This is a genomic window from Pseudomonas sp. RIT-PI-S, assembly GCF_025642975.1.
In the GTDB taxonomy this organism is placed as follows: Bacteria; Pseudomonadota; Gammaproteobacteria; order Pseudomonadales; family Pseudomonadaceae; genus Aquipseudomonas.
This window is the reverse complement of record NZ_JANZKJ010000004.1, coordinates 110,242-165,212: the sequence shown is the minus strand read 5'-3', so window position 1 is coordinate 165,212 and position 54,971 is coordinate 110,242. Positions and strand designations below refer to the sequence as shown.

Annotated in this window: 58 protein-coding genes and 2 pseudogenes (2 of these 60 only partly in view); 32 read left to right on the top strand and 28 right to left on the bottom strand. The window is 65.0% G+C overall.

What is annotated here, in order from left to right; translation table 11 throughout:
* Positions 1–133: the 3' end of a glucose 1-dehydrogenase gene (locus OGL93_RS08620; protein WP_263262175.1), read on the top strand. Its footprint begins 614 nt before the window's first position; the window shows 133 of its 747 coding nt (coding positions 615–747); the start codon falls outside the window, past its left edge; the stop codon is at positions 131–133.
* Positions 134–217: 84 nt separating this feature from the next.
* Here OGL93_RS08620 and OGL93_RS08615 read toward each other — a convergent pair whose 3' ends face one another.
* A complete protein-coding gene (locus OGL93_RS08615) occupies positions 218–2,761 on the bottom strand; it encodes a M10 family metallopeptidase C-terminal domain-containing protein (RefSeq protein WP_263262174.1) in 2,544 nt (847 codons plus the stop codon).
* A gap of 275 nt (positions 2,762–3,036) precedes the next feature.
* Here OGL93_RS08615 and OGL93_RS08610 point away from each other — a divergent pair.
* Positions 3,037–3,402: pseudogene (locus OGL93_RS08610) on the top strand (glyoxalase superfamily protein); the annotation flags it as partial.
* A gap of 160 nt (positions 3,403–3,562) precedes the next feature.
* On the opposite strand, the gene OGL93_RS08605 reads toward OGL93_RS08610, so the two are convergent.
* The 4 genes from OGL93_RS08605 to OGL93_RS08590 all read right to left on the bottom strand — a co-directional run bounded on the left by OGL93_RS08605 (position 3,563) and on the right by OGL93_RS08590 (position 8,738).
* Positions 3,563–4,384 carry an isocitrate lyase/phosphoenolpyruvate mutase family protein gene (locus OGL93_RS08605; RefSeq protein ID WP_263262172.1) on the bottom strand — a complete coding sequence of 274 codons (822 nt, stop codon included), beginning with the start codon at positions 4,382–4,384 and terminating at the stop codon, positions 3,563–3,565.
* Positions 4,385–4,428: 44 nt separating this feature from the next.
* Positions 4,429–4,962, bottom strand: a complete 534-nt coding sequence (locus OGL93_RS08600) for a hypothetical protein (RefSeq protein WP_263262170.1) — start codon at positions 4,960–4,962, stop codon at positions 4,429–4,431.
* 439 nt (positions 4,963–5,401) lie between these two features.
* On the bottom strand, positions 5,402–6,649 hold the full coding sequence (locus tag OGL93_RS08595) for a 2-oxo acid dehydrogenase subunit E2 (protein WP_263262167.1): 1,248 nt from the start codon (positions 6,647–6,649) through the stop codon (positions 5,402–5,404).
* Between the two features lies 1 nt (position 6,650).
* Positions 6,651–8,738: a transketolase C-terminal domain-containing protein gene (locus OGL93_RS08590; protein WP_263262166.1), complete on the bottom strand. Its 2,088-nt coding sequence runs from the start codon at positions 8,736–8,738 to the stop codon at positions 6,651–6,653.
* Between the two features lie 148 nt (positions 8,739–8,886).
* Here OGL93_RS08590 and OGL93_RS08585 point away from each other — a divergent pair, with 148 nt between their 5' ends.
* On the top strand, positions 8,887–9,369 hold the full coding sequence (locus tag OGL93_RS08585; protein ID WP_263262165.1) for an Lrp/AsnC family transcriptional regulator: 483 nt from the start codon (positions 8,887–8,889) through the stop codon (positions 9,367–9,369).
* A 376-nt stretch (positions 9,370–9,745) separates the two neighbouring features.
* Here the strand turns inward: OGL93_RS08585 and paaZ are convergent, their stop codons facing one another.
* The 12 genes from paaZ to paaF all read right to left on the bottom strand — a co-directional run bounded on the left by paaZ (position 9,746) and on the right by paaF (position 21,909).
* On the bottom strand, positions 9,746–11,797 hold the full coding sequence (gene paaZ, locus OGL93_RS08580) for a phenylacetic acid degradation bifunctional protein PaaZ (protein ID WP_263262164.1): 2,052 nt from the start codon (positions 11,795–11,797) through the stop codon (positions 9,746–9,748).
* A gap of 156 nt (positions 11,798–11,953) precedes the next feature.
* Entirely contained in the window at positions 11,954–13,030 is a 1,077-nt protein-coding gene (paaE, locus tag OGL93_RS08575; RefSeq protein WP_263262163.1) for a 1,2-phenylacetyl-CoA epoxidase subunit PaaE, read from the bottom strand.
* A 29-nt stretch (positions 13,031–13,059) separates the two neighbouring features.
* Positions 13,060–13,596 (bottom strand): 1,2-phenylacetyl-CoA epoxidase subunit PaaD, encoded by a 537-nt coding sequence (gene paaD, locus OGL93_RS08570; RefSeq protein WP_263262162.1) that lies wholly within the window; start codon positions 13,594–13,596, stop codon positions 13,060–13,062.
* Positions 13,583–14,344 (bottom strand): 1,2-phenylacetyl-CoA epoxidase subunit PaaC, encoded by a 762-nt coding sequence (paaC, locus tag OGL93_RS08565; RefSeq protein WP_263262161.1) that lies wholly within the window; start codon positions 14,342–14,344, stop codon positions 13,583–13,585. The genes paaD and paaC overlap by 14 nt, the downstream gene beginning before the upstream one ends.
* Positions 14,345–14,352: 8 nt before the next feature.
* Complete coding sequence (gene paaB / locus OGL93_RS08560) at positions 14,353–14,634, bottom strand: 1,2-phenylacetyl-CoA epoxidase subunit PaaB (RefSeq protein ID WP_263262160.1); 282 nt, start codon at positions 14,632–14,634, stop codon at positions 14,353–14,355.
* A 15-nt stretch (positions 14,635–14,649) separates the two neighbouring features.
* A complete protein-coding gene (gene paaA, locus OGL93_RS08555; protein WP_263262158.1) occupies positions 14,650–15,639 on the bottom strand; it encodes a 1,2-phenylacetyl-CoA epoxidase subunit PaaA in 990 nt (329 codons plus the stop codon).
* Between the two features lie 122 nt (positions 15,640–15,761).
* Positions 15,762–17,078: a phenylacetate--CoA ligase PaaK gene (paaK, locus tag OGL93_RS08550; RefSeq protein ID WP_263262157.1), complete on the bottom strand. Its 1,317-nt coding sequence runs from the start codon at positions 17,076–17,078 to the stop codon at positions 15,762–15,764.
* 60 nt (positions 17,079–17,138) lie between these two features.
* Positions 17,139–18,344, bottom strand: coding sequence for a 3-oxoadipyl-CoA thiolase (gene pcaF / locus OGL93_RS08545; RefSeq protein ID WP_263262155.1), 1,206 nt, complete (start codon positions 18,342–18,344; stop codon positions 17,139–17,141).
* Positions 18,337–18,786 carry a hydroxyphenylacetyl-CoA thioesterase PaaI gene (gene paaI, locus OGL93_RS08540; RefSeq protein ID WP_263262154.1) on the bottom strand — a complete coding sequence of 150 codons (450 nt, stop codon included), beginning with the start codon at positions 18,784–18,786 and terminating at the stop codon, positions 18,337–18,339. Before paaI ends, pcaF begins: the two co-directional genes overlap by 8 nt.
* On the bottom strand, positions 18,779–20,296 hold the full coding sequence (paaH, locus tag OGL93_RS08535) for a 3-hydroxyacyl-CoA dehydrogenase PaaH (RefSeq protein ID WP_263262153.1): 1,518 nt from the start codon (positions 20,294–20,296) through the stop codon (positions 18,779–18,781). The genes paaI and paaH overlap by 8 nt, the downstream gene beginning before the upstream one ends.
* Before the next feature lie 2 nt (positions 20,297–20,298).
* Positions 20,299–21,090 (bottom strand): 2-(1,2-epoxy-1,2-dihydrophenyl)acetyl-CoA isomerase PaaG, encoded by a 792-nt coding sequence (gene paaG, locus OGL93_RS08530; RefSeq protein WP_263262151.1) that lies wholly within the window; start codon positions 21,088–21,090, stop codon positions 20,299–20,301.
* Between the two features lie 45 nt (positions 21,091–21,135).
* Positions 21,136–21,909 carry a 2,3-dehydroadipyl-CoA hydratase PaaF gene (gene paaF / locus OGL93_RS08525; protein ID WP_263262150.1) on the bottom strand — a complete coding sequence of 258 codons (774 nt, stop codon included), beginning with the start codon at positions 21,907–21,909 and terminating at the stop codon, positions 21,136–21,138.
* A 322-nt stretch (positions 21,910–22,231) separates the two neighbouring features.
* Between paaF and paaX the strand changes: the two genes are divergently transcribed.
* From paaX to OGL93_RS08415, 22 genes are all read left to right on the top strand, one after another.
* Complete coding sequence (paaX, locus tag OGL93_RS08520; RefSeq protein ID WP_263262149.1) at positions 22,232–23,155, top strand: phenylacetic acid degradation operon negative regulatory protein PaaX; 924 nt, start codon at positions 22,232–22,234, stop codon at positions 23,153–23,155.
* Positions 23,156–23,310: 155 nt separating this feature from the next.
* Positions 23,311–24,039 carry a beta-ketoacyl synthase chain length factor gene (locus tag OGL93_RS08515; protein WP_263262147.1) on the top strand — a complete coding sequence of 243 codons (729 nt, stop codon included), beginning with the start codon at positions 23,311–23,313 and terminating at the stop codon, positions 24,037–24,039.
* Complete coding sequence (locus OGL93_RS08510) at positions 24,015–24,809, top strand: 1-acyl-sn-glycerol-3-phosphate acyltransferase (protein ID WP_263262145.1); 795 nt, start codon at positions 24,015–24,017, stop codon at positions 24,807–24,809. Before OGL93_RS08515 ends, OGL93_RS08510 begins: the two co-directional genes overlap by 25 nt.
* Positions 24,806–25,078, top strand: a complete 273-nt coding sequence (locus OGL93_RS08505) for a phosphopantetheine-binding protein (RefSeq protein WP_263262144.1) — start codon at positions 24,806–24,808, stop codon at positions 25,076–25,078. Before OGL93_RS08510 ends, OGL93_RS08505 begins: the two co-directional genes overlap by 4 nt.
* Before the next feature lie 10 nt (positions 25,079–25,088).
* On the top strand, positions 25,089–25,343 hold the full coding sequence (locus OGL93_RS08500; protein ID WP_263262142.1) for an acyl carrier protein: 255 nt from the start codon (positions 25,089–25,091) through the stop codon (positions 25,341–25,343).
* On the top strand, positions 25,340–25,876 hold the full coding sequence (locus tag OGL93_RS08495; protein WP_263262141.1) for a hypothetical protein: 537 nt from the start codon (positions 25,340–25,342) through the stop codon (positions 25,874–25,876). The genes OGL93_RS08500 and OGL93_RS08495 overlap by 4 nt, the downstream gene beginning before the upstream one ends.
* Positions 25,873–27,540, top strand: a complete 1,668-nt coding sequence (locus tag OGL93_RS08490; protein ID WP_263262139.1) for an AMP-binding protein — start codon at positions 25,873–25,875, stop codon at positions 27,538–27,540. Before OGL93_RS08495 ends, OGL93_RS08490 begins: the two co-directional genes overlap by 4 nt.
* Entirely contained in the window at positions 27,533–28,267 is a 735-nt protein-coding gene (locus OGL93_RS08485) for a glycosyltransferase family 2 protein (protein ID WP_263262137.1), read from the top strand. The genes OGL93_RS08490 and OGL93_RS08485 overlap by 8 nt, the downstream gene beginning before the upstream one ends.
* Positions 28,264–29,193 (top strand): glycosyl transferase, encoded by a 930-nt coding sequence (locus tag OGL93_RS08480; protein ID WP_263262135.1) that lies wholly within the window; start codon positions 28,264–28,266, stop codon positions 29,191–29,193. Before OGL93_RS08485 ends, OGL93_RS08480 begins: the two co-directional genes overlap by 4 nt.
* The gene (locus tag OGL93_RS08475) at positions 29,186–30,721 is read left to right on the top strand and encodes an aromatic amino acid ammonia-lyase (protein WP_263262133.1); all 1,536 of its coding nucleotides are present in this window, start codon (positions 29,186–29,188) and stop codon (positions 30,719–30,721) included. The genes OGL93_RS08480 and OGL93_RS08475 overlap by 8 nt, the downstream gene beginning before the upstream one ends.
* Complete coding sequence (locus tag OGL93_RS08470) at positions 30,714–31,139, top strand: acyl-CoA thioesterase (RefSeq protein WP_263262131.1); 426 nt, start codon at positions 30,714–30,716, stop codon at positions 31,137–31,139. The genes OGL93_RS08475 and OGL93_RS08470 overlap by 8 nt, the downstream gene beginning before the upstream one ends.
* Positions 31,139–31,735 (top strand): outer membrane lipoprotein carrier protein LolA, encoded by a 597-nt coding sequence (locus tag OGL93_RS08465; RefSeq protein ID WP_263262336.1) that lies wholly within the window; start codon positions 31,139–31,141, stop codon positions 31,733–31,735. The genes OGL93_RS08470 and OGL93_RS08465 overlap by 1 nt, the downstream gene beginning before the upstream one ends.
* Entirely contained in the window at positions 31,725–34,055 is a 2,331-nt protein-coding gene (locus OGL93_RS08460; RefSeq protein WP_263262129.1) for a hypothetical protein, read from the top strand. Before OGL93_RS08465 ends, OGL93_RS08460 begins: the two co-directional genes overlap by 11 nt.
* Positions 34,052–35,227 carry a sodium:proton antiporter gene (locus tag OGL93_RS08455; protein ID WP_263262127.1) on the top strand — a complete coding sequence of 392 codons (1,176 nt, stop codon included), beginning with the start codon at positions 34,052–34,054 and terminating at the stop codon, positions 35,225–35,227. The genes OGL93_RS08460 and OGL93_RS08455 overlap by 4 nt, the downstream gene beginning before the upstream one ends.
* Position 35,228: 1 nt before the next feature.
* Positions 35,229–36,491 (top strand): tryptophan 7-halogenase, encoded by a 1,263-nt coding sequence (locus OGL93_RS08450; protein ID WP_263262335.1) that lies wholly within the window; start codon positions 35,229–35,231, stop codon positions 36,489–36,491.
* Positions 36,488–37,213, top strand: a complete 726-nt coding sequence (locus OGL93_RS08445) for a class I SAM-dependent methyltransferase (protein ID WP_263262126.1) — start codon at positions 36,488–36,490, stop codon at positions 37,211–37,213. The genes OGL93_RS08450 and OGL93_RS08445 overlap by 4 nt, the downstream gene beginning before the upstream one ends.
* Complete coding sequence (locus tag OGL93_RS08440) at positions 37,214–37,705, top strand: hypothetical protein (protein ID WP_263262124.1); 492 nt, start codon at positions 37,214–37,216, stop codon at positions 37,703–37,705.
* Complete coding sequence (locus tag OGL93_RS08435; RefSeq protein WP_263262123.1) at positions 37,702–38,886, top strand: beta-ketoacyl-[acyl-carrier-protein] synthase family protein; 1,185 nt, start codon at positions 37,702–37,704, stop codon at positions 38,884–38,886. The genes OGL93_RS08440 and OGL93_RS08435 overlap by 4 nt, the downstream gene beginning before the upstream one ends.
* Positions 38,879–39,343 (top strand): hotdog family protein, encoded by a 465-nt coding sequence (locus tag OGL93_RS08430; protein ID WP_263262122.1) that lies wholly within the window; start codon positions 38,879–38,881, stop codon positions 39,341–39,343. The genes OGL93_RS08435 and OGL93_RS08430 overlap by 8 nt, the downstream gene beginning before the upstream one ends.
* Positions 39,336–40,064 (top strand): 3-oxoacyl-ACP reductase FabG, encoded by a 729-nt coding sequence (fabG, locus tag OGL93_RS08425; protein WP_263262120.1) that lies wholly within the window; start codon positions 39,336–39,338, stop codon positions 40,062–40,064. The genes OGL93_RS08430 and fabG overlap by 8 nt, the downstream gene beginning before the upstream one ends.
* On the top strand, positions 40,064–41,290 hold the full coding sequence (locus OGL93_RS08420; protein WP_263262118.1) for a beta-ketoacyl-ACP synthase: 1,227 nt from the start codon (positions 40,064–40,066) through the stop codon (positions 41,288–41,290). The genes fabG and OGL93_RS08420 overlap by 1 nt, the downstream gene beginning before the upstream one ends.
* A gap of 21 nt (positions 41,291–41,311) precedes the next feature.
* Positions 41,312–41,758 carry an excinuclease gene (locus tag OGL93_RS08415; protein ID WP_263262116.1) on the top strand — a complete coding sequence of 149 codons (447 nt, stop codon included), beginning with the start codon at positions 41,312–41,314 and terminating at the stop codon, positions 41,756–41,758.
* A gap of 63 nt (positions 41,759–41,821) precedes the next feature.
* Here the strand turns inward: OGL93_RS08415 and OGL93_RS08410 are convergent, their stop codons facing one another.
* From OGL93_RS08410 to OGL93_RS08380, 8 genes are all read right to left on the bottom strand, one after another.
* A complete protein-coding gene (locus OGL93_RS08410) occupies positions 41,822–42,553 on the bottom strand; it encodes a GntR family transcriptional regulator (RefSeq protein ID WP_263262114.1) in 732 nt (243 codons plus the stop codon).
* A gap of 84 nt (positions 42,554–42,637) precedes the next feature.
* Positions 42,638–43,426, bottom strand: coding sequence for a fructoselysine 6-kinase (gene frlD, locus OGL93_RS08405; protein WP_263262113.1), 789 nt, complete (start codon positions 43,424–43,426; stop codon positions 42,638–42,640).
* Positions 43,427–43,483: 57 nt separating this feature from the next.
* Positions 43,484–44,512, bottom strand: coding sequence for a fructoselysine 6-phosphate deglycase (frlB, locus tag OGL93_RS08400; protein WP_263262112.1), 1,029 nt, complete (start codon positions 44,510–44,512; stop codon positions 43,484–43,486).
* A gap of 17 nt (positions 44,513–44,529) precedes the next feature.
* The gene (locus tag OGL93_RS08395) at positions 44,530–45,471 is read right to left on the bottom strand and encodes an amino acid permease (protein WP_276583463.1); all 942 of its coding nucleotides are present in this window, start codon (positions 45,469–45,471) and stop codon (positions 44,530–44,532) included.
* Between the two features lie 26 nt (positions 45,472–45,497).
* The gene (locus OGL93_RS22205) at positions 45,498–45,899 is read right to left on the bottom strand and encodes an amino acid permease (RefSeq protein WP_276583462.1); all 402 of its coding nucleotides are present in this window, start codon (positions 45,897–45,899) and stop codon (positions 45,498–45,500) included.
* Between the two features lie 226 nt (positions 45,900–46,125).
* Entirely contained in the window at positions 46,126–46,692 is a 567-nt protein-coding gene (gene mntP / locus OGL93_RS08390) for a manganese efflux pump MntP (RefSeq protein WP_263262110.1), read from the bottom strand.
* A 279-nt stretch (positions 46,693–46,971) separates the two neighbouring features.
* Entirely contained in the window at positions 46,972–47,484 is a 513-nt protein-coding gene (locus OGL93_RS08385) for a hypothetical protein (protein WP_263262109.1), read from the bottom strand.
* A gap of 114 nt (positions 47,485–47,598) precedes the next feature.
* The gene (locus OGL93_RS08380; RefSeq protein WP_263262108.1) at positions 47,599–48,186 is read right to left on the bottom strand and encodes an ABATE domain-containing protein; all 588 of its coding nucleotides are present in this window, start codon (positions 48,184–48,186) and stop codon (positions 47,599–47,601) included.
* 219 nt (positions 48,187–48,405) lie between these two features.
* Here OGL93_RS08380 and OGL93_RS08375 point away from each other — a divergent pair, with 219 nt between their 5' ends.
* Positions 48,406–49,284 carry an alpha/beta hydrolase gene (locus tag OGL93_RS08375; protein WP_263262106.1) on the top strand — a complete coding sequence of 293 codons (879 nt, stop codon included), beginning with the start codon at positions 48,406–48,408 and terminating at the stop codon, positions 49,282–49,284.
* A gap of 68 nt (positions 49,285–49,352) precedes the next feature.
* On the opposite strand, the gene OGL93_RS08370 is transcribed toward OGL93_RS08375, so the two are convergent.
* Positions 49,353–49,652 (bottom strand): helix-turn-helix domain-containing protein, encoded by a 300-nt coding sequence (locus tag OGL93_RS08370; RefSeq protein ID WP_263262105.1) that lies wholly within the window; start codon positions 49,650–49,652, stop codon positions 49,353–49,355.
* An 82-nt stretch (positions 49,653–49,734) separates the two neighbouring features.
* Between OGL93_RS08370 and OGL93_RS08365 the strand changes: the two genes are divergently transcribed.
* From OGL93_RS08365 to OGL93_RS08355, 3 genes are all read left to right on the top strand, one after another.
* Positions 49,735–50,826, top strand: coding sequence for an NADH:flavin oxidoreductase/NADH oxidase (locus tag OGL93_RS08365; RefSeq protein ID WP_263262104.1), 1,092 nt, complete (start codon positions 49,735–49,737; stop codon positions 50,824–50,826).
* Between the two features lie 123 nt (positions 50,827–50,949).
* The gene (locus OGL93_RS08360) at positions 50,950–51,633 is read left to right on the top strand and encodes a GNAT family N-acetyltransferase (RefSeq protein ID WP_263262103.1); all 684 of its coding nucleotides are present in this window, start codon (positions 50,950–50,952) and stop codon (positions 51,631–51,633) included.
* A gap of 297 nt (positions 51,634–51,930) precedes the next feature.
* On the top strand, positions 51,931–52,239 hold the full coding sequence (locus OGL93_RS08355) for a hypothetical protein (RefSeq protein ID WP_263262102.1): 309 nt from the start codon (positions 51,931–51,933) through the stop codon (positions 52,237–52,239).
* Here OGL93_RS08355 and OGL93_RS08350 read toward each other — a convergent pair.
* Positions 52,188–52,412 carry a DUF1983 domain-containing protein gene (locus OGL93_RS08350; RefSeq protein ID WP_263262101.1) on the bottom strand — a complete coding sequence of 75 codons (225 nt, stop codon included), beginning with the start codon at positions 52,410–52,412 and terminating at the stop codon, positions 52,188–52,190. The genes OGL93_RS08355 and OGL93_RS08350 overlap by 52 nt on opposite strands.
* Before the next feature lie 97 nt (positions 52,413–52,509).
* On the opposite strand from OGL93_RS08350, the gene OGL93_RS08345 reads away from it, so the two are divergent.
* Complete coding sequence (locus OGL93_RS08345) at positions 52,510–52,737, top strand: hypothetical protein (RefSeq protein ID WP_263262100.1); 228 nt, start codon at positions 52,510–52,512, stop codon at positions 52,735–52,737.
* Between the two features lie 26 nt (positions 52,738–52,763).
* Here OGL93_RS08345 and OGL93_RS08340 read toward each other — a convergent pair.
* Positions 52,764–52,978, bottom strand: a pseudogene (locus OGL93_RS08340) (hypothetical protein); the annotation flags it as partial.
* A 195-nt stretch (positions 52,979–53,173) separates the two neighbouring features.
* On the opposite strand from OGL93_RS08340, the gene OGL93_RS08335 reads away from it, so the two are divergent.
* Both OGL93_RS08335 and nagA read left to right on the top strand, forming a co-directional pair.
* The gene (locus OGL93_RS08335) at positions 53,174–53,905 is read left to right on the top strand and encodes a GntR family transcriptional regulator (RefSeq protein WP_263262099.1); all 732 of its coding nucleotides are present in this window, start codon (positions 53,174–53,176) and stop codon (positions 53,903–53,905) included.
* A gap of 64 nt (positions 53,906–53,969) precedes the next feature.
* Positions 53,970–54,971 carry the 5' portion of an N-acetylglucosamine-6-phosphate deacetylase gene (gene nagA, locus OGL93_RS08330; protein ID WP_263262097.1) on the top strand. 105 nt of this gene lie beyond the right edge of the window, so 1,002 of the gene's 1,107 nt are visible here — the first part of the coding sequence; its start codon is at positions 53,970–53,972; the stop codon falls past the right edge of the window.

Sequence of the window (54,971 nt, the reverse complement as noted above, 5' to 3'; positions counted from 1 at the left end):
CTTCGTCGCCATGACGCCCCTGGGCAGGGCCGGGTACCCCGACGATATCGCCGACATCGCCGCCTTCCTCGCCTCGGACGCCGCACGCTGGGTCACGGGTGAGCACCTGTTGGCGGCGGGCGGCCTTCACTAAGGCCGGGCCGTTGCCAAGCGCGGCAAGCGCTCACTGCGGTGTGCGCTTGCCCCTCTCGCAGGTACCCCTCACTGCCCTCGGCGCCTAGGTTGCCGCCGCTGGGGTCGATACGGTGTCGGCGTGCTCAGCGCTTTGCCCCAGCAGGGTCAACGCCGTGTCATGGCTGTTCGCCCAGTTGAAGTGGTTGTAGGTCAGGTAATAGGTCTGGTCCCCGGCGAAGGTGACTTGGAACGAGCGCCCTTGAGCATCCACGGTGAGGTCCCGCAAGTAGGTGCGGTCGGAGGCCGCGTTGTAGCTCACTTTCAAGGTGCCGTGAGTGCCGTCCCCCAGGTTGGTATAGCCTAGTGCGGCTACGTCGACCCAGTCCCGGCCATGGCCAAAGTCGGTGATCAGGTCGCTCTGGTTACTGGTCGCCGTGCGGTAGCTGTCGGTGATGGCCGTGAAGATGAAACCGTCATAACCGCTGCCGCCCGTGAGGCGGTCCGCCCCCGCTCCTCCAGTGAGGCGGTCCGAGCTGGCGCCACCGTCGAGCCGGTCATTGCCGGCGCCGCCGCTGATGGTGTCCTCGCCGTTGCCGCCGTGAAGGTTATCGGCGCCGCTGGTGCCGGTCTGGTACAAGCGCTGCACGGGAGAGCTGTCCACCACCCGGCCCTGGTCGGCCCAAGCGAAATCAATACCGCCCAAGCGCAGGGCCGCCACCTGGTTACCGCTGAGCGCCACTTCGAAATGCGCGCCACTGGCGTCGGTTTGTGTGGAATACAGCCGCGTGAGGTTGGCCTCGCTGTAATAGCTCAGCGCCAGGGTGGTGCCGGTGCCGTCGCCCAAGGCGGTGAAGCCGAGCTTGGACACATCCAGGCGGTCACCCTCATTGCTGTTGAAATCGACGACCAGGTCGCGCCCGAGCGTGCTGCCCGTGGCGCCGATCTGGCTGTCGGAAAGGTGGCTGAACACGAAGGTGTCCGCCCCCGCGTCGCCATTCAGCCGGTCGCCATATGTCCCGCCGTCGAGGCGATCATTGCCGTCGCCGGCGTGCAGTTTGTCTCGCCCCGCTTCGCCGAGCAGGGTGTCTTCGCCCGTGGTGCCATAGAGAGTATCGGCGTAGCGGGTACCATCGACCCACGTCTGGAAGTTGGCCTCGGTCAACTGCCCGCGGTAATCCCCCAGCAAGCCAAGCTCGAAGCGGTGCCCGGCGGCGTCGGCGTCATAGTTCTTCAGGTAGGTCACGCCTTTGCCTTCGTTGTAAACCAACGCCAGGGTGCCATGGTGGCCATCGCCCAGGCCGGTGAAGCCCAGGCTTACCAGGTCGAGCTTGTCGGTTTGGGCATTGAAGAAGCGGATCTGGTCGGCCTGGCTGGTGGTCGCGGTGCGGTAGCTGTCGTCCAGGCTGTCGTAGCGGAAGGTGACGCTGCCTTGGTCGGCCCGGGTGCCCCAGAACACATCCCGGCCCGCGCCCCCGATCAGCGTGTGGTCACCCACCCCGGCGATGATCTCGTCGTTACCGGCGCCGCCATAGATGACCCGGTCCACCGGCAGTATCGAGGTGTAGTAGAAGATTTTGTCGTTCTGCGCCGTGCCGTGGCTGATCAGGGCGGTGGCATTGGTGAGCTGGACACTGGCGGCGCCAGAGAGCGCCGGGGCGTCTATGCCGTGTTCGATGTAATTGCCCTCCACACGGGTGCTATCGCTCTGGCCGGCCTCGACTACGCTCACCAAGGTTTGTGGGCCGCCGTCCGACAGCCAATTGTTGAAGGTGTTGCCGCGTACCTCGGTGCCGGTGCTGTCGTTGAGCACCAAGGCGGTGGAGCTGTTGCCCAGCAAGAACTGGTTATGCTCAAGCAACGTGCCCTTGGCGCCATCGGCTTGCACCTGCACCTGCCCGGCTTGCCAATTGGTGAAGCTGACGTACTCCAGCTGCGCGCCCTGGGTGCCGCTCAGTTGAACGCCGCCCAGCCCGGTGGCGCTGATGCTCCCGCCGATCAGGCTGGCGCCTTCCCCCTGCAGCAATACCCCATGGCCGGTGTTCTCATCGCTGGTGAGGTCGAGCACTTGCAGCGGTCCGGTCACGGTAAGGCCATTTCCGGCGTTGTGGTGCACGGTGGTGTCGCTCAGTTCGCTATTCACCAGGCCGGAAGCGATGATTCCATCGATGCCGCAGTTCTCCACATAGGCGCGGCTAACGCTCACCTGGCCGCCTTCGCCTCGCAGGTCCAACCCGTAGCCGGACATCTGATCCACTATCACCCGGTCCAGCACCACGCCACTGCTGGCCCCATTCACCCACCCGCTCACCTGGCCGGTGGTGTGGGCGCTATTGCCGTCGAGCGTGAGGAATCGCGCGCCGGTATGGTCGCCGGTGCTGCTGAGCATGGCGCTGGTATCGTCCGCGCCGTCCGCCAGCTTGAGGATCGCATCGCCGCCAAAGCCAGCGGGGCCTTCGAGGGTGACGTTCGCGGGCAGTGTGAGCGCGGCGCCGCCGTTCTCCCCGCTGATGATAAAAGTGCCGGCCGCCAGCTTGACCGTCCCGCCGCCGGCCGCCGAGGCCGCATCGATGGCAGCCTGAATGGCCTGGGTGTCGTTGCTGTGCCCGTCACCGAGCGCGCCATAGTCGCTTGCCTGGAAAGTTGTCATTGTTGTGCTCCTGTGCAGTGTTCAGGAGCAGCAAGTGTAGCTACGGCCTATTGCAACGTTGCGCGAGCTCGGTGCTGGCCCAAGTTCCAACGACGGGGGAGCAGTTCATGTACCCTGTGCCCGATCACCTCACACCCACCTCAGGCGAGGCGGTGAGGCGTGGACCATGGTCCACACTGCTACCGCTCACCGCCCGCCTGGGCGAATGAGTGCCCCTATACCGCCATGCAAAAGGAACGAGCATGACCTCGCTTGACCCCGTCACGGAAAGCCCTCAGCCGGCCATTACCTTCGAGAAGGCCATTCCCATATTGCGAATGTTCGACGAGGCCAAGGCGCGGGAATTTTATCTAGGCTTTCTCGGGTTCAGCGTAGAGTTCGAGCACCGCTTCGAAGCCGACTTACCGCTGTACCTGGGCATCAGCCGAAATGGCCTGCAGCTGCACCTTTCCGAGCACCACGGCGATGCTTGCCCAGGCTCGACGATATTCATCCCGATGCGGAATATCGAGCCCCTGCATGATGAGCTACTCGCCAAGCGCTACGGATATGGCCGCCCGGATATCGTTCAGCAGGGGTGGGGCAAAGTGCTGGAGGTTCATGATCCCTTCGGCAATCGGCTTCGTTTCTGCCAGGGTTAAGGGGCCGTCAACGTTCTCTTACTCGCGACCCTCTAGTAGGGGGCCAGCACTCCATCCTCGTAGGCGCAACGCTCTGCCTGCGCTTGGGGCCGCTGGGCGCATGCGGAGGATCGCGCCTATATCGAAGCCCACGCCGGGCTATCCGATTCGCCTGGCGGTTTTATTCCATGAACGAATTGGCCTTCTGGAAGCTGACGGCATCTGCCGCGTAGTTGAATGTACCGGTTACCTGTACTTCCCGCGCCGCACGGATAAACGCGCCCAATGCAGCTCTCGCAAAAGAACTGCCTACGCTAACCCTTCGAACCCCGGCTGCTGCAAGCTCGTCGAGGGTGAAAGCGCAGCCGGAAAGGCCCATCACCACATTGACCGGTTTATGCACTGAAGCGCATACCAAACGGATGGCCTCGAGGCTGGGCAACCCCGGCGCAAACAGCACGTCGGCGCCAGCGTTCTCGAAAGCCATAAGCCTATGGAGGGTGTCGTCCACATCCTGGACCCCACAACCGAAGTTCTCCGCCCGCGCCACGAAGGTGAAGGGGAACGCCAGGCTACGAGCCGCTTCAACGCCGGCAATAACTCGCTCCAGCGCATGGTTGAACTCATAGATCGGCGAAGCCGGGTTACCGGTGGCATCTTCGATCGACCCACCGACCAACCCGGTTTCGGCCGCCATCCTGATGGTCTTGGCCACGTCCTCCGGAGCATCGCCAAAGCCGTTTTCCAGATCAGCGCTCACGGGCAATTGCGTCGCTTCAACGATACTTCGGGCGTTCGTCAGCACCTCGTTACGCGACAGCGCCCCCTCCGCATCCCGGCGGCCCAGGCTGAACGCCAAGCCCGCGCTGGTGGTGGCCAGCGCCTCGAAGCCCATGGCAGCCAATATTTTCGCCGTGCCGGCATCCCACGGGTTGGGCAGGATGAACGGATGCGGGCGGGCGTGCAGGGCTTGAAACAACAGCGCTTTTTCCAGGGTATGCATGGGGGCCTGCTTCGAGGGTTGGGCGGGGCAGCGGGAAGCGTAGATCATCGTGAGGGTTTTCGATCCGTACAGGCGCTCACCAAACGATGCTCGAAGGCATGGGCATCGATGGTGGAAAACGCCTTGTCGTGCCGCACGTTGCCAAAGCGGTCAATGAAATAAACCTGCCCCTTGTATTCGACCAGCGCTCTGGTATTGCGGGGGTCATAGCTGTGCGCGGCGGCGTTGCCTTTGCGCAAAAGCGGTAAGAACTCGCCCTCCGGGGCGTATTTGATCTCGAAGGCTTTGTCCCGGATGCTGGCTTCGCTTTCAGGCCTGTACAGCTCGCCGTCGAAGGTGATGAGGACACGCGCGCGCATTCGGTGGCGTGCGCCGACATCAGTGTGAATACAAGCAGCGCGGCGACTAACATCCGTATTTCGTTCATTCCGTTCCCAAGTCGACTTGATGAAAACAGAGCCAGGCCATTTCTCCGAATGCTTGTTCGGGCCGCGCTCGTTGGTGTCTTTGGCTTTCCATTCATAAAATGGCCAAGCTGAAGGCTGCCCCCGATCTAGCCTCCGAGATAGCCACCACATAACGGGGTTTTACCTGGGAATGGCGCAAAGGCGGGCCTGATCGAATGCGGATAAACGTCCCATCCAGCGCAGGGCCATTTGGATGAACATAGCAAGCAGGCTAGTGGTTCTATCGGTCGCTGGCTTAGCGCTGTCGTTGGTCTGTTTCATTTCGATTGTGTTCGCCGGCTACCGCCAAGGCTATTTATGGGCAGAAATGGACTGGGCGCAAAAAGGCTATACCACGCCCTGGGACGTTATCGCCGCCAGCGATATCGGAAAACGGCCGGCAGCCATAAACCCTCAGCGATGCCAGGAATATTGCTCGTACAAGGACGGTTTGCCTATCAAGACGGTTTGCACAACCCACTGACGACGCGCTGGCAATCACCCTAGGCGCAGCGCGCCGCGTGCGCCTAGGGGGCCTTCCGGCGCCAGCGCATTGCCCCTACGACAAAACTCACTCCCCTAACGGCCACCCCTCGATCACCTCAACGAACCGGCTGAGCCAGGCATTGGTTTGGCTGCCATCGAGCACGCGGTGGTCGATGGTCAATGACACATAAGCCAAGGGGCGCGCCTGGAACACGTCGGCGCCGTCCAGCTCACGCACCACCACGCGTTTTTCCAGGGCGCCGATGCCGAGAATGGCTGACTGCGGCTGGTTGATGATGATCGGCGACGCGAACAACGAGCCAGACACTCCATGGTTGGAGATGGTAAAGGTGCCGCCTTGCACATCCGCGGGCTTGAGCTTGCCGCCGCGCGCGGCGTCGGTCAGTTCGTGCAGGCGGGCGGCAATGCCCATCAGCGAGAGGTTCTGGGCCTGGCGGATCACCGGAACGATCAGGCCCTTGTCGCCCAGCGCGGCGCCCACGCCGATGTTGACGTCCTTGAACAGCTCCAGGTGATCGGCATGCCAGCGGCTGTTAACCTCCGGCGCGGCTTTCATCGCGGCTGTCGCGGCTGCTACGAAATAGGCGGTGAAGGTGAGGTTCACGCCCTGCTCGGCGAAGGCCGCGCGGTGTTGGTTACGGTGGGCGATGATCGCGCTGAAGTCCGCCTCGAACACAGCGGTCACGTGAGGCGCCGTGCTGACCGAATGCTGCATATGCTCGGCGATCTTACGGCGCATGCTGCTGTGGGGAACGTGGGCTGCGACAGCGGGCCCGCCAGGCGCGCTGGCCGAAGGCTGTGCCATGGCAGGTAGCGGCAGCTGGGGAGGCACCTTGGCGCGCTGTTCCCGCTCGGCGATGGCGGCTACCACATCTTCGCGGGTCAGGCGCCCTCCTCGGCCCGTGCCGGCCAGCCCTTCGGGGCTCATCTGGTGCTCGGCCAGCAACCGGCGCACAGCGGGTGACAGGCGCATTTCCGGGCTGAAGGTCGGCTCTGCCCCCTGAGCATCCACAGCCGGCTGTTGCGGCGGGCGCGCCGGCGCGGGCTCGGCGCTGCCCTGGCTCACACGGCCCAGGAGCGCCCCGGGCTCGGCATCGCTGCCTTCGTTCATCACCACCTGGAGAATGCCGTCGCAGGGCGCCGACACCTCGACCACTACCTTGTCGGTTTCAAGCTCGACGATAGGCTCATCCCTGCGCACCGCATCGCCGTGCTGTTTCAGCCAGGTGCGCAACACGGCCTTGGTGCCCTCCTGTTCGAGCGGGGCGATGATGTCGGAAGTGCCAGGGTTTATCGCAGTCATGTCATTCATCTCAGAACCCCACCAACTCGTCGATCTTCGCCGCGATGTCTTCCACCGATGGCAGCGCGTGCTCCATCAGCAGCGGATGATGCGGGCTAGGGATGTCTGGCATGGTCAGGCGCGCCACCGGTGCGTCGAGTTCGATGAAGGCTTTGTCGGCCACCACTGCGGCGATCTCCGCGCCGAAGCCCGCGGTGCCGAGGTCTTCATGCACGATGAGGCAGCGATGGGTGCGGCTAACGGATTTGAGCACCGCGTCGCTGTCCCACGGCATCAGGGTGCGCAGGTCGATCACCTCCACCGAGCGGCCCTGAGCGGCTTGCTCGCAGCGCTCGACCATCGCGCCCCAGGTAACCACGGTGATGTCGTTGCCTTGCACCACCGTCCGCGCCTTGCCAAAGGGCAGCACGTAGTCATCCCCCGGATATGGGCGCCGCGCGGAGGTAGCGTCGAGCATGGCGCGGTGTTCGAAGAAGATCACCGGATCGTTACCGCGCAAGGCGCCACGCAGCAGGCCGACGGCGTCCTCGGCATTGGAGGGCACGGCGACTTTCCAGCCCGGCGAATGCACGAACTGCACCTCGTTGGTCTGGCTGTGCCAGGGGTCCCCACACTTGAAGAAGCCCCCAGGAATACGCACCACCATGGGCGCTGCGAAGCGGTTATTGGTGCGCCAGCGCATGGTGCCGCAGTCGTTGATCTGCTCCATGGCAGGGTCGGCGTACTTGCGGAACTGGATCTCGGGCACCGGCATCAGCCCCGCAAGCGCCATGCCCACGGCGCGGCCGATGATTCCCTCTTCGGACAAGCTGGTGTCGAACACCCGGCCGTCGCCGTACTTCTCCTGCAGCCCGAGGGTTACCGCATGCACCCCGCCCTTGGGGCCCACATCCTCGCCGAACACCGCTACCCGTGGATTGACCGCCAGCTCGTGGTCCAGCGTACGGCGGATCGCCGCCACCATGTTCAACCGTTGCCCTTCGGGCTTGGGCACACTGTCGGCCGCCGGCGCCTGGTAGCCCTCCGGCCACTGCCCACCGCGCTGTTGCAGTTCGCCTTCGAAAAACACGTGATGCGTGACCCGGGCAGGATCGCTGACCGGGCGTGCTTCGGCGGCGGCCCGGGCTTGCTCGACCTCGGCGCGGGCCTGCTCTTCGAGCTGGTCCCACTCCCCGGCGCTGAGCTGGCTCGGCACCAGGAATTCGCGCAGCTTTGGCAAAGGGTCGAGGGACCACTCGCGTTTGACGGTCGCCTCGGACTTGTACGTTTGGGTGTCCTGGAAGCTATGGCCCTGCAGGCGCGGCACCTTCAGGCGCAGCAGGCAGGGGCCTTTGCGGCTGCGCACGTGGTCCACCGCCTGGCTGATCAAGGTCGCGCTTTCGTTCGGGTTGTAGCCGTCGCCGGTAAGGATGTGCAGGTTCTGGAAGCTGGCCAGGTTGGCGGCGATATCGCCACCGGGGGTCTGGAAGGTCGAGGGTACGGAAATGCCGAAGCCGTTGTCTTCGATGTAGAACAACATTGGCAGCTTTTGCGTGGTGGCCAGGGTGAGTGCCGCCCAGAAGCCGTTGGTGGCCACCGACCCGTCGCCGCCCAGCACCACGCTGATGGCTTGGCTATAGCTGGCGTCTTTCAGCACCCGGGTGCGGTAGTCGATGGCGCTGGCCCAACCCGCGGTGGGGGTGTATTGCGCGCCCACGCCGCCACACATGGGCAGCGCGGCGGGGCCGCCGGGGTTGGGGTAGTTGAACACCACGCCGATGTCGCGCCCGTCGGAGTAGCCGCCAGCGCGGGCCATGGATGAGCCGAGCGCGTCGGCCAGGTCCACGCCCAATGCCAGCAGCATGGGCCGCGAACGGTAGTAGCCGCAGGCGGCATCGTGCGGGTTGGTCAGTTGCAGGCCAAGAAGGATTTGCGCCAGGTCATGGCCGCGGGCAGAAAACTGATAAAGCACTTTTTTCTGCGGAACGAGGGTTTTCTCCTCCAACTCATCCAGCCCACGGGAAATCATGATCAGCCGCGCGACTTCGCGCCAATCGTAGGCGGCCGCCGTGCTGTTGGCGAAGCTCGTTTGCCGGGGCTTTTTCTGTATCGCGGTCATCTTATTATTGTCCTTGTCGCAGCCAGCTTTTCCGGCCATCGGGCATGCCGGTCCATGCAGCGATAGTAAAAGCCGGGGCCGAAAAAGTGCTTCTCGCTTTTCTCCATTCTCGTAGAATCCGGTAACGAACATTCTCCGGATAACAATAATGAAGACGGTTCCTTCTCTCGACGCCTACTCCGTGAAAATCCTTGAAGCGCTGCAGGCTGACGGGCGCTTGTCCGTGCAGGACCTGGCCAACAAGATCGGCCTGTCCACCACGCCCACCTGGAAGCGCCTCAAGGCGCTGGAGCAGAACGGGATCATCCGCCACTACACCACCGTGCTCGACCGCCACCAGGTAGGCCTGGGCAATTGCGTGATGGCGGAGGTCAACCTGGCGCGCCACGTGGAAAACGTGGTGGAGGAGTTCGAACAGGCCGTGCAGCGCTGCGCGGCGATCATTGAGTGCTACAGCACCACTGGCCAGGGGGACTACCTGCTCAAGGTCGTTACCCCAGACATCGCCAGCTACGACGCCTTCCTGCACAGCGTGGTATTCAAGCTGCCAGGGGTGAGCGAGATCCGCTCGGCGGTGGTGCTGCGGGAAATCAAAAGCCCCTCGCCGCTGCCGTTGGAGCATTTAGGGTAGGCGCTGGCGAAGCCTGCGCACCTTCGGTGCGTGCGTTGGGAAACGGCCGGAGGACGTCCGCAGCGGCCCTGTTCGCGGGCTTCGCACGCTCCCACCGAGGCGGGGTGGGAATGGGCTTTGGGTAGGCGCCGGGGAAGCCTGCGAACCTCCGGTGCGTGCGTTGGGGAACGGCCCGGGTAGGCCCGCAGCGGCCCTGTTCGCGGGCTTCGCACGCTCCCACCCGGGCGGGGTGGGAATGGGCCTTGGGGTAGGCGCTGGCGAAGCCTGCGAACATTCGGTCCATGCGTTGGGGAACGGCTCGGAGACGCCGGCAGCGGCCCTGTTCGCGGGCTTCGCACGCTCCCACCGGGTGGGCGATGGCCTGCGTGCCTGGCCGTCAGCTGCGCTTCAATACCAGGGTCAGGATGTCGTAACTGGCCACCAGCTCGCCGTGCTGGTTGGTCACTTCCACGTCCCAGGCCACCACGCCCTGGGGTTGGCCGAGTGGGCTGGTTTTGCCCTGGTCGATCTTGCGCTTGCAGGTCAGGCGCGCCTGGATGGTGTCGCCGATGCCCACCGGGTTGACGAAGCGCAGGGTATCTAAGCCGTAGTTGGCCAGCACTGGCCCCTGCCCGGGGGACACGAACAGGCCAGCGGCGGCGGACAGCACGAAGTAACCGTGGGCGATGCGCTTGCCGAATTGCGATTGCTTGGCGGCGATGTCGTCGAAATGCATGTAGAAATGATCGCCCGACAAGCACCCGAAGTTGACCAGGTCCGCCTCGGTCACGGTACGCCGGTGGGTGAGCAGCGACTCGCTGATGCGCAGGTCTTCGAAGTAACGACGGAAGGGGTGCACGTCGCTCTCGAAAACCTTGGCACCGCGCACGTGCTCACCGGTGACCGCCGCGAGCATGGTCGGCGAACCTTGCACCGCTGCCCGCTGCAGGTAGTGTTTCACCGCGCGCAGGCCGCCCAGCTCTTCGCCACCGCCAGCGCGCCCAGGGCCGCCATGCTTGAGCACCGGCAAGGGCGAGCCATGACCGGTGGACTCCGCGGCAGCCTCGCGGTCCAGCACCAGCAGGCGGCCGTGCCAGGCTGCCGCGGCGGGAATGGCCTTGGCGGCAATGCGCGGATCGCGGGTGACCAAGGTGGCCACCAGGCTACCCTTGCCTCGCGCGGCCAGGGCCAGTGCTTCGTCGATGTCGGTATAGGCCATCAGCGTGCTGACCGGGCCAAAGGCTTCGATGTCGTGGGCGCCGCCGTCGGCGTGGGGATCCCGGGCCAGCAGCAAGGTAGGGGCGAAGAACGCGCCTTCGGCCACGCCCTCGCCGCGCGGTTCGAAGCCGTCACGGGCGCCGAACAGCAGGTCGCTGCCTTCGAGCAGGCTCTGCACGCGCTCGGCGACGTCGGCCTGCTGCGCATGAGAGGCCAGTGCCCCCATGCGCACACCTTCAAGGGCTGGGTCGCCCACCACCACCTTGCGCAGGCGCTCCTGCATGCGGGTGGCCACGGCGTCCATCAGGTTGGCCGGCACGATGGCGCGGCGGATGGCCGTGCACTTTTGCCCGGCCTTGACCGTCATCTCGCGCACCACTTCTTTCACGAACAGGTCGAACTCTTCGTCGTCCGGGGTCACGTCCGGCGCAAGGATCGCGCAGTTGAGCGAGTCTGCCTCGGCGTTGAACGGCACCGAGTGGCGAATCAGGTTGGCATTGACCCGCAGCTTGGCGGCGGTGTCGGCAGAGCCTGTGAACGTGACCACATCCTGGCCCTGCAGCCGGTCGAGCAGGTCGCCGGTGCTGCCGATCACCAACTGCAGGCTACCCGCTGGCAACAGGCCGGACTCCTCGATCAGGCGCACGGCCGCCTCGGTGATGTAGCTGGTGGCAGTGGCCGGCTTGATGATGCAGGGCATGCCAGCGAGGAAGGTGGGGGCAAATTTTTCCAACATGCCCCAGATGGGGAAGTTGAACGCATTGATGTGCACGGCCACCCCACTGCGGGGCACCAGGATGTGCGTGCCGGAGAAAGTGCCGCCTTTGCTCAGCGGGATCGCCGGCCCTTCGTGCAGCAGGTTGCCGGAGGGGAGCTCACGCGCGCCCAGGCCGGCATAGCTGAACAGGGTGGCGTTGCCGCCCTCGATGTCGATCCAGCTGTCGGCCCGGGTCGCTCCGCTGTGGCGGGAGATCTCATACAGCTGCTCCTTGCGCTCGGCCAGGTACTTGGCCAACGCCTTGAGGCAGGCGGCGCGGGTCTGGAAATCCATCGCCGCCAGGCCGCCCAGGCCCTGCTGGCGCGCGTGGGCCAGCGCCTGGGCGAAGTCAGGCGCCTCATCGTGGGCGTGGGCAATCACCTCGCCGTTCAAGGCGCTGCGCAAGGGCTGCGCCGCATGCTGGCCGATCCACTGGCCGCCGATGAAGCTCTGCAAGACATGTGCGGTGGGCATTGTTGTTCTCCTGAATTGAAAACGAAGCCTGCGCAGCGAGGCCTCCCCGCGTCCCGCAGGTCTTGGCGATCCGGCCGGTCGAGGGCAAGCCCTGCTGCTACGAAAAAACTTGCGGTGAACTACGAATTTTCCATAAGGCCGCGGACAGCAGGCCGTTCAAAGCTGGTCGAAATCGAGCACCACGTTGTCGCTGACGGGGAAGGTCTGGCAGGAGAGCACATAGCCGGCCGCCACTTCGTAGTCCTCCAGGGCGTGGTTGCTGTCCATTTCTACCTCGCCTTCGATTACCTTGCACTTGCAGGTGGAGCACACACCGGCCTTGCACGAGTACGGCAGTTCCGCGCCCTGGGCGTTGCCGGCGTCGAGCACGCTGACGGTGTTGCGCGGCAGGTCGAACGCCAGGGCGCGGCCATCGCTGATCACGGTGATATGGCTGATGGCCGAGCCCCGCTGGCGCGCCGCCTCGCGGGCATCGCGCTTCTGCGGGTTGCCTTCGGCGGCGAACAGCTCGAAATGAATCCGCTCCGGGCGCATGCCGTTGACCTTCAGGCTATCGCGCACGGTTTCGGTCATCGCGTGGGGGCCGCAGATGAACGCCGCATCCAGCCGGGGCACGTCTATCCAGCGCGAGAACAGCTGCCCGCATTTGTCGGCGTCTATGCGCCCGTTGTAGAGGTCCACGTCCTGCTGCTCACGGCTGAACACGAAGATCAGGTTCAGCCGCTGCAAATAGCGGTTTTTCAGGTCTTCGAGCTTGTCGCGGAACAAGGCACCGGAGCTGGAGCGGTTGCCGTACAGCAAGGTGAAACGGCTGTGGGGCTCGCGCTCCAGGGTGGTGGTGATGATCGAAAGGATCGGGGTAATGCCGCTGCCCGCGGCCACGGCCAGGTAATTGCCGTGGCGCGACGGGTCCAGCGGCACATAGAAGGACCCCGACGGCGGCATCACCTCAATGGCATGGCCGGGCTTGAGCACTTCGTTGGCGAAGGCCGAGAAGCGCCCGCCGGGCACCCGTTTGATGGCCACCCGCAGCTCGCCCTCGTCGACACCGCTGCAGATCGAATACGAACGCCGTACCTCTTCGCCGCCCAGCCAGGTACGCATCACCAAATACTGGCCCTGGGTAAAACGAAAATCATGCTGCAGCTCAGGCGGTACCTCGAACGCGACCGACACCGCGTCCCGGGTTTCGGCGCGCACCTGCTTGATGGTCAGGCTATGGAAATGGCTCATGCGGATCTCCCTCTACCGGCGCGGCGCGCTCAGAGGCATTTGAAATAGTCGAAGGGTTCGAGGCAGTCGCGGCACCGATACAGCGCCTTGCAGGCGGTCGAGCCGAACTGGCTAAGCAGCTCGGTATGGGCGCTGCCGCAGAGCGGGCAGCACACCTGAGGTGGCTCGCCGCCAAGCAGGCTGCGCTTGCTGCCGCTGCCCTCCGGCGGCGCGATGCCGTAGGCGCGCAGCCGCTCGCGGCCTTGTTCGGTAATCCAGTCGGTGCTCCAGGCCGGGGTCAGCCGACGCTCCAGCCGGGGCGCGGCGAAGCCCGCCCCCTCCAATGCCTGGCGGATATCCCCTTCGATCACTTCGGTCGCCGGGCAGCCTGAGTACGTTGGGGTTACCACCAGGTGCAGATGCCCAGCCTCCCAGGTCAGGTCGCGGACGATGCCCAGGTCGACCACGCTCACTACCGGGACTTCCGGGTCCATCACCTGCTCGAGCACCGCCCAGGCCCTGGGCAGGTCCACCGGCTGTACCTGGCGAGCGCCGCGGTCGCTGCTGATCAGCTCACCAGGTTGCATCGGGGTATGCCCTGGGCAGGAATTGCATTTCCGCCAACACCAACCCCAGATGCTCGGTGTGCAGCCCCTGCCGGCCACTGAGGTAGAAATAGTTGGCCGCCTCGGGCACGGGCAATTCCACGCTGGCGAAGGTGGCGGTCACTTGGTGCAGCCAGGCGGCGCCCACCTGGGCTGGGTTCGCGGCAGTGCCCGCCTCGAAAAGGCGCTGCTCACCATCGCTGCCCGCGGTCAGCTCGACGGTGAAACGCCACACATCAGCGATGGCCGCCAGCATGCGCCGACGGCTCTCCTCGGTGCCGCCGCCCAGGCGTTGCACCCATTCGCTGGAACGGCGCAGGTGGTAAGTCACTTCTTTCACGGCCTTGGCGGCAATGCCGGCAAGGCGCTCATCGCGCGACTGGCTCAACCCGGTTAGCACCTGCAGGTGCCAGGCGTCGTAGAGAAACTGTTTGGTCATGGTCACGGCGAAGTCGCCGTTGGGCTGCTCGACCAGCAACAGGTTGCGGAACTCGCGCTGGTCGCGGCGGAACGCCAGGTGATCGGCGTCTTGGCCGTCGCCGATCAGTTCGGCGGCGTATTCGAGCCAGTTACGCGCTTGGCCCACCAGGTCCAGGCCCACGTTCATCAACGCCAGCTCTTCTTCAATGGCCGGGGCCTTGCCGCACCATTCGCACAGGCGCTGGCCCTGGATCAAGGCGCTGTCGCCGAGCAGCAGCAGGTATTGGATAAGGTCTTGCTCAGTGTTCATGGCCGGCCTCACATGTGCCCGACTTCGTCGGGAAGCTCATAGAAACTGGCATGCCGGTAGATCTTGTCGTCGGCCGGGTCGAACAGCGGGTCTTTTTCGTCCGGCGAGGACGCCACGATCAGTGCCGAAGGCACTACCCACAGGCTCACCCCTTCGCTGCGCCGGGTGTACAGCTCGCGGGCGTTCTCAATGGCCATGGCGGCGTCGGCGGCGTGCACGCTGCCCACATGTTTGTGATTCAGGCCGTGCTTGCTGCGCACGAAAACTTCATACAGCGTCCACTCAGACATGGTGTGCTCTCCCGCTCAGGCGACGTTCTTGTTCTGTTGTTTGCGGGCATATGCCACGGCCGCTTCGCGCACCCAGGCGCCCTCTTCGATTGCCTTGCGCCGTGCCGCCACCCGCTCCTTGTTGCAGGGCCCGTTGCCCTTGAGCACTTCGTAGAACTCCTGCCACTGGATTTCGCCGAAGTCGTAATGGCCGCGCTCGGCGTTCCATTTCAGGTCCGGGTCTGGGGCGGTGCAGCCCAGCAGCTCCAGCTGCGGCACGGTCTGGTCGATGAAGCGCTGGCGCAGCTCGTCGTTGCTCTGGCGCTTGATCTTCCAGGCCATGGACTGGGCACTGTTGGGCGAGCTTTCATCGCTGGGGCCGAACATCATCAGCGACGGCCACCACAGCCGGTTGATCGCATCCTGGACCATGTCTTTCTGGGCCTGGGTGCCGTGGCGCATCATGGTCAGCAGAATTTCGTAGCCTTGGCGCTGATGGAAGCTCTCTTCCTTGCAGATGCGCACCATGGCCCGGGAGTACGGCCCATAGGATGTGCGCTGCAGCACCACCTGGTTGACGATGGCCGCGCCGTCCACCAGCCAGCCCACCGCGCCCATGTCTGCCCAGCTCAAGGTGGGGTAGTTGAAGATGCTCGAGTACTTGGCTTTGCCGCTGTGCAGCTTGTCGATTTCCACGTCGCGGTCGGCGCCCAGGGTTTCCATGGCGCTGTACAGGTACAGGCCATGGCCGGCTTCGTCCTGGATCTTGGCCATCAGTTGCAGCTTGCGCTTGAAGCTCGGCGCGCGGGTGACCCAGTTGCCTTCGGGCAGCATGCCGACGATTTCCGAGTGGGCGTGCTGGGAGATCTGCCGGATCAGCGTTTGCCGGTACGCCTCCGGCATCCAGTTCTTGGCCTCGATCTTGATCTCGGCGTCGATCTTTTCCTGGAATTCGCGCTCCTGGGGGCTCATCTCCTCCAGCGACTTGATGCGCTTGACGCCGGTTTCCACCAATTGTGCGTACATGTGAAAACTCCTGTTGGAGCGGGCGAAGCCCGCGAGCCATGCGATGCAATGCATCCTTTATAAGCGATACACAATCAAATATCAAACATGATTTAACGTATCTAATATAATCGTGTATCGCTTTACCCAGCCCGGCGATTGTCGTACACGTGGCACGCCTTGCCTTCCGAGCGCTTCAGCGAGCCAGGCGGCTGCAGCAGCACACGGGTGCTGAGGCCGATATGGGTCTTGATGTGCCGGCTGAGTTCAGCGATCAGCGCAGTGCGCCGGGGTTCATCGGCATGCTGGCATTCGGGGCGCAGCTCGACGTGAATGTCGACCGAATCTAGATTGCCGTTGCGATACAGATGAATCTCATAACACTCAGAGAATTGTTTTATTTTGAGCACCTGTTCTTCCACCTGGGTGGGGAACAGGTTGACGCCGCGCACGATCAGCATGTCGTCACTGCGCCCGGTGATCTTGTCCATGCGCCGCATCGGCCGCGCCGTGCCGGGCAGCAGCCGGGTGAGGTCGCGGGTGCGGTAGCGGATCATCGGCAGCGCTTCCTTGCTCAGCGAAGTGAACACCAGCTCGCCCATCTGCCCGTCCGGCAGCACCGCGCCGGTGACCGGGTCGATGATCTCGGGGTAGAAGTGATCTTCCCAGATGGTCGGCCCGTCCTTGCTTTCGGCGCACTCCATGGCCACGCCCGGCCCCATGATTTCTGACAACCCGTAGATGTCCAGCGCGGTGATGCCCAGGCGCTGCTCGATGGAGCGGCGCAGCTCGTCGGTCCAGGGCTCGGCACCGAAAATGCCCAGGCGCAAGGACAGTTGCTCGGCCGAGAGGCCCTGGCGTTCCATCTCGTCGGCCAGGTTGAGCATGTAGGACGGCGTGACCATGATGATGTCCGGGCGCAAATCCCGGATCAGCTGCACCTGCTTCTCGGTCTGCCCGCCAGACATCGGGATCACCGTGCAACCCAGGCGCTCGGCGCCGTAATGGGCGCCCAGGCCGCCCGTGAACAGCCCATAGCCATAAGCCACATGGACCTTGTCGCCCTTGCGCCCACCGGCGGCGCGGATCGAGCGGGCGACCACGTTGGCCCAGGTGTCGATGTCGTTCTGGGTATAGCCGACCACCGTCGGCTTGCCGGTGGTGCCGCTGGAGGCGTGCACCCGCACTACCTCGTGCATGGGCACGGCAAACATGCCGTAGGGGTAGTTGTCACGCAGGTCCGCCTTGGTGGTGAACGGGAACTTCGCTAGGTCTTGGAGCGAGCGGACGTCCTCCGGGTGAACGCCTTGCTCGTCGAAACGGCGGCGGTACAGCGGCACGTTCCGATAAGCGTGGCTGAGGCTCCAGCGCAGGCGTTCGAGCTGGTGCTGGCGCAGCTCGTCGATGCTGGCGGTTTCCAGCGGGTCAAGCCCAGCGGTATTCAAGGCGGCCATGTTCATGCTTTCACTCTGATTGTTCTTGTTAGGATCTGTACGAAAAGTGGCTGCGCAGGCGATGCTTCAGACACGTTCGATGATCATCGCGATGCCCTGCCCCACGCCGATGCACATGGTGCACAACGCGTAGCGGCCCTGGCGCACTTCCAGCTCGTTGAGCGCCGTGGTGATCAGCCGCGCGCCACTCATGCCCAACGGATGCCCCAGCGCGATGGCGCCGCCATTAGGGTTGACCCGTGGGTCGTCGTCAGCCAGGCCCAGCTCGCGCAGCACCGCCAGCCCTTGGGCGGCGAAGGCTTCGTTGAGCTCGATCACATCCATTTGCCCAAGGCCCAGGTTGGCCAGCTCCAGCACCTTGCGGGTGGCCGGCACCGGGCCGATGCCCATGATCCGGGGTTCCACGCCGGCGGTGGCCATGGCGACCACCCTGCCGCGGGCCTTGAGCCCGTAGCGCTGGGCCTGGGCCGGGCTCGCCAGCAGCAGCGCGCAGGCACCGTCGTTGACCCCGGAGGCGTTGCCGGCGGTGACGCTGCCGCCCTGGCGGAACGGCGTGGGCAAGCGCTGGAGCATCTCCAGGGTAGTGTCGCCGCGAGGATGCTCGTCGTGCTCTACCCGGCGCGGCTCGCCCTTGCGCTGGGCAATGGTCACCGCGGCGATTTCCCGGGCGAGCCTGCCACTGGCTTGCGCGGCGGCGGCGCGTTGCTGGCTGCGCACGGCGAAGGCGTCTTGATCTTCCCGGGAGATGCCGAACTGCGCGGCAACGTTCTCGGCGGTTTCCGGCATCGAGTCGATGCCGTAGGCCTGTTCCATCGCCTGGTTGACGAAGCGCCAGCCAATGGTGGTGTCGTACAGCTGTGCCTGGCGCGAAAACGCCTGCTCGGCCTTGCCCATCACCAGGGGCGCGCGCGACATGGACTCCACGCCCCCAGCGAGCATCAGGCCGGCTTCGCCGCTGCGAATGGAGCGCGCGGCCAGGCCTACGGCATCCATGCCCGAACCGCACAGGCGGTTGATGGTGGTACCGGGTACGTCCACCGGCAGGCCGGCCAGCAGGGCAGCCATGCGCGCTACGTTGCGGTTGTCCTCCCCCGCCTGGTTGGCACAGCCGTAGAACACGTCGTCCACGGCCGCCCAGTTCACCTGCGGGTGGCGTTCGATCAGGGCACGCAGCGGCACCGCGCCAAGGTCGTCGGCGCGTACTGAGCTGAGGGCGCCGGCATAGCGGCCGATGGGCGTGCGAATGGCGTCGATGATCAGGGCGTCAGTCATGGGGAGTCTCCGCGGCAAGCACGCTGCCTTGAACTTTGTAGGATTTGCCGTGGAACAGCGCGACCAGTTGGCCGTTCTGGTTTTCCACGCGCACGTCGTAGTTGCCGGTGCGCCCGCCGCGGCTCTGCTCGATGCAGCTGGCGACGAGCCGGTCGCCCTGGCGCGCCGGGGCGATGTAGTCGATGGTGCAGCCCAGGCCGATGGTGACCTGGTTGTAGGTGTTGCTGGCCACGGCGAAGGCCGAGTCCGCCAGGGTGAAGATAAAGCCGCCATGGCACGTACCATGGCCCTGGATCATGTCGGCGCGCACCGGCATGGCGAGCGTCGCCGAGCCCGGTGCCACCGCCAGCAGTTCCATGCCCAGGCCCAGGCTGGCGCGGTCGCGGTCGAGCATGGCCGCGGCGCACAGCCGGGCCAGCTCCACGGGTTCGAATTCAGTCATAAAACCCCCTGCCCTCGGCCACCCGCCGCCGCAGCAAGAGCGAAGGCCGGTAGCGCGGTTCACCGTAGCTGGCCTGCAGGTGCTCCAGTGCCTTGAGCACCGCTGGCAACCCCACCGCGCCCGCCCAGGCCAGCGGGCCCTGCGGGTAATTCACCCCCTTGCGCATGGCCAGGTCCACATCCGCAGTGCTGGCAACACCTTGCAGCACGGCGTCGGCCGCTTCGTTGGCCAGCATGGCCACGGTGCGCAACACCAGCAGGCCGGGCAGGTCCGCCAGCAGGCTGGGCACCAGGCCCATGCGCTGGAACAAGGTAACGGCCTGGTCGCGGGCCTGCACGCTGGCGCCGGCGCAGCAACTGAGGGCGATGCGTGTCGCCTTGGCGTAATCCAGCGCGAGGTCGAACAACAGCAGGTTATCCAGGCCATCAGCCTGGGCACGCTCGCTGGCCATGCGGCCGTCGCTCAGCGCCAGCACCGCCTCGCCCACCCGGATCAACCCGTTGCCTGGCCTGCGCTCCACGCGTATGCCAGCGGCCTCCAAGCGGGGCAAAAGGGTTTGCGCGACCCCCAGGTCGCCTTCGACGATGCACCGGTCGACCGCTTGTGCGCTCTGCGCCTCGGCAGCCGCCGGGCGCACCGCGTTCGGGCTGCAGTCGTAAAATCCGCGCCCGCTCTTGCGCCCCAGGCGCCCAGCATCGACCAGTTCTTTTTGCAGCAGCGAAGGCTGGAAACGGGGATCGCCGTAGTAGGCCTCGAACACCGAGCAGGTCACGGCGTAGTTCACGTCATGGCCGATCAGGTCCATCAGCTCGAACGCGCCCATGCGAAAGCCGCCAGCGTCGCGCATCAGCGCATCCAGCGTGGCGCAGTCGGCAGCGCCTTCCTGCAGCAGGCGCAGGCTCTCGGCATAGAAAGGCCGCGCCACCCGGTTGACGATAAAGCCCGGGGTGGAGCGGGTGTGCACAGGCGCCTTGCCCCACGCCTTGGCCGCCTCGTAAAGGGCGCTGGCCACCGCAGGATCGGTGGCCAGGCCGCTGACGATCTCTACCAAGGCCATCACTGGCGCCGGATTGAAAAAGTGCACACCGAGGAAGCGCTCTGGCCGGCTCAGCCCGGCAGCGATGCTGGTAATCGATAACGAAGAGGTGTTGCTGGCGAGCACGCAGCCAGGCGCGCACAGGCGCTCCAATCGAGCGAACAGCTCTTGCTTGACCTGAAGGTTTTCGACGATCGCCTCGATCACCAGCCCGGCCTCGGCCAGTTGCTCCAACGTGTCCACCGCCTGCAGCCGCGCGAGGGTCTGCTCGCGCTGCTCGGCAGTGAGCTTGCCTTTCTCTTGCAAGCCAGCGAGCTGGCGGGCCAAGGCTTCGATGGCTTGAGCGGCGGCGCCCGGGCGGTTGTCGAGCAGCAGCACTCGGTGCCCGGCCTGGGCCACCACCTGGGCGATGCCGCTGCCCATGGCACCGGCGCCGATCACCGCGACCAGGGCTCGCGTATCCAATGTGGTCATGCTCAGCACCCCTTGAACACGGGGGTGCGTTTTTCCATGAAAGCGGTCACCCCCTCGCGATAATCCGCGCTGCGCCCCGCTAGCCGTTGCAGGTCGCGCTCCAGGGTCAGTTGCTCATCAAGGCTGTTGTCCAGGCTGGCGTTGAGGGCCCGCTTGATCAGCGCCAACCCCGCTGTGGGCTGGGCTGCCAAGTGTCGCGCCAGCTTGAGCGCTTCATCGCGCAGCTCGCTGTCCTCTACGCAGCGGTAGATCAAGCCCCACTGCTCGGCCTGCTCGGCGGACAGCCTATTACCCAGCAGCGCCAATGCCTTGGCCCGCGCCACGCCTACCAGGCGGGGCAGGAACCAGGTGCCGCCGGAGTCTGGCACCAGCCCCAGCTTGCAGAACGCCTGGATAAAGCTCGCCGAGCGCGCGGCCAGCACCAGGTCGCAGGCCAGGGGTATGTTCGCCCCGGCGCCTGCGGCCACGCCGTTCACCGCACAGATCACCGGGATCGGCAATTCGCGCAGCTGGCGGATGAGCGGGTTATAGAAGCGCTCCAGGGAATCGCCCAGGTCCGGCGCGTCCGCGCCGGGCGCTACGTTGCGATCGGCCAGGTCCTGGCCCGCGCAAAAACCACGGCCTTCGCCGGTCAGCAGTAGCACGCGAACGCTGGCGTCGGCGCGGGCCTGCTTGAGCGCTTCCTTGACCTCACCGTGCATGTGCGCGTTGAAGCTGTTGAGCTGGTCCGGGCGGTTCAGGCGCAGAAAGGCCACGCCGTCATCGATGGAAAACAGGATGTGTTCGAAGGTCATGGCCGTATCGCTCATAAGGGAAATGGAATGAAGGCGTGAACGCGCTCAATTGCCGGTGAAAACAGGCGCGCGTTTTTCCTGGAAAGCACGAATGCCTTCGGCGCGGTCTCGGCTCGCGGCAAGCACGGTGAAGGCGTGGCGCTCCAGGCGCAGGCCGGTGGCCAGGTCGCAATCCATGGCCTTGAGCAGCGCCTCTTTGGCCAGGCGCACCGCCAGTGGCGCCTTGCTGGCGATAACGCGGCCGATGGCAAGGGCGCGCTCCACGGTGAACTCAGGCTGGGTGACCTCGCTTACCAGCCCCAGGCGCTGAGCGTGGCGGGCATCGATGGCTTCGCCAGTGAGCACCATCTGCATGGCCATGGCCTTACCCACCGCGCGCAACAACCGCTGCGTGCCGCCAGCGCCGGGCATGATGCCCAGGTTGATTTCCGGCTGGCCGAAACGGGCGCCCTCCCCCGCGATGATGATGTCTGCCTGCATCGCCAGCTCGCAGCCGCCGCCGAGGGCGAAGCCATTGACTGCCGCGATCAGCGGCTTGGGGAAACGGCCAATGCGCTGCCAGTGCGCCACACGCGGGTCATTGAGAATGCCAACAGCGTCGCGCTCGGCCATTTCATTGATGTCGGCGCCGGCGGCGAAGGCTTTCTGGCTGCCGGTAAGTACCACCGCGCGGCAACCGTCGTCCGCTTCAAGCTCATCCAACAGCGCCGCCAGTTCGCCCAGCAGCTGAGTGTTGAGGGCATTGAGCGCCGCCGGTCGATTGAGGGTTATCAGGCGAACGCCCGCTTCAGGCGCATCCAGCAACAAGGTGTCAGGCATCTCGGTCACCGCGCTGGCCAGTGCAAGCTGGCTGTTATTGTTAGGGCAAGGCCGGTTGCAGTGAGTATAAATCAAAAGCGATACAGCAAATCAACCTGTAATTTACTTTTTAGTGTCCCTTTTAGGCGACCTATGGCAGCCGCCCTGGGCCGCAACCCAGCAAACCGCTTGGGTAAAGCACGAGCCTGGGCCGGAATGTCCGTCATTAAAGGGATACACGATCAGCAACCCATGCCAAAACCTGGGGCACTGTTAGAAGCCAGTGCTGGCACTGCATACCGTGCGGGGTTTATATTCCGGGCTTTTATCCGCCGGATCACCCATGTCGTCCATTGCGCCGCTGAACAACCTCGTCCGCCGTTTTCAGGAACAGATCCCGATCCGCGCCAGTTCGTTGATCGTCACCCTATATGGCGATGCGATCGAACCCCATGGCGGGGCGGTCTGGCTGGGCAGCCTGATCCAGTTGCTGGAACCCTTTGGTATCAATGAACGGCTGATCCGCACGTCCATCTTCCGGCTCACCAAGGAAGGCTGGTTGACTGCGGAAAAAGTTGGCCGGCGCAGCTATTACAGCCTGACCGGCACCGGCCGCCGGCGCTTCGATAAAGCCTTCAAGCGCGTGTACAACTCGGTGGTGCCGCAATGGGACGGCTCCTGGTGCCTGGTGATGCTCACGCAGCTTGCCGCCGACCAGCGCAAGCGCGTACGCGAAGAGCTCGAATGGCAGGGCTTCGGCGCCATCGCGCCCACTGTGCTGGCCAGCCCGCGCGCTGATCGCAGCGATGTCAATGCCACCCTGGTGGACCTCGATGCGCTGGAAGACACCATCATCTTCGAAACCACCGGGCAGGACGTGATGACCTCCCGAGCGCTGCGCGCGCAGGCTCGGGAAAGCTGGCGGATCGACGAGCTGGGCGCGCACTACAGCGAGTTCATCCAGCTGTTCCGCCCTGTGTGGCAGGCGCTGCGCGAGCAGGAACGGTTGCAGCCGCAAGACTGCTTCATGGTCCGCCTGCTGTTGATCCACGAATATCGCAAGCTGCTGCTGCGCGACCCGCATTTGCCCGACGAACTGCTGCCCAGCGACTGGGAGGGCCGCGCCGCCCGGCAACTGTGCCGCAACCTTTACCGGCTCACCTGCGCCGATGCCGAACAGTGGCTGACCGGCGCCATGGAAACCGCCGATGGGCCGCTGCCCGATGCCAGCGAGAGCTTTTACAAGCGCTTTGGCGGGCTGAAGTGAGGGCGCACTGACCCAGCTCCATTTTCGTCAATAACCCAGACATTATTTGCTACAAATAAGATTCATCTGGATAATGCGCGCCTCTAAAACCTAGCGGCCTGGCTTTTACAGCCCGATACGCCCTACAACGGATTGGAAGCCTGTTAAAGGGCGGGATGGATGCTGTGTTCTCATTCGATATCGCGCATTGGCGAGCCTGGGCCCCGGGCCTCTCGTCCGCCGAAGACTGGCTGCGTTGGAGCGCCGACCGGCAAGCGCCCGCAGACGAAGGCGCGGCGCCCGATGTGTCGTTCCTGCCAGCCATGCAGCGCCGTCGCCTGAGCCGCCTGGCACGCATGGTGTTTCACGTAGGCTGGCCTTTGGCAGAAGGCTATGACCGCCTTCCGTTCATTTTTGTTTCACGCCACGGTGAAACACCGCGCACGTTCGAGATGCTGGCCGACCTGGCCCGGAACGAGCCGCTGTCCCCTACCCAGTTCAGCCTGTCCGTGCACAACGCGGTGATCGGCCTGTGGTCGATCCTGCGCGGCGAAACCAGCGAAATGACCGCACTGGCCGCCCAGGGGGATGGCCTCGAGCACGGCATGCTCGAGGCCGCCGCCCTGCTCGCCGAGGGCGCGCCCGCGGTGCTGCTGGTGCTGGCCGAGGAACAGCCTCCCGCGCCTTACGAACCCTGGGTCGACGACGTGCCCTTCGCCTATGCGATTGGGTTGCTGGTCACCCCGGGCAATGGCTGGTGCCTGAACCAGGCGCCCGCCGGGCAAGCCACCGCCACGAGCGGCCTGCCCCACGGCCTGAGCCTGTTGAGCGCCCTGGCCGCGGGCCATACCACCCTTCATCACCGCTGGAAGCACCGTGCATGGACCTGGCAGAGCAACCAGTGATAACGCCGCGCAATGACCATTACTACCTGCGCCTGATCGCCACGTTCGCCAGCTTCGCGCTGTTCGGGCTGGGCGGCTTGAGCCTGCGCGTGCTGGTGTTCCCACTGCTGCGTTTGCTGCCCGGCGGCCCCGTGCGCCAACGGCAACGCGCCCGGCGCACGGTGAGCTGGCTGTTCAGCGTGTTCATCGGCTTCATGCGCCGGACCGGCGTGCTCACCTTCGAAGTGCACGGCGCCGAGCGGCTTGGTCGCCCTGGGCAGATGGTCATTGCCAACCATCCATCGCTGATCGATGTGGTGTTCCTCATCAGCCTGATGCGCGACGCCAACTGCGTGGTCAAGGACAGCCTCTGGCGCAACCCGTTCACCCGCGGCCCGGTGCGCGCGGCGCAGTACATCAGCAACGACGGCAGCCTGGAGATGCTCGACACCGCTGTCACGGCCCTGGCCGCCGGGCAGTCGCTGATCGTCTTCCCTGAAGGCACTCGCACCACCCCGGGCCACGCCCCGGTGCTGCATCGTGGCGCCGCGGCCATCGCCTTGCGCGGCGCCCGCGTGCTCACCCCGGTCACCATCCGCGTGCACCCCACCACCCTGACCAAGGCCGAGCCGTGGTATCGCATCCCCTGCCGCCGCGTGCACTTCAGTTTTCACGTCGGGGCCGATATAGACCCAGAGGCGTATAACGCCCTCGGCGCGGCGCCCAAGGCCTCGCGCTTGCTCAACGACCACTTGCACCACTACTTCATGAAGGAGCTCACCCCTCGATGAGCGCACCGCACCCTGATCTTCACACCGAGATCAAACAGCTGATCATCGACGCCCTGGGCCTCGAGGACGTCGCTGCCAACGACATAGACGACCAGATGGCTTTGTTCGGCGAGGGCCTGGGCCTGGATTCGGTCGACGCCCTGGAACTGGGCCTGGCCGTGCAGAAGCGCTACGGCTTCAAGATCGACGCAGACGCCAAGGACACGCGTTCCCACTTCAACAACGTGGCCAGCCTGGCGGCATTCGTCACCGCCAAGCAGGCAGCCTGAGACGCCCGACATGCAAACCCGTGAAGACATTTTCCAGACCCTCAAGGCTGCCTTGGTCGAACTGTTCGAACTCGAACCGGAGCGCGTCACCCTGGACGCCAACCTCTATGAACACCTGGAGATCGACAGCATCGACGCGGTCGACCTGATCGACCACCTCAAGCGCCAGACCGGCACCCGCATCGCCGCCGAGGAATTCAAGGCGGTGCGCACCGTCGGCGATGTGGTCGAGGCGGTTCACCGCACGGTCACGGCCGCCGCATGAGCCGGCTGTTCGGCGCCGGCCTGCTGCTGGCTGGCGTGCTATATCCGTTCGCCGTGTACTTCGGCGCGCCACATTACAGCGCGCGCCAGTTCGGCCTGTTGCTCGGCGCCCTGTGGCTGGCCCGGGCGCTGACCGGCCACGGCCACAAGGGCCTGGCATGGAGCGCCCTGGCGTTCTGCGTGGCCATGGCTGGCCTGGGCGACACGCAACTGCTGCGCTGGTACCCGGTACTGCTCAGCGCCGGGTTGCTGGTGATCTTCAGCCTCAGCTTGCGCCATGGCATGCCCGTGGCCGAGCGGCTCGCCCGGCTGACGGATCCGGAGCTGCCGCCAAAGGCTATCCGCTATACGCGGCAAGTGACCCAGGCGTGGTGCCTGTTCTTTCTGCTCAACGGGCTAGCCGCCGCGAGCCTGGCGCTCTGGGCGCCGCTGGCCTGGTGGGCGCTCTACACCGGGGTGATCGCCTACCTGCTGATGGGTGTGCTGTTCGCCGGTGAATGGATGATTCGGCAACGGGTAAGGGCTCGCCCATGAATTGGTTACCGCTACACAAGCTGCTCCTGGGGCCCGACGGCAAGCGCCCGGTCGCCTTCGACCCACCGCTGCAGCACGCCCATTGGTGCGCCGAGGTCGCGGCCCTGGCCGGGGCGTTGCAGGCCAGCGGCGCGCACCGGGTGGCGCTGTATCACGAGGACGCCGGCACCTTCGCCACTGGTTTGTTCGCCGCCTGGCTGGCCGGCGCCAGCGTGATGCTACCCGCCGACCTGCGCCCGGAAACCCGGCTGCGCTGGGCCGGCCAGGTCGATTGCTGGCTGACCGAGGAAGACCCCGTTCCGCCCGCCGCCGCCCCCCTGCCACTGGCCCCGCTCAACCTGGACCATGCTGGCCTCAGCCTGTGCACCTCCGGTTCCAGTGGCGAGCCCAAGCGCATCGATAAGACGCTGCGCCAGCTCGCCAACGAGGTCGATGCGCTGGAACGCCTGTGGGGCGCGGACCTCGGCGCGGCGACGGTGATCGCCAGCGTGGCCAGCCAGCACATCTATGGCTTGCTGTTCCGCATACTCTGGCCGTTGTGCGCGGGCCGGCCGTTCCTGCGCCGGCAGTTGCCCTTCGCTGAAGACATGCAACGCGCCAGCCGCGAGCACCCGGCGTTTGCCTGGGTGGCCAGCCCGGCCCTGCTCAAGCGCATGGGCGATAACCTGGACTGGCCTGCCCTGGCCGCGGTCAAGCGGGTGTTCTCCTCCGGCGGCGCGCTGCCCGCCGACGCCGCCGAGGCCCTGGAACAACGCCTGGGCCAACGCCCGACGGAGATCTTCGGCAGCTCGGAAACCGGCGGCATCGCCTGGCGCCAGGCTGACCAGTGGTGGCATCCATTTGCGGGCCTGCAGTTGAGCCAGGGGCAGGACCAAGCCTTGCAGGTGGCCTCCCCGTACCTGCCCGCCGGCCATACCGAGGTGACCCAGGATGCCGTGGAGTTCGCCGAAGACGGGCGCTTGCGCTTGCTGGGCCGGCTGGACCGCATCGTCAAGCTGGAGGAAAAGCGCATCTCTCTGGCGCTGCTGGAGAACGCCCTGGCGGCGCACCCCTGGGTCGCCGAGGCTCGCCTTGGGGTCGTGCAGGGTAACCGCGCCAGCCTCGGGGCCTTGGTGGTATTGACCGAAGCCGGGGTGCAGGCGCTATGCCAGGGTGGCCGCAAGGCCCTTACCGACGCCCTGCGCGCGGCCTTGGCACAGCATTGTGAAGCCTTGGCGCTACCGCGCCGCTGGCGCCTGCTGCATCAGTTGCCGCTGAACAGCCAGGGCAAGCTGCCCCAAGCCGTTATCGAAGCGCTGCTGCAAGCCCCACGGCCCAATGCGCCAGAGGTGCTGGGCGAAACATCAACCGAGGGCGAATGGCACGTACGGCTGCGGGTGCCTTATGACCTGGCCTGCTTCAGTGGGCATTTCCCCAGCGCCCCGGTGCTGCCGGGGGTGGTGCAGGTGGGGTGGGCGCTACAACTGGGCCGCGCCCTGCTTGACCTGCCTCCGCGCTTCGCAGGCATGGAGGTGCTCAAGTTCCAGCAACTGGTGCGCCCAGGCGACCTGCTCAGCCTTAGCCTGCGCTTCGATGTCGAGCGGGCAAAACTGTATTTCACCTATCGTGCCGGCGAGCAGCCCTGCTCCAGCGGCCGCATCTTGCTGGAGGCGGCGGATGCATAAGCCTTGCGCGGTGATCCCGGTGTACAACCACGAGCACGCGGTCGGCGCGGTGGTCGATGCGCTGCTCGCCCAGGGCCTGCCTTGTGTGCTGGTGGACGACGCCAGCCGGCCCGGTTGCGCCGCTGTGCTCGATGCCCTGGCCGAGCGCGAGCAGGTGTGGCTGGTGCGCCTGGCGCGCAACCAGGGCAAGGGCGGCGCGGTCATGGCCGGGCTGGCCGAAGCGCACCGGCTGGGTTTCAGCCATGCCTTGCAGGTAGACGCCGACGGCCAGCACGACCTCGCCGACGTCGCCCGCTTTCTCGAGGCCTCGCGGCAATGCCCGGTGGCGCTGATCTGCGGTTATCCGCGCTATGACGCCAGCGTGCCCAAGGGCCGCTTGTATGCGCGCTACCTGACCCACGTGTGGGTGTGGATCAACACGCTGTCGCTGGGCATCCGCGACTCCATGTGCGGCTTTCGCGTGTACCCCCTGGCCGCGGTGCTGCCGGTGATCCAGGGCGCCCGGCTGGGCAAGCGCATGGACTTCGACCCCGAGGTGCTGGTGCGCCTGCATTGGCGCAACCAGCCCATGCACTGGCTGCACACCCGCGTGCATTACCCCGCCGACGGCGTGTCGCACTTTCGCGCATTCGAAGACAACGTGCTGATCTCGCGCATGCACGCACGGCTGTTCTTCGGCATGCTGCTGCGCGTTCCGCTGATCCTTTGGCGGCGGTGGGCGGCATGAGCCATAACCACGCCCACTGGGCCGAACGCAAGGAGCGCGGCAGCTTCTGGCTGATGAAACTCACCGCTTTGGGCGTGCGTGTGCTGGGGCGCCGTGTGCTGAGCCCGGTGCTGTATGCGATCGTGCTGTATTTCTTCCTGTTTGGCCGTCGCGCTCGCCACGCCGCCTGGGAATACCAGCGCAACCTGGCCGACTGGGCCGCCCGCGCGGAGCTGCAACCCACTACCTGGCGGGTGTTTCGGCAGTTCATGGCGTTCGCCGACGCCCTGCTGGACAAGCTCGACGTGTGGAACGGCAAGCTGGGCCTGGACCAGATCGAAATCGACGACCCCGCCGGCCTGCGCAATCAATTGCGCGGCACTCGTGGGCAATTGCTGGTGGGCGCGCACCTGGGCAACCTGGAGGTGTGCCGGGCCCTGGCCGAGCTGGGCGAACGCGTCACCATGAACGTGCTGGTGCACACCCGCCACGCCGAACGCTTCAATCGGCTGCTGGGCCAGGCCGGCGCCAGCCACCTGCGGCTGATCCAGGTGAGCGAGCTGGACCCGGCCATCATGCTGCAACTGAGCCAACGCCTGGACCGCGGCGAATGGCTGGCGATCGCCGGCGACCGTATTCCCCTGCACGGCGGGCGCACGGTCACGGTGGACTTCCTCGGCCGCCCCGCCGCGTTCGCCCAAGGGCCGTGGCTGCTGGCCGGCTTGCTCAAGTGCCCGGCCAACCTGATGTTCTGCCTCAAGCACGAGGGCCGCTATCGGGTCACCCTGGAGCCCTTCGCCACTGAAGTGAGCTGGCGCCGCAACGAGCGCGACCAGGTTCTCGCCCATTGGGCCGGCCGCTACGCCGAACGCCTTGGCGAGTACGCCGTGGGGGCGCCGCTGCAGTGGTTCAACTTCTATCCCTTCTGGAATACCCAACATGACTGAGCCTGTGACCTTCGGCCCTGGCCCGCTGAGCATCGAGCAGGTGGTGGCCTTGGCCCGAAGCCGCGCCCCCAGCCAATTGGCGAGCGACCCGCAGTGGCGCGAGCGTATCGACGCCGGCGCGCGCTTTCTCGATTCGCTGCTAGACAAAGAAGGCGTGATCTATGGCGTCACCACCGGCTACGGCGACTCCTGCGTGGTCGCTGTGCCGCTGGAACACGTGGAGGCACTGCCGCGTCACCTGTTCACCTTCCATGGCTGCGGCCTGGGCCAGGTGCTCGACCCAGCCGCCACCCGCGCGGTGCTCGCCGCTCGCCTGCAGTCGCTGTGCTACGGGATGTCTGGCGTGCGCCTAGCGCTGCTGGAACGGCTGCACGCCTTCATTGAACACGACATCCTGCCGGTCATTCCGCAAGAGGGCTCGGTGGGCGCCAGCGGCGACCTCACGCCGCTCTCTTACGTGGCCGCCACCCTGGCCGGCGAACGCGAGGTGATTTACCAGGGCGTGCGCTGCAGCGCCGCCGAGGTGCACCGTGAACTGGGCTGGGCGCCGCTGGTGCTGCGGCCCAAGGAAGCCCTGGCGCTGATGAACGGCACCGCGGTGATGACCGGCCTTGCCTGCCTGGCGTTCAGCCGCGCCGAATACCTGTTGCGCCTGGCCACCCGCATTACCGCCCTTAACGTGGTGGCGCTGCAGGGCAACCCGGAGCATTTCGACGAGCGCCTGTTCGCCGCCAAACCGCACCCGGGCCAGGCGCAGGTCGCCGCATGGCTGCGCCAGGACCTGGCGATCACTGCGCCCGCCGCGCCCCTGCATCGCCTGCAAGACCGCTATTCGCTGCGCTGCGCGCCCCATGTGCTGGGCGTGCTGGCGGACAGCCTGGGCTGGCTGCGCGGGTTTATCGAAACCGAACTCAACAGCGCCAACGACAACCCCATCATCGACGCCGACAACGAGCGGGTGCTGCACGGCGGGCACTTCTATGGTGGCCATATCGCGTTCGCCATGGACAGCCTCAAGACCCTGGTGGCCAACGTAGCGGACCTGCTCGACCGTCAGCTCGCGCTGCTGGTGGACGTGCGCTACAACCATGGGCTGCCGAGCAACTTGTCCGGCGCACCGGCGGCGCGGACGATGCTCAACCATGGCTTCAAGGCCGTGCAGATCGGCGCCAGCGCCTGGACTGCCGAGGCCCTCAAACACACCATGCCAGCCAGCGTGTTCTCCCGCTCTACCGAGTGCCATAACCAGGACAAAGTAAGCATGGGCACCATCGCCGCCCGCGATGCGTTGCGGGTACTGGAGCTGACCGAACAGGTTGCCGCCGCCACCTTGCTGGCGGCCAACCAGGGCGTGTGGCTGCGCGGCCAGGCGGCGGACGCCCGCCCCTTGCCGCCAGCGCTGGCGGCCATGCACGAGCACCTGTTGCAGCACTATGCGCCGGTGTTGGAAGACCGCGCCCTGGAAGGCGAACTGCGCCACTGCCTGGCGGCCATCGCCGAGCAGCGCTGGGAGCTGCAGCATGCGTAGCACTGGGGTGATCCAGGCCCAGGCCGAGGTGCTGGTGCCGTTCTTCGACGTCGACAGCATGGATGTGGTGTGGCACGGCCACTACGTCAAATACTTCGAAGTGGCGCGCTGCGCGCTGTTGGACAAGCTTGGCCACAACTACACGCAGATGCGTGACTCGGGCTATGCCTGGCCTGTGATCGACCTGCAAGTGCGCTATATGCGCCCGGCGGTGTTCGGCCAGCGGCTGAGCGTGCGCGCCGACCTGATCGAATGGGAAAACCGCCTGAAGCTGCATTACTTGATCAGCGACGCCGCCAGCGGCGAACGGCTGACCCGCGGCAGTTCTGTGCAGGTGGCCGTAGAGATCGCCAGCCGCGAGATGCAGCTGGCCTCCCCCCAAGTGTTTATCGACGCCGTGCAAAGGTGCTTGCCATGATGACCGCGCTCAAGCGCCTGCTGCTCCTGCTCTGCCTGCTCCCGGGCCTGGCCAACGCCTTCGGCCTGCCCGAGCTGAGCGCTCAACTGGGCCAGCCGCAGGTGGTACGTGGACCGTTCATCCAAGAAAAATTCCTCCGCGCCCTGCCCCAGCCGCTGACCAGCCAGGGGCAGTTCGTGCTGGCCAAGGCGCACGGGCTGCTGTGGCAATTGCAACGGCCGCTGCGCCAGGATATCCGCATCAACGCCGATGGCATTGCCCGCCGCGATGCCTCGGGCTGGCAAGCCCTGCCCGGCAGCCATGCCGGGGCGCAACAGAACCGCTTGTTCTTCGCCGTGTTGCAAGGCGACAGCAGCGCGCTGGAGCGCGACTTCGAGCTGGCGGTGAGCGGCGATAGCCAAGCCTGGGCAGTGCAATTGACGCCGCGCTCGGCCTTGCTCAAGCAGGTCTTCCAGCGCATCGAAATCCGCGGCGGCGCCTATGTGCAGCGTATCGAGCTGTTCGAAACCCAAGGCGATCGCACCGTGCTGACCCTGCCAGCGAGCACCGGCGGCAACGAACTCACTGAGCCGGAGCGCCGCGACTTTGCCGAGTGAGCGTTTGATTCCAAGGCTGTTCCTGCTGGTGCTGCTGGCCGTGGTCGGGCTCGCCTGTTGGCAATGGCGCGGGCCGGCACCGGTGTCGGCGGACCTGATGGAGCTGGTGCCCGGCACCAAGCCCGACCCCTTGCGCGAGCGTGCCGAAGCACGCATGCAAGACGCCCTCAACCGTGAACTACTGGTGCTGGTGGGGCACGCCGACAAGGCCCGGGCCATAGCGCTCGCGCGCACCCTGGCCGAACGCTGGCAAGGCAGCGGGCTGTTCACCTCAGTGCAGTGGAACCTGCAAGCCGACCTGCTGGCCCTGCGCCAGCAACTGCTCGACGGCCGCCTGGCGCTGTTGCCGGCCCACGACCGCGAACAACTGGTGAACGACCCGCAAGGCTTTGTCGCGCAACGGGTGCAAAGCTTGTTCGACCCCTTTGGGGGCTTCAGCCTGGTGCCCAGCGAGGCGGACTGGCTAGGCCTGGCGCAACGGGTGCAAGCCGGACAGCCACAGCACGGCGCTGTCCAGCTGGATCTCGCCAGCGGCGCCCTGGTGGCCGAGGCCGACGGCCAGAGCTGGGTACTGATCCGGGCCCGGGCTACCCAAGGGGCGTTCGACTTCAACCTGCCGATGGCGGTTGCGACCCTGGTGGACCAGGCCCGCGCCCAACTGGCCGGCGACCAGGGCCAGCTGCGGGCCGCCAGCGGTTTGCTGTACGCCGCCAGCGCCCAGCGCCAAGCCACCCGCGAGATGACCTGGGTGGGCGGCAGCGCGAGCGTGGCCATCCTCGTGTTGCTGTTGGCGGCTTTCCGCCGCTGGCGGGTACTGCTGGCGTTTACCCCGGTGCTGGTGGGGATGCTCTTTGGCACGGTGGCATGCGTGGCATTGTTTGGGCGCATCCACGTGATCACCCTGGTGCTGGGTTCGAGCCTGATCGGCGTGGCGGTGGATTACCCGTTGCATTACTTGAGCAAGGCCTGGAGCCTGCGCCCTTGGCACAGCTGGCCTGCATTGCGGCTGACCTTCGCCGGCCTGGGCTTGAGCCTGGTGACGACTTGCATCGGTTACCTGGCATTGGCGTTCACGCCCTTCCCGGCGCTGACCCAGATCGCCGCATTCTCCGCTGCCGGGCTGTTCGGCGCCTGGCTGACCTCCGTGTGCTTGCTGCCCGCACTGCTGCGCGGCGCGGCCCCCCGCCCGGCTGCCTGGCCGCTGCGCGTGGCCGAACGGTTGCTGGCGTTGCGCCAAGCGCTGCTTGTGCGCGTGCCGAGCCGCGCGTGGCTTGCCGTGCTGCTGTTGCTGTGCCTTGGCGGGGTGTGGCAATTGCAGGTCAAGAACGACCTGCGCCAGTGGGTAGGCGCACCGCCGGAACTGCTGGCCGATGCCCAAGCTGTGGCGCGGATCACCGGCTATCAGCCCACCAGCCAGTTCTTCCTGGTACGCGGCGCGAACACCGAGCAGCTGCTGCAGCGCGAACAGGCCCTGGTCGCCCGGCTGGCTCCGCTGGTGCAACAACAGCAGCTGCATGGCTTCATGGCGCTGAGCCAGTGGGTGGCGCCTGCGAGCGAGCAAACCCGCGCCCGCGATGCCCTGGGCAGGCTGCCCGATCACTGGCAGGGCCTGACCGCCCTCGGCGTACCGGCCGCTGCGCTGGCGCAGGAAGTGGCCCAGTTGCAGGCGCTCGCCCCGCAGAGCATCGAACAGGCCCTGGCCGGCCCCTTGGGTGAACCGTGGCGGCCGCTGTGGCTGGGTGAAGTGGGCGACGGCGTGGCGTCGATGGTCAGCCTTCAGGGGCTGGCCAGCGCCTCGGTGTTGCAAGGCTTGGACAGCGGCTTGCCGGGCGTGCAGCAAGTGGACCGCCTCGGCGAGCTGAACCGGGTGTTTGCCGCTACCCAGGTGAGCGCTTTCGAGCTGAAGCTGGCGAGCTGCGGGCTGATTCTGCTGCTGCTGATCCTGCCGTTCGGCCTGGGCGGCGCGGTAAAGCTGGTGGCCCTGCCACTGCTGGCCGCGCTGTGCAGCCTGGCGACCATGGGTTGGCTCGGCCAGCCCTTGACCCTGTTCAGCGTGTTCGGCCTGCTGCTGGCCACCGCCATTGGCGTGGACTACGCCATTTTGATGCGCGAGCAAGTGGGCGGTGCCGCCGTCAGCCTGCTCGGTACATTGTTGGCGGCGACCACCACCTGGCTGTCATTCGGGCTGTTGTGGGTGTCGAGCACGCCGGCTGTGAGCAATTTCGGCCTGGCCGTGACCTTCGGCCTGGTGTTCAGCTTCCTCCTCGCCCCCTGGGCCGCACCTGCCTCACGCACCGCCGGGCGGGAGAACGCCGCATGATCGTGTTGTTGATTTGGGCGCTGTTACTGGCCCTGTTCGCCCTGAGCGTGCGCCTGGGGGCGCGGGTGGGCTTGCTGCCGATCATCAGCCAGCTGCTGATGGCGGGGGTCGGGCTGCCCTTGCTGGTGTTGTTCGCCATCGAGCCCCACTGGCAACCAGGCGTCAGCGCGCTCACCTCCCCCGCCTGGGTGCATGGGTTGTACAGCCTGGCTTTCGCCTTGCTGTTGCAGCAGATCATCGGCGAAGCCGTGGACCTGGAGCTGGACCGCCGCACCTTGCTGATCGCCCTGCCCAGCTTCGCCGTGCCGTTCGCGGTGGGCATCGGCTGCGCCCTGTGGCTGCTGCCGCAGATGAGCGGGCTGGGCCAGTTTTCCCTAGGGCTGGTGTTTGCGATCACCGCGATCCCGGTGCTGTACCTGTACCTCAAGCACATTGACTACCCGCCCGAAGCCAGCCGCCGCTTGCTGCAAACGGCGATGCTGATCGACCTCACGTGCTGGAGCCTGTTTGGCGTGGCCAACGGCTTGGGCCGGCTGGACGCCGTGTTGCTACCGCTGGTGGCCGCCTTCACCCCCTGGCTGCTGCACCGGCTTGGCCTGCGCCGGCCGCTGGGCTATAGCCTGTGCCTGTTCGTTCTGCTGGCGCTGGCTGAACACTTTGCCTTGAACGCCCTGCTGCTTGGGGTGGGTTTCGTGCTCAACCTCGCGTGGCTGAAGATCCCGGTGGTGGCACCGCTGCCGGCGCGATGGCTGGGCCCGCTGCAGAACGGGGTCGCGATTCCCTTGCTGCTGGGCTGCGGCATCTTGAAGATCGACCTGCATGGCGCCCTGACCGAGTTGCGCCCCGAACAGTGGCTAGGCCTGCTCCTGGCGCCCATGGCCGCCAAAGTGCTGGGCAGCTGGTTGGGCGTGGCCTGGAGCGGCCTGGGCAGTAACGCCTGGGGCCAGGGCCCGCGCCCCCGCTTGAGCGCGGCGATCCTGCTGAACATTCGCGGGCTGAGCGAGATCGTGTTCCTCAACCTGTTGCTCAAGCAACAGTTGATCAGCCCGGCGGTGTATCTGGCGCTGATGCTGATGAGCCTGGTCGCCACCCTGCTGCCGGCCCTGGCCGGTTTCCACCGTATTCCCCAGAACCATTACCCAGAGGCAAGGAGGCCCCGTGCCGAACACTGACGTGCCCAACGTTGAAACCCAGCAGCACGCCATCGTGGTGATCGGCGCAGGCCCTGCCGGCGCTATCGCCGCCGCGCTGCTCAAGCGCCGCGGCCATGACGTGCTGATCATCGAGCGCCAGCGCTTCCCGCGGTTTTCCATCGGCGAGAGCCTGCTGTCCCATTGCCTGGATTTCGTCGAAGAAGCCGGCATGCTCGAAGCGGTGCAAGCGGCCGGTTTCCAGCTCAAGAACGGCGCGGCCTTCGCCTGCGGTGAGCGCTACAGCGCCTTCGACTTCGGCCACACCTCAAGCCAGGGCCGGCCGACCACCTTCCAGGTGCAGCGGGCGCAGTTCGACCAGGTGCTGGCAGACCAGGCCGCGGCTCAGGGCGTGACAGTGCGGTATGAAGAAGAGATCGTCGCCGCGGCCTTCAGCGAGCAGCCCCACGCGCAACCGCAAGCGACGCTGCAGGTGCGCCGGGCGGACGGCCAGGTGTATTCGATCCAAGCGCGCTTCGTGCTCGACGCCAGCGGCTACGGGCGGGTGCTGCCGCGCCTGCTCGACCTGGAGGCCCCAAGCCAGTTCCCGGTGCGCCGGGCAGTGTTCACCCATGTGGAAGATCGTATCGACCACCCAACCTTCGATCGCAACAAGATCCTCGTCAGCGTGCACCCCGAGCATCGCGACATCTGGTTCTGGACCATCCCCTTCAGCAATGGCCGTTGTTCCCAAGGGGTGGTGGCCGCCGACCACCACTTCGAGGGCAAGCTCGGCGACCTGGACGCCTGCCTCAAGGGCTTCATCCAGCAGACCCCGCACCTGCGCGACGTGCTGGCCAACGCGGTGTGGGATACCCCGGCGCGCACCATCGGTGGCTACGCCGCCAACGTGAAAACCTTGCACGGCCCGGGCTTTGCGCTGCTGGGCAACGCGGCGGAGTTCCTCGACCCGGTGTTTTCCTCAGGGGTGACCATCGCCATGCGTTCGGCGAGCATGGCCGCCGCAGTGCTGCATCGTCAGCTGCAAGGCGAGCCCGTGGACTGGCAGGCCGAGTTCGCCACGCCGCTGAAAAAAGGCGTGGATGCCTTCCGCGCCTACGTGGAAGGGTGGTACAGCGGGGACTTCCAGGACGTGGTGTTCTACCCCAACGCCCAGCCGGACGTGCGCGCGATGATCTGCTCGATCCTCGCCGGCTACGCCTGGGACACCCGCAACCCCTTCGTGAATGAGCCTCAGCGGCGGCTGCGCGCCCTTGCCGAGCTGTGCCAGGGAGCGAGCGCTTGAACCCGTTCCATAGCCCGACCTACGTCGAGGAAACCCGCATAGGGTTCTGGTTCCTGCGTAGCCACACTTGGAGCCATCACGTGTTGCGGGTGGCGATCAACGACCTGCGCGGCCTGTTCACCACGCCCCTGCCCGAGGCGCCGACCCTGCTGGACGTGGGCTGCGGCCAGGGCAAGTCGTTCCGTTACCTGGCCCAGGCCTTCGCCCCGGCCAGGCTGATCGGCGTGGACGCGGACCCGTTGAGCCTCGAACTCAGCGCCCAGGAAGCAGGCCGGCTAGGCCTGGCCGTGGAGCTGCTGGGCGGCGACTGCGCCAAGCTGCCGGTGCCTTCGGCCAGCGTGGACCTGATCTTCTGCCACCAGACCTTCCATCATTTGGTGGAGCAGGAACAGGCGCTGGCCGAGTTCTACCGGGTGCTCAAGCCAGGAGGCTACCTGTTGTTCGCCGAATCCACCGAGGCGTATATCGATACCTGGGTCATCCGCTGGTTCTTCCGCCACCCCATGCACGTGCAGAAGACCGCCGAGCAGTACCTAGCCATGCTGCGCGAGCAAGGCTTTGAGTTCGGCCCGCAGAACCTTTCCTTCCCGTACCTGTGGTGGAGCCGCGCCAAGGACTTCGGCCTGCTCGAGCGCCTAGGCCTCAAGCGCCCGCCACCGCCGGGCCAGCGCGCTGAAACCCTGGTCAATGCGGTGGTGCGCAAGCCTTTGGAGGCGTTGTAAGTGAACCTGCGAGCCTTATTGCTAGGTGGGCTGCTCTTGCTCAGCGCCTGCGCCGCACGAGCCCCGCTGCCGGCACAGATGCCGACGTTGGGCCTGCCCCTGCAGTTGCACCTGCAACGCACTCAGGCCGAGCTCAGCGATGATTCCTTGCTGGTGATCCAGCAGGAAGGCCCGGCGCTGCGCTGGTCGCAGCTGGACCTGATCGGCATGCCGCTGGCCCGGTTACGCCTGCAAGACAGTCAATGGCAGACCGATGGCTTCCTTGCGCCTAACCCGGCGGCGCGGGAATTGTTCGCCGCGCTGCTGTTCGCGCTGACCCCGAGCAGCGAGCTGCCCACGCTGTACCCCAACGCCCAGGCAACGGTGCAAGGACGCTCGCTCGGCAGCCGCTGGGCCGTCCGGTATCGCCAGCCAATGGACTTCACCCTGGAGCTGGGCCAAGGGCTGCGCTATCAGGTGAGCCCGTTGCCCAGCGAGGCTTCGCCGCCATGACTGCCTATTTGAACGCGCTGGGCCTGAACTGCGCACTGGGCCTGAACACCACTGCCGTCGCCCAGGGCCTGTTCGCCGGCGACCGCAGTGGCCTGCGCCGCCAAGGAGGCTGGCTGCCAGGCGCCGACGTACTGGTGGCGCCGGTGCCCGGCGAGCTGGCGCCGCTGCCGGTGGCCCTCGCCTGCCACGACAGCCGCAACAACCGTTTGCTGTTGCAGGCCGCCGGGCAGATCGAGGCCGAGCTGCGTGGCGCGGTGGCCCGCTATGGCGCGCACCGGGTTGCCGTGGTGCTCGGCACCAGCACCTCAGGGATCGGTGAAGCGACCGCGGGGTTCCAGGCGTATTTGCGCGATGGGCACCTGGCCGACGGCTACAACTACAGCCAACAGCTATTGGAAGCGCCCGCCGAATGCCTGGCTCAATGGCTGGGCAGCAGCGGGCCCGGCTATGTGATTTCCACCGCCTGTACCTCCAGCGGGCGGGCGCTGATGAGCGCCCGGCGCCTGCTCGACCTCGGCGCTTGCGACGCGGTGGTGTGCGGCGGCGTGGACAGCCTCTGCGCCTTGACCCTGAACGGTTTCAGCGCGCTGGCGGCGGTCTCGGCCATGCCCTGCAACCCGTTTTCCGGCAACCGGGACGGAATCAACATCGGCGAAGGCGCGGCGCTGTTCCTGATGACCCGCGAGCCCGGTCCCACCGGCAAGGCCATCGCCCTGCTGGGCGCCGGGGCCAGTTCGGACGCCCACCATATTTCCGCGCCAGACCCCACCGGCGGCGGCGCGCTGGCGGCCATGCGCCAGGCACTGGCTCAGGCCGGGCTGGGAGCCGAGCAGATTGGCTACCTCAACCTGCATGGCACCGCCACCGTTCACAACGACGCCATGGAAAGCCTCGCCGTGGCGGCGCTGTTCCCGGCCGGGGTGCCGTGTTCGTCGAGCAAAAGCATGACCGGCCACACCCTGGGCGCGGCCGCGGCGCTGGAGGCTGCGTTCTGCTGGCTGAGCCTGCAACATGGGCGCTTGCCGCCGCACCTGTGGGACGGCCAGCCAGACCCGCAGTTGCCGGCGCTGAACTTCACCGGGCCCGGCGCCCGCCTGGCCCCCGGCACCTGCTTGATGAGCAACGCTTTCGCCTTTGGCGGCAACAATGTCAGCCTGATCCTGGGAGAACTCCATGCCTGAATGGCCCATCGCCGAACTGCTGCCCCACGCCGGGGACATGGTGCTGCTCGACCGGGTTGTGCGCTTTGACGACGATTCGATCGAAACCCTCGCGCAGGTGCGCCCTCACCCGGTGTTCAGCGAAGCCGACGGTAGCCTGCCGGCTTGGGTCGGCGTGGAACTGATGGCTCAGGCCGTGGCCGCCTATGCCGGCTGCCGCTCGCGCCAGCTCGGCCAGCCGGTGGAAATGGGCTTTCTGCTCGGCACCCGCAAATACAGCTGCAACGTCGAGCGCTTTGCCGCCGGCACCCTTCTTACAGTACGCGCCCTGCGCTCGCTCGAAGACGAGAGCGGCATGGGTGTGTTCGAATGCCACCTCGACGGCCCGGGGATCCAGGCGCAGGCACGCTTGAACGTGTACCGCCCGCCCCGCGCCGCCGACTACCTGGCAACTCCACAGGATTGTTCCCATGACTGATTCCATCCTGGTGACCGGCTCCAGCCGCGGTATCGGCCGGGCCATCGCCCTGCGCCTTGCCCAGGCGGGCTTCGACATCATCCTGCATTGCCGCAGCGGCCGCGCCGAGGCCGATGCCGTGGCCCAAGAGGTCCACGCCCTGGGCCGCCGAGCCCGGGTATTGCAGTTCGACGTGGCCGACCGTGAAGCCTGCGCGCGCGAATTGACCCTGGACGTAGAAACCCACGGCGCCTACTACGGAGTGGTGTGCAACGCCGGCCTGACCCGCGACGGCGCCTTCCCGGCGCTGGAAGGCGAAGACTGGGACCTGGTGCTGCGCACCAACCTCGATGGCTTCTACAACGTGCTGCATCCGCTGACCTTGCCGATGATCCGCCGCCGCGCCGCCGGGCGCATCGTGTGCATCACCTCGGTGTCTGGGCTGATCGGCAACCGCGGCCAGGTCAACTACAGCGCCTCCAAGGCTGGGATCATCGGCGCGGCCAAAGCGCTGGCCATCGAGCTGGCCAAGCGCAAGATCACCGTTAACTGCGTGGCCCCCGGGCTGATCGACACCGCCATGCTCGATGAGCACGTGCCGGTGGAGGAGTTGCTGAAGATGATCCCCGCGCAACGCATGGGCACCCCTGAAGAGGTGGCCGGCGCGGTGAATTTCCTGATGTCGGCGGAGGCGTCCTACATCACCCGCCAGGTGCTGGCAGTCAATGGAGGGCTGTGCTGATGCAGCGCGTGGTAGTCACTGGCATGGCCGGCCTTACCTCACTGGGTAACGACTGGGCCAGCATTTCGGCCAACTTCGCCGCTCAGCGCAGCGGCATCCGCCGCATGGACGAATGGAACCGCTTCGAAGAGCTCAACACCCGCCTGGCCGGCCCCATCGACGATTTCCAGGTGCCCAGGCACTGGACCCGCAAGCAGCTGCGCAGCATGGGCCGGGTATCGCGCCTGGCAGTGGCGGCTTCGGAGCGAGCCCTGGCGAACGCCGGGCTGCTGGGCGACCCGATGATCACCGACGGCCGCATGGGCGTAGCCTGCGGTTCGTCCACGGGCAGCACCGAGGAGATCAAGGCGTTCGGCAACATGTTGCTCAACTCGGTGGCCGATGGCCTCAACGCCAACTCTTACGTGCGGATGATGCCGCACACCACCGCCGCCAATATCAGCATTTTCTTTGGCCTTACCGGGCGCCTGATCCCGACCTCCAGCGCCTGCACCAGCGGCAGCCAGGGCATCGGCTATGCCTATGAGGCGATCAAGTTCGGCCGCCTGCCGCTGATGCTCGCCGGCGGCGCCGAAGAGCTGTGCCCCAGCGAAGCCATGGTGTTCGATGCCCTCTATGCCACCAGCCTGCGCAATGACGCGCCACACACCAGCCCGCGACCTTATGACGCCGGCCGTGACGGCCTGGTGATCGGCGAAGGGGCTGGCATGTTGGTGCTCGAAGCACTGGAGCACGCCCAGGCCCGTGGCGCGACCATCTATGCCGAGGTGGTGGGCTTTGGCAGCAACGCCGACGGCCAGCACAGCACCCGCCCAGAACAGGCGACCATGCGCCGGGCCATGGAGCTGGCCCTGGAGGACGCAGGGCTGGCCCCGGAGGCGATCGGCTACGTAAATGGCCATGGCACCGCCACCGAGCAGGGCGATATCGCCGAAACCCTGGCCACCAGCAGCCTGTTCGGCCCGCGCATGCCGATCAGCTCGCAGAAGAGCTTCCTCGGCCATACCCTCGGTGCCTGTGGCGCGCTCGAATCCTGGTTCAGCATCGAAATGATGAACAGCGATCGTTATATCCACACCCTGAACCTGGATGAGGTCGATAGCCGCTGCGGCGAGCTCGACTACTTGCGAGGCGCCCCGGTGCAGATGCGCCATGACTATGTGATGAACAACAATTTCGCCTTCGGCGGGGTCAACACCTCGCTGATTTTCAAACGCTGGATCTGAACCCACCAAAGGAGTGACCCGATGACACTGAAAACCTTGGCCGCCGCCACTGCCCTGCTGCTGGGCAGCCTGCCTGCGATCAGCCAGGCGCGTGACACGACGCTGATGCTGCCGTTCGACAACGTGGTGCAGCAGATGCTGAAGGAGAAGAAACTCGACGGCACCGTCAAATTCTACCTGGCCGGCACCACGCCCAAGGGCAAGGTCAGCGTGGTCAGCCCCGACGCGGTTACCAACAAGAAAACCAACGCCTTCAACAAGACGGATGCGCAAGCCTGCGAGTGGGCGCTGCAGTCAGCCCTGCTGACGCTGCAAGACGCCGCCAAGCAAGCCGGGGCTAACGCGGTGACCAACATCGTGAGCTTCTACAAGCGCATCGAACGCCGTGACGCCAGCCAATACGAATGCCACGCCGGTGCGGTTATCGCCGGTGTTGCGTTGAAAGGTGACGTGGCGAACGTAAAATAAGCCTGCGGGCGCAGGCCTAGCCCGCGACCGGTGCTGAGCGGGGGTCGCAGGCTAGGCCAATGCCTATTTGTGCGTGTTATCGATGGTCAGGCTGATGCGGTTGGCCCGGCAGTACAGCTCTGAGCAGTGCACGGGGCGGCCGTCCTGGTCGTAGGCGATCTTGCCGATACGGAACAACGGCTCGCCCAGCTCGCAGGTGAGCCACTTGGCTTCGGCCTTGGTGGCGGTGTACACATCGATCACCTTGCGGTCGCTGAGCACCCGCGTTTCGTATTGGTCTTGCAGCAGTTGATAGGTCGAGCGCCCAGGCTCGTAACGCTGGTCGAATTCGGGGTAACGGGCCAGGGGGATATAGGAGTAGTCGATGAACAGCGGCTCGTCCTCGAGGTACATCACCCGCACCAGCTTGAAGATCCGGCTCTCTGGGGGCACGTCCAGCCGTTGCTGGTAATCGTCGACGCCGATCAGTTCCTGCTTGATCACCTCCTCCCGGGTGTTCTTGCCCTGGGCGATGCCGAAGTCGGTGAAGCCGCTGACCGTGAGCAAGGCATTCTCCACCTTGCGCCCCTGCACGAAAGTGCCCTTGCCTTGCAGGCGGGTGAGCACGCCGTCCTTGACCAGGTCCGTTATGGCCTTGCGCACGGTGATCCGGCTAACGCCATAAAGTTCGCACAGGTCCGGCTCGGTGGGGATCTGCTGATCCACCTGGTACACGCCCTGCTCGATGGCGTCGAGGATCCGCTGGCGGACCACCGCATAGAGCCGCTGGGAGGTATTGCGCTGCAAGCCGGGCATGAACCAACCTTGTGGGGAGGACGAACACGGCAGCCAGTATAAGGGCAGTTGGCGGTGCTTCCAGCTTTTCCCAGGCGCGGGGCGTTAGCCCCAGGCACCGTGGTGCTGCAAGGTCAGGGCCGCGCCCGCGGCGCCTTGTGCCATGGCCGGCGCGATGCCCAGGCCGCGCGCCACGGCGCACAGAAAGCCGGCGATGAAGGCGTCACCGGCGCCCATGGTGTCGACGATCTCCACCGGCAGCGCGCTCTGATGGTGAAACCGTTGGCCATCGTAGGCCAGGCTGCCATGTTCGCCGAGGGTCGCCACGGCTGCGTCGGCGCCCATCTGCACCACTTCCCGCAGGCGCCCACGCAGCTCGGGAGTGTCCGCGGGCGCTGAGGCGAAGGCGTAGGCCAGGCTAGCCGGCAGCGTTTGCCACAAGGGACTGCTCCATTTGTCTGCGAAATCGAAGCTGATCAGCTTTCCCTGCGCCTTGAGCGCGGCGAGGTAGGGGTCGACGTGGCCCCAGATCCCAGCGTGGATGAGGTCGAACTGGCCGAGCCAGGCCAGGTCCGCCTCGCTGAGACGGAAATCAGCCATCACGCCTTCGGTGTAATCACCCAGCACCCGGTCATTGCCGCGCAGTTCAACGATGGTTTGCGCGGTGAGCCCAGGCCTGCGATGAACGTGGCTGACGTCCACCCCCTTGGCTGCCAGCTCGCCCTGCAACTGCTGCCCATAGGCGTCGCTTCCGACCCAACCGACATAGGCGGGGCGCATGCCATAACGGGTGCTGTACACGGCCACGTTGACCGCATTGCCGCCGGAAAACCCACGGCCCAGCGCCGGGTACACATCGATGCAGTTGTCACCCAACGTGACCAGTTTCTTCATGCTGAACGCTCCTTCCCGTGAACGAAGGGGCGACCGCCAGCGCCCCTTTTGCCTGGCTCAATACTCGACCAGCCCGCCGTAGTAACGGCGATCATCCGGGTTGTGGTCCTTGTAGATCGAGAGGTAGTAGCACAGCCATTCCATCGGCACGAACATCAGGAAGGGCGCCAGCCAAGGGTGCAGGCCATGGCTGATGTCGGCGTAGTCCACCACGATCACGTTGTTGGTGCGTTGCTTCACGAAACGGATAGCGCGCTCGGTGGTATGCCGGCTTTCATCCGTGCCCAGCAGGAACAGAAAGGGCACGCCGGGCTCCACCACTTCCAGCGGGCCGTGGCGGAATTCACCGCTTTCCAGCACGCTGCCGTGGGTCCAGGTGAACTCCATCAGGGTGACGATCCCCTCTTTGTAGGCCAGAGGCCGCAGCGGGCCGGCCGCCACGGTGTAGATCATCGGCCAGGCCGAGGCCTGCTCACCCAGGGCACGGCCTTTGTCTTCCCAGCCGCGCACCAACTCTCCCAGCGCCGTGGGCAGCTGGTGCAGCTCGCGGCTGATACGGGCTACGTCCGGGTGCGGGTTGGGTTCGCGCTGGCTGATCATTTCCAGCGCCACGGTGTAACAGAGCAGCAAGTGGATTTCCCAGATGCAGTCCGCCTCGTAGGCAACCACATGTTCGGCCGCCGCAACGATGGGGCTGTCTGGGCGCTTGGTGAAGGCCGCGGTCAGGGCGCCGCGCTCGCCGGCCAGGCGAAGGGCCTGGATGACTTCCTCGGTTTTGCCATAGTCGGACACACCGATCACCGCGCAGCGGTCATCCAGTCGATGGGGGGTGTTGTCGCAGAACTCCCAGCCCGAGTAGGCCATGCACTGCAAGCCCGAGTAGCGCTCCACCAGGTGCTTGGCGGTCTGCGCGGCGTTGAGCGGGGAACCACAGGCCACGAAATAGAAGCGGTCCACGCCTCGGGCAAGCATCTGCTTGACGATGGCCTTGACCTTGGGCACATCCCGCTCAAGCACCTTTTGCACCTCTTGAACCATGTTCTCGGTCACCAGGAAATCCACGGTGCTCTTGTCAATATCCAGCATGTCGTCACTCCAGGGCATTAGGTCGGTTGAGTGTGCAAGGCAGCGATGCGCTTGTTGCGGCGCTCCCAATACGCGTAGGCGGGCAAGCCGGTGGCGATCACGATGACCGCGCACACCAGCCCGGGCACCGGTGCCCAGATGAAGGTCGATGCCACCAGGATCAGGCTCGACGCCAGCGCCAGGAAGGTCATCAGGCCAAAGGCGGGGGTGCGCCAAAGGGGGTTGTAGTCCGGGCGGCGGCGACACCAGATGATCGAACCGAAGGTCAGGGTGTTCTTGAAGCACATCACCAGGGTGAAGTAGCCGAGCAAGGCAGTGAGGTCCGACGCGTAAATGAACACGATGCCCAGGGCGCACTGCAGCACGATGGAATAGTCCGGCGTTTGAAAGCGCGGGTGCACGTGGGCGAAGCACTTGAAGAAGAGCTGGTCCTTGGCCATGGCGTATTCGAGCCGCGGCTGGTACATCACGCAACTGGACAGCGAGCCGAGGATTACCACGATGGCCGTGAGCGCCACGAACACGCCGGCGACGCTGCCCAAGGCCGGAAGGTAGGTCAGGGCATCGGAAATCGGTGTTTCAGACGCGAGCAGCCGCTCGAAGGGCATCATCCCGGTGATCACCAGCGCCAGCAGCGAATAGAGCGCCAGCACCAGCAGGCAGGAACCGATCAGGGCCCGGGGCATGGTTTTGCCGGGCTGTTTGATTTCGCCGGTCATGTAGCAGATGGAAGCCATGCCCGTGTAGGACCAACTGGTCGCGGACACCCCTGCCAGCAACGCCATCAAGCCGGCACCGAGCCCCAGGCTGGGCAGCGAAGACGCCGGCGCCGCGAAGTTCTCACCGCGGATGTAAAAGATGCCCAGCCCGATCACCAGGGTGAACGGAATGATCTTGGCAATGGTGATGAGGGTCTGGAAGGTCGCCCCGCCTTCCACCGAACGCAGATGCAAGAGCATGAAACTCAGCACCAGCAAGGTCGCGATCAGTTTTCCGGACAACGGGCCGATGGGCACGATGAAGTGGAGGTGCTGACGATGGCCAAGGCCATGATCGATAGCGAAGGTGCGTCGTTCGCCCAGAAGGTGGTCCAGCCGGACAGGAACGCCAATGGGCGGCTGCCGGCTTTTTTCAGGTAGATGTAATCCGCGCCGTTCTCCGGGTAGGCCGTGGACAGCTCGGCGTACACGCACATCTGTGGTATCACGATCAGCCCGCCGATCACGAAGGCGAGAATCGTCAACAGTGGGGACCCCGCGGCCTTAGCCACCTCCCCCACGGACACGAAAATGCCCGACCCCACCGTGGTGCCCACTGCGATGGCCAACACCGCCCAGAAGCCCAGTTTTCGTTGCAGTTCTTTTGCTTGCCCTTCGTTGACTTGCATACGCCCACCCGTTTGTTTTCATTGGATTTGGGGGCCGCCGCAGGAGCGGCGGATGACTACGCAAAGCAGTGCTCGATACGCGATATTTTGAACATAACGATATATAACGTATTGATACGAATGTAGCAGCGGATGGGCTGAGTGCAAGCGCTTTTTTTACGGCCGGCACGCTTATAGCCTGGAAATAAAAAAACCCGCCGAAGCGGGTTTATGGGGACCACCGATGTCAGCCGGCGGACAGGTGTTCGTAGAGGATGGTCGCGCCGATCAGTATCAGCACCACGCCCCCGGCGATTTCCGCGCGCCGCCCGACGAGAGTCCCGAGCACCCGGCCAAGCATGGTGCCGAGGGTGACCATCGTCAGCGTGGCCACACCGATGGCCGTGGCGGCGACGAAGATATTCACGTTAATGAACGCAAGCCCTACCCCCACCGCCAGTGCGTCGATGCTGGTGGCGACTGCGGTTATCGCCAGCACCATGAAGGTGTGATGGGTCGCTTTTTCTTCCTCTTCATGCTCCGGTTTCAAGCCGTTGTAGATCATGTGCAAGCCGAGCATCAGCAACAGCGTGAAGGCGATCCAGTGATCCCAGTTGGCGACGAACTTCGACGCAGCCTGGCCCAGCAGCCAGCCGAGGATCGGGGTAATCCCCTCGATCACACCAAAGATGACGCCCGTGCGGAGGGCCTGCGACAAGCGCGGCTTTTGCAAGGCAGAGCCCTTGGCGACAGCGGCAGCGAAGGCGTCCGTTGACATCGCCATGGCAAGAAGGAAAAGCGAAATGGGGTTCAAGGCACTGCTCCAGCCGGGCGACGAAGACAACGACCCGCCGCGGGCCCGACTGGCCGCGAAGGTATCGTTGGTCTCGCCAACCACAACGGTGTTCGTACCACGGCACGTTGCCGAGAATGTTGACACGAACGAGCCGGCATCGACGCCAGGCCCAGGCTACTCCCCAAAGCGGGGCGAACGATAAAGGACCGAATGTGAAAGAAACGTGATGGAAAGCCGTGGGGTTCGGGCTGCCAGTGCTGGACGGGCAGCCCGAGAGGCGACTGCTTAGCAGCGCCTTCAGTTGAGCGGAATCAACTGTTCACGCTGAGCCATGGAGAGTGAATCGATCAGCGCCACTGTAAGGTCGTGATTATCAGCCTTCGCCGCGGGTGTGCCCATGTCTGCCGAGACATGCTCAGGCAGTTTATACATTGCCCCGGTAGCTGGATCGACGATCAGCATGCCGATCACGCCGCCGAACAGGATGTTCCCCCAGTACCAGCCGCTTAGGCTCGAGTTAAGGGTAACGGTCTTGTCTGGATAACCGTTTTTCTTGAAACGCAGCGTGTAAGTTTGGCCGGTGAAATAGCCCCGGCCAGACTTGAGCGTGACGGTGCTAGGCGTGTTGCCGGAATGAACGACTTCCCCGCTTTTATTAACGATTTCAAACGAAGCGCCCGGCGGTGCGCTCGTAACGGTGACCGGATACTTCGATTCCCCCAAAATGCTTGCGCAACCGGCAAGCCCCAACGACATAGCCAGCGCCACGCCTGTTTTTCTATTTTCATAACTGCTCCTTGTCGCCTTCATTGGCTTGGCTCGTGCGGCCGGAGCGAATTGCAGCAAAATGATATTAAATTAGTATCAGTGGCGTGACATCACACTCTTCAAGTTCACGTTTGCCCATACGCAGGCACCGGCTGCCTATTTCAGAGCAACCCGCTTGCGATGCTCGGTCACTTTGAAACGGTTACCGCACACGGCCATGCTGCACCAACGGCGGCGGTGGGATTTGGTTCGGTCGTAGAACCACAGCACGCATTCGGGGTGTTCACAGGCGCGAACCCGTTCAAAGTCGCCTTGGCTCAATAGCTCCGCCGCTTGGCTCGCCAAAGGGTACAAAGCCGCCGCCAGGGAATGATGCAAACCGTGGCGCACGACCTGGGGGCTGGCACCGCTCGGCCACACCAGCTGGACATAGCTGGCGCCGTCCCGAAGAAAGTCATTGAGCACGCCAGGGTCGCCAAGGGCACTGGCTTTGCGCTGCTGTACCAAGTAGCGGATCGCCTCGCGCAAGCGGCGGGCTGTGTCAAGCAACTGCCCGCTGGCCGCGGTTGCGTCACGCGGCAAGGGCAGTTCCATGCGGGCCAGCCATGCGCGTACGTCTTCATCCGTTTGCCAATGATCGCGAGGCTGCCCCTCGACGATGCTGACGGTATTGAGCATTTCCAGGGCGGGATGGTCCGCGATAAGCGGGGGCGGCGCGGTGCCGTCGTGGGTGTTATCGGGCATGTGGGTCACCAGAATCCTGCTAGATGTAACCACACTATCATATATTTCGGTTACACATTCGCCCTGTTACGCCTCGCTTGCACATCTATTTTTGCGGGCTTCAATCGATCCAACACGAGAAACAGAAACCGTTAAATCTTGTTTGACAGGTTACGAAAGCCCATCTAGCCTCGTCTGTAACCCCATTAGGTAATTTGAACGGTTACAGGAGACCTCACCATGTCCACTTCCGCAAGCCCGATACACTACCGGTTCGCCGACGCCGACGGCGTACGGGTTTTCTATCGCGAAGCAGGCGACCCTGCCCTGCCCACGCTATTGCTGCTGCATGGCTTTCCCACGGGGTCCTACCAGTTCCGAAACCTGATCCCGCTGCTCGCCGACCGCTTTCACATCGTCGCTCCTGACTTGCCAGGCTTTGGCTTCACCGAAGTTCCCGGTGAGCGCGGTTACCGTTACACCTTCGACGCACTCGCCACTACCTTGGAAGCTTTCGTTACAGCGGTAGGCCTCACCCGTTACGCCCTGTATGTGTTCGACTACGGCGCGCCCACCGGCCTAAGGCTGGCAGTTGCGCATCCGGAGCGCATCACAGGGTTGGTTTCACAGAACGGCAACGCGTACCTCGAGGGGTTGGGAGACGCCTGGGCGCCGATCAGAACCTACTGGGCCGCGCCTACCGCCGAGCACCGCCAGGGGGTGCTCGATGCCGCGCTCAACCTCGAAGGCATTCGCTGGCAATACACCCATGGGGTGAGTGACGAAACCTTGGTCGCGCCCGAGGGCTACATGCTCGACACGCTGCTGATGGAGCGCCCGGGCAACAAGGACATCCAGCTCGACCTGTTCCTCGATTACCAAAACAACCTCACGCTGTACCCGCAGTTTCAGCAGTTCTTCCGGGACTACCTGGTGCCGACCCTGGTGATCTGGGGCGAGCATGACCCGTTCTTCATTCCGCCGGGCGCACACGCCTATAAGCGCGACAACCCCGCAGCCGTGGTAGAGCTGCTCGACACCGGGCACTTTGCACTGGAAACCCATGCCGAGCACATCGCGCGGCGGATTCGGGAGGTGTTGGGAGGCGTTGAGGGGTGATGTGACTGGGGCGGTTAACCTCGCCCCTGGCCCTGCAACCAGAATCCAGAATCCAGAACCCAGGGAGATCAGGCCTGGGTCACGATGCATTCGAGCAAGCCCGGAAACCGCTGATTGAGCTCATCTGAACGCAGCGAGTTCATGTGCGTGGTGCCAACATTCCGGGTTTGAACGAGCCCTGCGTCGCGCAACACCCGGAAGTGATGGGACATGCTGGATTTGGGGCGCCCACCGTCCAGTTCACTGCACGACGCCTCGGGCACGCCGGCGAGGTAGCGGACGATTTCCATGCGAACGGGGTCGCTCAGGGCGTATAGCACACGCTCGAGGACGAAGTCGGCAGGGAGGGGATGTTTAAAGGCACGCATAGGCTGATGATAACGGGGGGTTTCTATTTACGCCATATTTCGAATACTATCGAACTACCGAATCAAATGACCCGGAGCTTTTATGTCAGCCCTGTTCGAACCGTTCTCGCTCAAGGACGTCACCTTGCGCAATCGCATAGCCATTCCTCCGATGTGCCAGTACATGGCCGAAAACGGTGTGATCAACGACTGGCACCACGTGCATCTGGCGAGCATGGCCCGCGGTGGCGCGGGCCTCGTGGTGGTCGAGGCGACTGCCGTTTCTCCGGAGGGCCGTATTACCCCGGGGTGCGCGGGCATCTGGAGCGATGAACACGCACAGGCCTTCGTGCCTGCGGTGAAAGCGATCAAGGCCGCGGGCGCCGTGCCGGGTATCCAGATCGCGCATGCTGGCCGCAAAGCGAGTGCCAATCGCCCCTGGGAAGGCGATGATCATATGGCCGATACGGACCCCAACGGCTGGAAGACCCTCGCGCCCTCCCCGATCGCCTTCGGCGCCAACCTGCCCAAAGTGCCCCAGGAGATGACGCTGGACGACATTGCCCGTGTGCGCCAAGACTTCGTCAATGCGGCGCGCCGGGCCCATGAAGCCGGTTTCGAATGGATCGAGCTGCACTTCGCGCATGGTTATCTGGGCCAGAGCTTCTTCTCGGAGCACTCCAACCAGCGTACCGACGCCTACGGCGGCAGCTTCGAGAACCGCAGCCGTTTCCTGCTGGAAACCCTCGCGGCCGTTCGTGAAGTTTGGCCAGAGCACCTGCCGTTGACCGCCCGCTTCGGGGTGATCGAATACGACGGGCGCGACGAGCAGACGCTTGGCGAATCCATCGAGCTGGCACGTCGCTTCAAGCAAGGCGGCCTCGACCTGCTGAGCGTGAGCGTAGGTTTCACCATTCCGGATACCCATATTCCCTGGGGCCCTGCCTTCCTGGCCCCGATCGCCGAGCGCGTGCGGCGCGAGGCCGGCCTGCCGGTAACGTCCGCTTGGGGCTTTGGCACTCCGCAGCTCGCCCATGAGGCGATCCAGGCCGGCCAGCTGGACCTGGTATCGGTGGGGCGCGCCCACTTGGCGGACCCGCACTGGGCCTACTTTGCGGCCAAGGAGCTGAACGTCGACAAGGCCTCCTGGACCCTCCCCGCGCCCTATGCCCATTGGCTTGAACGCTACCGTTAAGCCCCGCCATCGGTGCCGCGGTGCCAGCGGCAGCCTCATCTACCCCAGCGCGCCCACTGCGGTGTTTTTTCGCCCATGCAGTGCTGGGGTATGATGCCCGGCCCCCACCTTCCTCAGACGCCCATGTTCCAGCTCAGCCTACAGCTCACCCCACCTCCGGACGCCTTTGCCAGCCAAGTGCAGCAGTTGGCCATCAACCACCTGACGGCCTTGAGCAGTGCGGCGCTAGCGCCGAGCAACCCGCTGTATCCCTTGTACCAGTATGGCCTTGGCCTTGAAGTGCATCGGTACCTGCAGGCCATGGGCGGCGAACAGGGCCTTGAGGTCGAGCTGTTGCTCGCCCTCGATGCGCTCGACCCCTCGAAAGTGCTGGGCTTTGCCCTTTACCTGCCTGTGGTGGGCGCGGCCGATGCCTGCACGCTGTTATACCTGGCCGTGCTCCCCAGCCATCGCTGCCAAGGCATCGGCCGCGCACTGCTGGGCGGCGTGATTGCCCGCTACCCGCATACCGAAGCGGCGTGCGCGGTGAGCGTTCTCGGCTGGTTCGAGGCCCAGGGCTGGCACGTGCTGGGCGCGCGAGGGCCGCAGGTGCTGATGAACACCCGACATACCCGCACCTTGGGGAACACCAGGCTCCTGGACGTCGCCCCCATCTACCGCACGGTAGAGGTGCAGCAGATTCATGCCTACCTGCTCAAGCAACACGGCCGCAAGGCGATGATCGAGGCGGAGAAACAGCGCGACTACCGGCTCGATCAGTTGGAGCGGCATGCGGCGCAACAAGCGCGGGCACGCCTGGGGGAGTAGTCAGGGGCTTTTGACGCTGGGTTTATGCTTGTTTCGGATGGGCCACGCCTGGCCCCTTGGACGTACCGGCCGTTCCATTCGAGTGCAGGAACCCATTTCTTCCAGGGTACTACCCTCCTCCTGGTCCATTCCCCATCAGGAACGTCCATCGCTGCGCGGTCCTGGACAGGCTTAAATCAAGCCATGCGGTTTTCCAACTTATCACCCAGATGGTCATCTTCGACGTTTTCGGACCCTGCCCTCTAGGGTAGAGCGATCAACTGATCGATCCTTTGGTTATTTGAAGGAGAGTCGAAAATGTCCAAACTCACCCGAAGGGACCTGCGGTTTACCTATGCTTGGAGCGCTGGAAACGGAGATGATCCGACCAAGACGAAGCAAGATGCTTATCATCTGAGCCGAAGCCAAGGGTACGAGATGCTGCCCTATCTCAACTCTCTTAAATGGCAAGACGGCAGGGACTTCACTCGGGAGGAGCGGATCGCCGCCGAGTGGATGATCAAGGTGCATTTCAAGTCCACGGCGCCAAGCCGGGCCACGGTTACACGATGGGTCTATGAGAATTTCGACAAGCTGGCCGAAGAGTATCTGGACCAGAAGGAATGAGGCTGATGATGGGCCTGGGAGTATGCGCGCCAGATAAGAGGCGGAACACCAGGTCCGGCTTGGATACCAACCACCGCGAAACGGTGGGCTGACACCAAGAATCGGCTCTGTAGCCCTGCAACCGGGGTCTCGATGCCAGCAGCAACGTAACGGCCATTGGTGGTGAGCTGCATCTTCACCGTCCCGACCACATGGCCTCCAACTTCCCTTCCAAGTTAGCCATAGCCTGGGCGACTGCTGCTTAACGTCGCCCCACCTGGCTTCCAGATCTTGGAAGTGCGGAGCCAGTTCGTTTTCGCGATCACCCTGTGGATGTCGGTGCTTTTCGTGCCGATTTCGGCAGTGATGCTCGCCTGGGCCTGGATGATCCGCTTAGCGTCGCTTCATCGGCGAGGCGGTGGCGGTGATCACACCATCCAGCTCCTCGATGCTCGCGGTGTGCTGCTGGATTGGAACCGCCAAGCCATTACCCATCTCGACCATCTTGCTTATATCTGACCAGTGCGCGGCATCCGGCGGCGCGTAGCACCGGCGTAAATCCCGGTCACGCCCACGCTGGTGGCGCCGGTGCGCAGCACCTTGATCCAGTGCCGCTGCCCTTGCGCCACTCCATGTCTGTGATGCTTGCTGAGGGCGGTACCGTGGTGATCAGGATCACGCTGATCGGCCGGTCTTCCAGGCGCGCGCCGCTGTCGATATGGGCGAACTTGCTCGGCTCGAACTGAAGCGCGGTGGCCTCAGACCAACGCGCAGGTAACGTATACGAAACCTTTATAAAAAACGATGAAAGCGCTGACTGATTAACCCGGCGCCGCTGACAGCTATCAGCAAGGCAGAAACACGGCCCTAGCAAAAGCCTGTTGACGTGGTATCCAAGTGGTATTATTTTCCAATACCACAAAGATACCAATAAAGTGCCACCTGGAAGCCGACGATGGATTCGATCATCACCCTGCGACCCGATAGCAGCCAGCCCACGCCTCTGTACCTGCAGCTTGCGCGCAACCTTGAGGCGGCCATCCAGGCTGGCCAATGGAAAGCCGACCAGGCCTTGCCGTCCGAGCGCAGCCTTAGCGAAGACTTGAATATCTCCCGCGTGACTGCCCGCAAAGCACTGGATGTGCTGGTGGAGCAAGGCTTGATCCGCCGCAATCAGGGCTCGGGCACGTTCATCACGCCTCGCTTGGAGCAGCCACTTTCGCGCCTTTCCAGCTTCACCGAAATGCTTCGGTCAAAGGGGCTGACCCCCAGCTCGCAGTGGCTCGAGCGTGAAATTGCCCTGCCTACTCTCGATGAGCTGACACGGCTGAGCCTCTCCCCCTCTGACCAAGTGGCACGCCTCAAGCGCCTGCGCAAAGCCGACGGGGTGGTCATGGCCGTTGAGCTCAGCACCTTGCCCGCAGCGCTGCTGCCTGAGCCGCGAGCCATCGGGGATTCGCTCTACGCCCATCTTGAAGCCATCGGCCGCCCGGTGGTGCGTGCGCTCCAACACATTCGAGCGATCAACGCTTCCACGGAGATGGCAGCGCTGGTTGGGATCGCGCCGGGCACCGCCATGCTACGAATGACCCGGATCGGCTTTCTTGCCGACAAAACGCCCATTGAGCTGACCGACACCTATTGCCGCGACGACTACTACGACTTCGTTGCCGAACTGCGTCGCTGAGCCCTCGCTTCGAACGATCTGAACAGCACCACTTTTTCTCAATGGTCGTGCTTAGGGAGACTGCATGCCCGACTTCAACATCCTTACCCCGGCCGGCTGGGTCCGGGGCCAGTTGCAACATCGCGCTGGCCGCGTGCTGAACGTCGTCGGCACGCCGTGCAATCCCGACGACAACGACCTGCCCTACGTGTTGCCGGGCTTCATCGACCTGCATGTTCATGGCGGCGGTGGCAGCGACATCATGGAAGGCACCGCCGGTTTCGCCACCATCGCCCGAACCCATCTGCGGTTCGGTACCACGGCCTTGCTGGCCACCACGATGACCGCGCCTGCGGCGCAAATACGCCAGGTGCTGGAGCAACTGGGCCAGTACTGCGAGGGCCGGCAGGCCAACACCGCCCGGGTGCTGGGCGTGCACTTGGAAGGCCCTTATATCAACCCCGGCAAACTCGGTGCACAGCCCAATCATGCCCACGGCGCAGTACTGGCGCAGGTCGAGGACTACCTGCGCCTGGCGCCGATCAAGGTGATTACCCTCGCGCCTGAGATCGCTGGGCACCTGGATCTGATTCAAGCACTGGTGCAGCGCAAGGTCTGTGTGCAGATCGGCCACACACTCGGCAGCTATGAAGACGGCGTCGCGGCGCTGGCCGCCGGCGCCACCAGCTTCACCCACCTGTATAACGCCATGAGCCCACTGCACCACCGCGAGCCTGGCATCGTCGGGGCAGCGCTGGCTCACGCGCGCTACGCCGAAGTGATCCCCGACCTGCTGCACGTGCATCCCGGCGCCATCCGCGTGGCGCTGCGCGCCATCCCTTGCCTGTACTGCGTCACTGACTCGACCGCCGCCACGGGCATGCCGGACGGCCACTACAAACTCGGCAGCCACACGGTGACCAAGTGCCTGGGTGGCGTGCGCCTGGCGGATGGAACCCTGGCGGGCAGCACCCTGACCATGGATCAGGCGCTGCGCAACCTGGTGAAGATCGGCGTGCCCCTGGCTGAAGCCTCGCAGCGGCTGTCGCAGTTTCCCGCCGACTATCTGGGAATCAAGGAGCGCGGC

Coding starts and splice junctions, on each gene's coding strand:
- OGL93_RS08585 (WP_263262165.1), top strand. CDS start 8,887: ATGAAGACGGTTCCTTCTCTCGACGCCTACTCCGTGAAAATCCTTGAA.
- frlB (WP_263262112.1), bottom strand. CDS start 44,512: ATGCTGGATATTGACAAGAGCACCGTGGATTTCCTGGTGACCGAGAAC.
- OGL93_RS08410 (WP_263262114.1), bottom strand. CDS start 42,553: ATGCCCGGCTTGCAGCGCAATACCTCCCAGCGGCTCTATGCGGTGGTC.
- paaH (WP_263262153.1), bottom strand. CDS start 20,296: ATGACCACATTGGATACGCGAGCCCTGGTCGCGGTGATCGGCGCCGGT.
- paaX (WP_263262149.1), top strand. CDS start 22,232: ATGTCGTCCATTGCGCCGCTGAACAACCTCGTCCGCCGTTTTCAGGAA.
- OGL93_RS08495 (WP_263262141.1), top strand. CDS start 25,340: ATGAGCCGGCTGTTCGGCGCCGGCCTGCTGCTGGCTGGCGTGCTATAT.
- paaA (WP_263262158.1), bottom strand. CDS start 15,639: ATGTACGCACAATTGGTGGAAACCGGCGTCAAGCGCATCAAGTCGCTG.
- OGL93_RS08350 (WP_263262101.1), bottom strand. CDS start 52,412: ATGCAGCTCACCACCAATGGCCGTTACGTTGCTGCTGGCATCGAGACC.
- pcaF (WP_263262155.1), bottom strand. CDS start 18,344: ATGACTGACGCCCTGATCATCGACGCCATTCGCACGCCCATCGGCCGC.
- paaB (WP_263262160.1), bottom strand. CDS start 14,634: ATGTCTGAGTGGACGCTGTATGAAGTTTTCGTGCGCAGCAAGCACGGC.
- paaZ (WP_263262164.1), bottom strand. CDS start 11,797: ATGCCCACCGCACATGTCTTGCAGAGCTTCATCGGCGGCCAGTGGATC.
- OGL93_RS08470 (WP_263262131.1), top strand. CDS start 30,714: ATGCGTAGCACTGGGGTGATCCAGGCCCAGGCCGAGGTGCTGGTGCCG.
- OGL93_RS08370 (WP_263262105.1), bottom strand. CDS start 49,652: ATGCGTGCCTTTAAACATCCCCTCCCTGCCGACTTCGTCCTCGAGCGT.
- OGL93_RS08485 (WP_263262137.1), top strand. CDS start 27,533: ATGCATAAGCCTTGCGCGGTGATCCCGGTGTACAACCACGAGCACGCG.
- OGL93_RS08595 (WP_263262167.1), bottom strand. CDS start 6,649: ATGAATGACATGACTGCGATAAACCCTGGCACTTCCGACATCATCGCC.
- OGL93_RS22205 (WP_276583462.1), bottom strand. CDS start 45,899: ATGCAAGTCAACGAAGGGCAAGCAAAAGAACTGCAACGAAAACTGGGC.
- OGL93_RS08475 (WP_263262133.1), top strand. CDS start 29,186: ATGACTGAGCCTGTGACCTTCGGCCCTGGCCCGCTGAGCATCGAGCAG.
- OGL93_RS08605 (WP_263262172.1), bottom strand. CDS start 4,384: ATGCATACCCTGGAAAAAGCGCTGTTGTTTCAAGCCCTGCACGCCCGC.
- frlD (WP_263262113.1), bottom strand. CDS start 43,426: ATGAAGAAACTGGTCACGTTGGGTGACAACTGCATCGATGTGTACCCG.
- OGL93_RS08420 (WP_263262118.1), top strand. CDS start 40,064: ATGCAGCGCGTGGTAGTCACTGGCATGGCCGGCCTTACCTCACTGGGT.
- OGL93_RS08435 (WP_263262123.1), top strand. CDS start 37,702: ATGACTGCCTATTTGAACGCGCTGGGCCTGAACTGCGCACTGGGCCTG.
- paaD (WP_263262162.1), bottom strand. CDS start 13,596: ATGCAACCTGGTGAGCTGATCAGCAGCGACCGCGGCGCTCGCCAGGTA.
- OGL93_RS08500 (WP_263262142.1), top strand. CDS start 25,089: ATGCAAACCCGTGAAGACATTTTCCAGACCCTCAAGGCTGCCTTGGTC.
- paaC (WP_263262161.1), bottom strand. CDS start 14,344: ATGAACACTGAGCAAGACCTTATCCAATACCTGCTGCTGCTCGGCGAC.
- paaE (WP_263262163.1), bottom strand. CDS start 13,030: ATGAGCCATTTCCATAGCCTGACCATCAAGCAGGTGCGCGCCGAAACC.
- OGL93_RS08375 (WP_263262106.1), top strand. CDS start 48,406: ATGTCCACTTCCGCAAGCCCGATACACTACCGGTTCGCCGACGCCGAC.
- OGL93_RS08600 (WP_263262170.1), bottom strand. CDS start 4,962: ATGTGGTGGCTATCTCGGAGGCTAGATCGGGGGCAGCCTTCAGCTTGG.
- fabG (WP_263262120.1), top strand. CDS start 39,336: ATGACTGATTCCATCCTGGTGACCGGCTCCAGCCGCGGTATCGGCCGG.
- OGL93_RS08515 (WP_263262147.1), top strand. CDS start 23,311: ATGGATGCTGTGTTCTCATTCGATATCGCGCATTGGCGAGCCTGGGCC.
- OGL93_RS08415 (WP_263262116.1), top strand. CDS start 41,312: ATGACACTGAAAACCTTGGCCGCCGCCACTGCCCTGCTGCTGGGCAGC.
- OGL93_RS08465 (WP_263262336.1), top strand. CDS start 31,139: ATGACCGCGCTCAAGCGCCTGCTGCTCCTGCTCTGCCTGCTCCCGGGC.
- OGL93_RS08505 (WP_263262144.1), top strand. CDS start 24,806: ATGAGCGCACCGCACCCTGATCTTCACACCGAGATCAAACAGCTGATC.
- paaI (WP_263262154.1), bottom strand. CDS start 18,786: ATGACTGAATTCGAACCCGTGGAGCTGGCCCGGCTGTGCGCCGCGGCC.
- OGL93_RS08490 (WP_263262139.1), top strand. CDS start 25,873: ATGAATTGGTTACCGCTACACAAGCTGCTCCTGGGGCCCGACGGCAAG.
- OGL93_RS08590 (WP_263262166.1), bottom strand. CDS start 8,738: ATGACCGCGATACAGAAAAAGCCCCGGCAAACGAGCTTCGCCAACAGC.
- paaG (WP_263262151.1), bottom strand. CDS start 21,090: ATGACCTTCGAACACATCCTGTTTTCCATCGATGACGGCGTGGCCTTT.
- OGL93_RS08385 (WP_263262109.1), bottom strand. CDS start 47,484: ATGAAGGCGACAAGGAGCAGTTATGAAAATAGAAAAACAGGCGTGGCG.
- OGL93_RS08380 (WP_263262108.1), bottom strand. CDS start 48,186: ATGCCCGATAACACCCACGACGGCACCGCGCCGCCCCCGCTTATCGCG.
- OGL93_RS08355 (WP_263262102.1), top strand. CDS start 51,931: ATGTCCAAACTCACCCGAAGGGACCTGCGGTTTACCTATGCTTGGAGC.
- OGL93_RS08455 (WP_263262127.1), top strand. CDS start 34,052: ATGATCGTGTTGTTGATTTGGGCGCTGTTACTGGCCCTGTTCGCCCTG.
- OGL93_RS08365 (WP_263262104.1), top strand. CDS start 49,735: ATGTCAGCCCTGTTCGAACCGTTCTCGCTCAAGGACGTCACCTTGCGC.
- OGL93_RS08335 (WP_263262099.1), top strand. CDS start 53,174: ATGGATTCGATCATCACCCTGCGACCCGATAGCAGCCAGCCCACGCCT.
- paaF (WP_263262150.1), bottom strand. CDS start 21,909: ATGCCTGACACCTTGTTGCTGGATGCGCCTGAAGCGGGCGTTCGCCTG.
- OGL93_RS08480 (WP_263262135.1), top strand. CDS start 28,264: ATGAGCCATAACCACGCCCACTGGGCCGAACGCAAGGAGCGCGGCAGC.
- paaK (WP_263262157.1), bottom strand. CDS start 17,078: ATGAACATGGCCGCCTTGAATACCGCTGGGCTTGACCCGCTGGAAACC.
- OGL93_RS08430 (WP_263262122.1), top strand. CDS start 38,879: ATGCCTGAATGGCCCATCGCCGAACTGCTGCCCCACGCCGGGGACATG.
- OGL93_RS08615 (WP_263262174.1), bottom strand. CDS start 2,761: ATGACAACTTTCCAGGCAAGCGACTATGGCGCGCTCGGTGACGGGCAC.
- OGL93_RS08395 (WP_276583463.1), bottom strand. CDS start 45,471: ATGCTCTTGCATCTGCGTTCGGTGGAAGGCGGGGCGACCTTCCAGACC.
- OGL93_RS08360 (WP_263262103.1), top strand. CDS start 50,950: ATGTTCCAGCTCAGCCTACAGCTCACCCCACCTCCGGACGCCTTTGCC.
- OGL93_RS08510 (WP_263262145.1), top strand. CDS start 24,015: ATGGACCTGGCAGAGCAACCAGTGATAACGCCGCGCAATGACCATTAC.